At 61.0% G+C, this 57,671-nt stretch carries 47 protein-coding genes (2 of these 47 cut by a window edge); 31 read left to right on the top strand and 16 right to left on the bottom strand.

Annotation, left to right across the window (positions count from 1 at the left end; all coding sequences use genetic code 11):
* Nucleotides 1–31, bottom strand: partial view of a LysR family transcriptional regulator gene (locus tag P5W99_RS31125; RefSeq protein WP_421028482.1) — the 5' portion only. 908 nt of this gene lie to the left of the window's left edge; the window shows 31 of its 939 coding nt (coding positions 1–31); it begins with the start codon at nucleotides 29–31; its stop codon lies beyond the left edge, outside the window.
* A 164-nt stretch (nucleotides 32–195) separates the two neighbouring features.
* Between P5W99_RS31125 and P5W99_RS31130 the strand changes: the two genes are divergently transcribed.
* The 4 genes from P5W99_RS31130 (at nucleotide 196) to P5W99_RS31145 (ending at nucleotide 4,318) form a co-directional block, all read left to right on the top strand.
* A complete protein-coding gene (locus P5W99_RS31130) occupies nucleotides 196–1,131 on the top strand; it encodes a hydroxymethylglutaryl-CoA lyase (protein ID WP_434666037.1) in 936 nt (311 codons plus the stop codon).
* Nucleotides 1,132–1,151: 20 nt separating this feature from the next.
* On the top strand, nucleotides 1,152–2,306 hold the full coding sequence (locus P5W99_RS31135) for a CaiB/BaiF CoA transferase family protein (RefSeq protein ID WP_434666040.1): 1,155 nt from the start codon (nucleotides 1,152–1,154) through the stop codon (nucleotides 2,304–2,306).
* A gap of 119 nt (nucleotides 2,307–2,425) precedes the next feature.
* The gene (locus P5W99_RS31140; RefSeq protein WP_434666043.1) at nucleotides 2,426–3,880 is read left to right on the top strand and encodes an MFS transporter; all 1,455 of its coding nucleotides are present in this window, start codon (nucleotides 2,426–2,428) and stop codon (nucleotides 3,878–3,880) included.
* A gap of 222 nt (nucleotides 3,881–4,102) precedes the next feature.
* Nucleotides 4,103–4,318 (top strand): DUF3079 domain-containing protein, encoded by a 216-nt coding sequence (locus tag P5W99_RS31145; RefSeq protein WP_421028486.1) that lies wholly within the window; start codon nucleotides 4,103–4,105, stop codon nucleotides 4,316–4,318.
* Between the two features lie 59 nt (nucleotides 4,319–4,377).
* Here the strand turns inward: P5W99_RS31145 and P5W99_RS31150 are convergent, their stop codons facing one another.
* Both P5W99_RS31150 and P5W99_RS31155 read right to left on the bottom strand, forming a co-directional pair.
* Nucleotides 4,378–4,767 (bottom strand): SRPBCC family protein, encoded by a 390-nt coding sequence (locus P5W99_RS31150; protein ID WP_421028487.1) that lies wholly within the window; start codon nucleotides 4,765–4,767, stop codon nucleotides 4,378–4,380.
* A 114-nt stretch (nucleotides 4,768–4,881) separates the two neighbouring features.
* Entirely contained in the window at nucleotides 4,882–5,943 is a 1,062-nt protein-coding gene (locus P5W99_RS31155; protein ID WP_434666046.1) for a DMT family transporter, read from the bottom strand.
* Nucleotides 5,944–6,375: 432 nt separating this feature from the next.
* On the opposite strand from P5W99_RS31155, the gene P5W99_RS31160 reads away from it, so the two are divergent.
* Entirely contained in the window at nucleotides 6,376–8,010 is a 1,635-nt protein-coding gene (locus P5W99_RS31160) for an ABC-F family ATP-binding cassette domain-containing protein (RefSeq protein ID WP_434666049.1), read from the top strand.
* 417 nt (nucleotides 8,011–8,427) lie between these two features.
* Here P5W99_RS31160 and P5W99_RS31165 read toward each other — a convergent pair whose 3' ends face one another.
* From P5W99_RS31165 to P5W99_RS31190, 6 genes are all read right to left on the bottom strand, one after another.
* Nucleotides 8,428–8,793 (bottom strand): BON domain-containing protein, encoded by a 366-nt coding sequence (locus P5W99_RS31165; protein WP_421028490.1) that lies wholly within the window; start codon nucleotides 8,791–8,793, stop codon nucleotides 8,428–8,430.
* Between the two features lie 41 nt (nucleotides 8,794–8,834).
* A complete protein-coding gene (locus P5W99_RS31170) occupies nucleotides 8,835–9,899 on the bottom strand; it encodes a porin (RefSeq protein WP_421028491.1) in 1,065 nt (354 codons plus the stop codon).
* Nucleotides 9,900–9,974: 75 nt separating this feature from the next.
* Nucleotides 9,975–11,297: an MFS transporter gene (locus tag P5W99_RS31175; RefSeq protein ID WP_434666054.1), complete on the bottom strand. Its 1,323-nt coding sequence runs from the start codon at nucleotides 11,295–11,297 to the stop codon at nucleotides 9,975–9,977.
* Between the two features lie 20 nt (nucleotides 11,298–11,317).
* Entirely contained in the window at nucleotides 11,318–12,424 is a 1,107-nt protein-coding gene (locus P5W99_RS31180; protein WP_434666056.1) for a CaiB/BaiF CoA transferase family protein, read from the bottom strand.
* 22 nt (nucleotides 12,425–12,446) lie between these two features.
* Entirely contained in the window at nucleotides 12,447–13,628 is a 1,182-nt protein-coding gene (locus P5W99_RS31185) for an acyl-CoA dehydrogenase family protein (protein ID WP_434666059.1), read from the bottom strand.
* Between the two features lie 18 nt (nucleotides 13,629–13,646).
* Nucleotides 13,647–15,200 carry an AMP-binding protein gene (locus P5W99_RS31190; RefSeq protein WP_434666062.1) on the bottom strand — a complete coding sequence of 518 codons (1,554 nt, stop codon included), beginning with the start codon at nucleotides 15,198–15,200 and terminating at the stop codon, nucleotides 13,647–13,649.
* 100 nt (nucleotides 15,201–15,300) lie between these two features.
* On the opposite strand from P5W99_RS31190, the gene P5W99_RS31195 reads away from it, so the two are divergent.
* Nucleotides 15,301–16,191 carry a LysR family transcriptional regulator gene (locus P5W99_RS31195; protein WP_421028780.1) on the top strand — a complete coding sequence of 297 codons (891 nt, stop codon included), beginning with the start codon at nucleotides 15,301–15,303 and terminating at the stop codon, nucleotides 16,189–16,191.
* 95 nt (nucleotides 16,192–16,286) lie between these two features.
* Here the strand turns inward: P5W99_RS31195 and P5W99_RS31200 are convergent, their stop codons facing one another.
* Entirely contained in the window at nucleotides 16,287–17,216 is a 930-nt protein-coding gene (locus tag P5W99_RS31200; protein WP_421028496.1) for a LysR family transcriptional regulator, read from the bottom strand.
* 111 nt (nucleotides 17,217–17,327) lie between these two features.
* On the opposite strand from P5W99_RS31200, the gene P5W99_RS31205 reads away from it, so the two are divergent.
* The 4 genes from P5W99_RS31205 (at nucleotide 17,328) to P5W99_RS31220 (ending at nucleotide 22,477) form a co-directional block, all read left to right on the top strand.
* Nucleotides 17,328–18,500 (top strand): acyl-CoA dehydrogenase family protein, encoded by a 1,173-nt coding sequence (locus P5W99_RS31205; protein WP_421028497.1) that lies wholly within the window; start codon nucleotides 17,328–17,330, stop codon nucleotides 18,498–18,500.
* Nucleotides 18,501–18,545: 45 nt separating this feature from the next.
* Nucleotides 18,546–19,394 carry an FAS1-like dehydratase domain-containing protein gene (locus P5W99_RS31210; protein WP_421028498.1) on the top strand — a complete coding sequence of 283 codons (849 nt, stop codon included), beginning with the start codon at nucleotides 18,546–18,548 and terminating at the stop codon, nucleotides 19,392–19,394.
* A gap of 52 nt (nucleotides 19,395–19,446) precedes the next feature.
* Nucleotides 19,447–20,643, top strand: a complete 1,197-nt coding sequence (locus tag P5W99_RS31215; protein ID WP_421028499.1) for a CaiB/BaiF CoA transferase family protein — start codon at nucleotides 19,447–19,449, stop codon at nucleotides 20,641–20,643.
* A 139-nt stretch (nucleotides 20,644–20,782) separates the two neighbouring features.
* Nucleotides 20,783–22,477, top strand: a complete 1,695-nt coding sequence (locus P5W99_RS31220) for an electron transfer flavoprotein-ubiquinone oxidoreductase (RefSeq protein WP_421028500.1) — start codon at nucleotides 20,783–20,785, stop codon at nucleotides 22,475–22,477.
* 574 nt (nucleotides 22,478–23,051) lie between these two features.
* Here the strand turns inward: P5W99_RS31220 and P5W99_RS31225 are convergent.
* The 3 genes from P5W99_RS31225 to P5W99_RS31235 all read right to left on the bottom strand — a co-directional run bounded on the left by P5W99_RS31225 (nucleotide 23,052) and on the right by P5W99_RS31235 (nucleotide 26,058).
* Nucleotides 23,052–24,551, bottom strand: coding sequence for a tyrosine-type recombinase/integrase (locus P5W99_RS31225; RefSeq protein ID WP_434666069.1), 1,500 nt, complete (start codon nucleotides 24,549–24,551; stop codon nucleotides 23,052–23,054).
* Nucleotides 24,548–25,510 (bottom strand): DNA-binding protein, encoded by a 963-nt coding sequence (locus P5W99_RS31230; RefSeq protein WP_434666072.1) that lies wholly within the window; start codon nucleotides 25,508–25,510, stop codon nucleotides 24,548–24,550. Before P5W99_RS31230 ends, P5W99_RS31225 begins: the two co-directional genes overlap by 4 nt.
* 413 nt (nucleotides 25,511–25,923) lie before the next feature.
* Nucleotides 25,924–26,058 carry a hypothetical protein gene (locus P5W99_RS31235; protein WP_434666074.1) on the bottom strand — a complete coding sequence of 45 codons (135 nt, stop codon included), beginning with the start codon at nucleotides 26,056–26,058 and terminating at the stop codon, nucleotides 25,924–25,926.
* Between the two features lie 558 nt (nucleotides 26,059–26,616).
* On the opposite strand from P5W99_RS31235, the gene P5W99_RS31240 reads away from it, so the two are divergent.
* Together P5W99_RS31240 and P5W99_RS31245 are read left to right on the top strand one after the other, a co-directional pair.
* A complete protein-coding gene (locus P5W99_RS31240; RefSeq protein WP_434666077.1) occupies nucleotides 26,617–27,252 on the top strand; it encodes an SDR family oxidoreductase in 636 nt (211 codons plus the stop codon).
* A gap of 998 nt (nucleotides 27,253–28,250) precedes the next feature.
* Nucleotides 28,251–29,897 (top strand): methyl-accepting chemotaxis protein, encoded by a 1,647-nt coding sequence (locus P5W99_RS31245; RefSeq protein ID WP_434666080.1) that lies wholly within the window; start codon nucleotides 28,251–28,253, stop codon nucleotides 29,895–29,897.
* 16 nt (nucleotides 29,898–29,913) lie between these two features.
* Here the strand turns inward: P5W99_RS31245 and P5W99_RS31250 are convergent, their stop codons facing one another.
* A complete protein-coding gene (locus tag P5W99_RS31250; protein ID WP_434666083.1) occupies nucleotides 29,914–30,870 on the bottom strand; it encodes a LysR family transcriptional regulator in 957 nt (318 codons plus the stop codon).
* 160 nt (nucleotides 30,871–31,030) lie between these two features.
* Here P5W99_RS31250 and P5W99_RS31255 point away from each other — a divergent pair, with 160 nt between their 5' ends.
* From P5W99_RS31255 to P5W99_RS31280, 6 genes are all read left to right on the top strand, one after another.
* Entirely contained in the window at nucleotides 31,031–31,951 is a 921-nt protein-coding gene (locus P5W99_RS31255) for an alpha/beta hydrolase (RefSeq protein WP_434666086.1), read from the top strand.
* A 596-nt stretch (nucleotides 31,952–32,547) separates the two neighbouring features.
* Nucleotides 32,548–33,249 carry an epimerase gene (locus P5W99_RS31260; protein ID WP_434666089.1) on the top strand — a complete coding sequence of 234 codons (702 nt, stop codon included), beginning with the start codon at nucleotides 32,548–32,550 and terminating at the stop codon, nucleotides 33,247–33,249.
* A gap of 864 nt (nucleotides 33,250–34,113) precedes the next feature.
* Nucleotides 34,114–35,070, top strand: a complete 957-nt coding sequence (locus P5W99_RS31265; protein ID WP_434666091.1) for an AraC family transcriptional regulator N-terminal domain-containing protein — start codon at nucleotides 34,114–34,116, stop codon at nucleotides 35,068–35,070.
* 181 nt (nucleotides 35,071–35,251) lie between these two features.
* Nucleotides 35,252–36,298 carry a zinc-dependent alcohol dehydrogenase family protein gene (locus P5W99_RS31270; RefSeq protein WP_434666581.1) on the top strand — a complete coding sequence of 349 codons (1,047 nt, stop codon included), beginning with the start codon at nucleotides 35,252–35,254 and terminating at the stop codon, nucleotides 36,296–36,298.
* 65 nt (nucleotides 36,299–36,363) lie between these two features.
* Nucleotides 36,364–37,824: an aldehyde dehydrogenase gene (locus P5W99_RS31275; protein ID WP_434666093.1), complete on the top strand. Its 1,461-nt coding sequence runs from the start codon at nucleotides 36,364–36,366 to the stop codon at nucleotides 37,822–37,824.
* 97 nt (nucleotides 37,825–37,921) lie between these two features.
* Nucleotides 37,922–39,481, top strand: a complete 1,560-nt coding sequence (locus P5W99_RS31280; RefSeq protein WP_434666096.1) for an MFS transporter — start codon at nucleotides 37,922–37,924, stop codon at nucleotides 39,479–39,481.
* 185 nt (nucleotides 39,482–39,666) lie between these two features.
* Here P5W99_RS31280 and P5W99_RS31285 read toward each other — a convergent pair whose 3' ends face one another.
* Both P5W99_RS31285 and P5W99_RS31290 read right to left on the bottom strand, forming a co-directional pair.
* Nucleotides 39,667–40,815 (bottom strand): porin, encoded by a 1,149-nt coding sequence (locus P5W99_RS31285; protein WP_434666098.1) that lies wholly within the window; start codon nucleotides 40,813–40,815, stop codon nucleotides 39,667–39,669.
* 774 nt (nucleotides 40,816–41,589) lie between these two features.
* Nucleotides 41,590–42,558 (bottom strand): alpha/beta fold hydrolase, encoded by a 969-nt coding sequence (locus P5W99_RS31290; RefSeq protein ID WP_434666101.1) that lies wholly within the window; start codon nucleotides 42,556–42,558, stop codon nucleotides 41,590–41,592.
* Between the two features lie 390 nt (nucleotides 42,559–42,948).
* Here P5W99_RS31290 and P5W99_RS31295 point away from each other — a divergent pair, with 390 nt between their 5' ends.
* The 13 genes from P5W99_RS31295 to P5W99_RS31355 all read left to right on the top strand — a co-directional run.
* Entirely contained in the window at nucleotides 42,949–43,884 is a 936-nt protein-coding gene (locus P5W99_RS31295) for a LysR family transcriptional regulator (protein ID WP_434666103.1), read from the top strand.
* Nucleotides 43,885–44,451: 567 nt separating this feature from the next.
* A complete protein-coding gene (locus P5W99_RS31300) occupies nucleotides 44,452–45,684 on the top strand; it encodes an acetyl-CoA hydrolase/transferase family protein (protein ID WP_434666105.1) in 1,233 nt (410 codons plus the stop codon).
* A gap of 459 nt (nucleotides 45,685–46,143) precedes the next feature.
* A complete protein-coding gene (locus P5W99_RS31305) occupies nucleotides 46,144–47,298 on the top strand; it encodes a CaiB/BaiF CoA transferase family protein (protein WP_434666108.1) in 1,155 nt (384 codons plus the stop codon).
* A gap of 321 nt (nucleotides 47,299–47,619) precedes the next feature.
* Entirely contained in the window at nucleotides 47,620–48,765 is a 1,146-nt protein-coding gene (locus P5W99_RS31310; protein WP_434666111.1) for an acyl-CoA dehydrogenase family protein, read from the top strand.
* 87 nt (nucleotides 48,766–48,852) lie between these two features.
* Entirely contained in the window at nucleotides 48,853–49,350 is a 498-nt protein-coding gene (locus tag P5W99_RS31315; RefSeq protein ID WP_434666114.1) for a MaoC/PaaZ C-terminal domain-containing protein, read from the top strand.
* Between the two features lie 11 nt (nucleotides 49,351–49,361).
* Nucleotides 49,362–50,573 (top strand): thiolase family protein, encoded by a 1,212-nt coding sequence (locus P5W99_RS31320; protein ID WP_434666117.1) that lies wholly within the window; start codon nucleotides 49,362–49,364, stop codon nucleotides 50,571–50,573.
* Between the two features lie 20 nt (nucleotides 50,574–50,593).
* Nucleotides 50,594–51,013, top strand: a complete 420-nt coding sequence (locus P5W99_RS31325; RefSeq protein WP_434666120.1) for a Zn-ribbon domain-containing OB-fold protein — start codon at nucleotides 50,594–50,596, stop codon at nucleotides 51,011–51,013.
* A 135-nt stretch (nucleotides 51,014–51,148) separates the two neighbouring features.
* Complete coding sequence (locus tag P5W99_RS31330; RefSeq protein ID WP_434666123.1) at nucleotides 51,149–52,369, top strand: CaiB/BaiF CoA transferase family protein; 1,221 nt, start codon at nucleotides 51,149–51,151, stop codon at nucleotides 52,367–52,369.
* Between the two features lie 23 nt (nucleotides 52,370–52,392).
* A complete protein-coding gene (locus tag P5W99_RS31335; RefSeq protein ID WP_434666126.1) occupies nucleotides 52,393–53,550 on the top strand; it encodes a CaiB/BaiF CoA transferase family protein in 1,158 nt (385 codons plus the stop codon).
* A gap of 141 nt (nucleotides 53,551–53,691) precedes the next feature.
* Nucleotides 53,692–54,270, top strand: coding sequence for a DUF2889 domain-containing protein (locus P5W99_RS31340; RefSeq protein ID WP_434666129.1), 579 nt, complete (start codon nucleotides 53,692–53,694; stop codon nucleotides 54,268–54,270).
* 515 nt (nucleotides 54,271–54,785) lie between these two features.
* Nucleotides 54,786–55,598 carry an enoyl-CoA hydratase/isomerase family protein gene (locus P5W99_RS31345; protein WP_434666131.1) on the top strand — a complete coding sequence of 271 codons (813 nt, stop codon included), beginning with the start codon at nucleotides 54,786–54,788 and terminating at the stop codon, nucleotides 55,596–55,598.
* A 65-nt stretch (nucleotides 55,599–55,663) separates the two neighbouring features.
* Nucleotides 55,664–56,920 (top strand): CaiB/BaiF CoA transferase family protein, encoded by a 1,257-nt coding sequence (locus tag P5W99_RS31350; protein ID WP_434666134.1) that lies wholly within the window; start codon nucleotides 55,664–55,666, stop codon nucleotides 56,918–56,920.
* Between the two features lie 185 nt (nucleotides 56,921–57,105).
* Nucleotides 57,106–57,671, top strand: partial view of an SDR family NAD(P)-dependent oxidoreductase gene (locus tag P5W99_RS31355; protein WP_434666137.1) — the 5' portion only. 235 nt of this gene lie beyond the right edge of the window; 566 of the gene's 801 nt are visible here — the first part of the coding sequence; its start codon is at nucleotides 57,106–57,108; the stop codon falls past the right edge of the window.

Consider the following 57,671-nt stretch of genomic DNA (forward strand, 5'->3'; position numbering starts at 1 on the left):
ATCGCAAGGTCTTGAGGTCGATGTCGTGCATGCGCTGCTCCGCCTCTCTCCACAGTGTTTCCAGCTCGGAATGTCAACGGTTCCAAAATACCGCTTTATGTATCTCAAGGAATGACTAAAGTTAGCACAACGCCGGTTCCCCATATAGCTGGGGATGGACCGGAAAATGCCCCCGAATGCTGATGGAGACACTTCATGCCCTCATTCCCCGAGCGCGCCGTTATTCGTGAAGTCGGCTTGCGCGACGGCCTGCAAAGCATCCCGAGCGTGCTGCCCACGGAGCGCAAATGTGCATGGTTGCGTGCGGCGCACGCGGCCGGCTTGCGAGAGATCGAGGTGGGCTCGTTCGTGCCCGCGCGCTTGCTGCCGCAACTGGCCGATACGGCCGAACTCGTCGACTTCGCGCGGCGGCTGCCGGGACTGTCCGTCTCGGTGCTGGTGCCCAATCTCAAGGGCGCCGAACTCGCGATCGAAGCGGGCGCCGATCTCATGCTCGTGCCGCTCTCCGCGAGCGAAGCGCACAGCCTCGCGAACCTGCGCAGGACGCCCGCTGAAGTCGTGGCCGAAGTCGCGCGCATGCGCGCCGCGCGCGACGCGGCCGGCGCGAAGACGCTGATCGAAGGCGGCATCGGCACGGCGTTCGGCTGCACGTTGCAGGGGCAGGTGCAAGCGCAGAACGTGCTCTACTACGTGCAGGCGTTGCTCGATGCAGGCGCCGACCGCGTGAGCCTCGCCGATACGGTCGGTTACGCGAACCCGGCCGCCGTGCGCGATCTGTTCGGCGCCGCGCGCGCCATCGCGAGCGAGCGGCTCTGGTGTGCGCACTTTCACGACACGCGCGGCCTCGCGCTCGCCAACGTGGTGGCCGCGCTGGAAACCGGTGTCACGCGCTTCGACGCTTCGCTGGCGGGCATCGGCGGCTGCCCGCACGCACCGGGCGCGAGCGGCAATGCGGCGAGCGAGGATCTCGCGTTCATGCTGGCCGAGATGGGTATCCAGACCGGCATCGACATCGAGGCGCTGCTCGCATTGCGCGCACAAGTGGCGCAGTGGCTCGAACACGAGACGATGCACGGCGCACTTTGGCGAGCAGGCTTGCCGAAGATCTTTCGCGCGGCCTGCGTAGACTAATTCGTCATCCTGAGGTTATTGTGAGCACAGCAAAGCGGCTTCCGCTCGATGGCGTGCGCGTCGTCGAATTCACGCACATGGTCATGGGGCCCACGTGCGGCATGATCCTCGCCGATCTCGGCGCGGAGGTGATCAAGATCGAACCGCCAGGCGGCGACAAGACACGCAATCTGCCTGGGCTCGGTATCGGCTTTTTCCGTTCGTTCAACCGCAACAAGAAAAGCGTCGTGCTCGACATCAACACGGAGGAGGGCCGCGCCGCTGCCATCGAGTTGGTAGGGCAGAGCGATGTGATGCTCGAGAACTTCCGGCCCGGCCTGATGCACAAGCTCGGGCTCGACTACGCCACGCTTTCGCAGCGCTTTGCGCACCTCATCTACGTATCGCACAAGGGCTTTCTTCCGGGCCCCTATGAGAACCGCCTCGCGCTCGACGAAGTCGTGCAGATGATGGGCGGGCTGTCGTACATGACGGGGCCGGCGGGCAGGCCGCTGCGCGCGGGCACCTCGGTCAACGACATCATGGGCGGGATGTTCGGCGCGATTGGCGTGCTGGCGGCGCTGCGCGAGCGCGATGCTACCGGGCGCGGCCAGGAAGTGCAGAGCGCGCTCTTCGAAAACTGCGTGTTTCTGAGCGCCCAGCACATGCAGCAATATGCGATGACGCACGAAGCGCCGCCGCCCATGCCGTCGCGCGTCTCGGCGTGGAGCGTGTACGACGTGTTCACGCTTGCCGAAGGCGAGCAGCTGTTCATCGGCGCGGTGAGCGACAGGCAGTTCGTGACGCTGTGCGAGGTCATGGGCTGTCCGGATCTTGCCGATGAACCGCAATACGCCACCAATGCTTCGCGCGTGGCCGTGCGGCCCGAATTGCTCGCACGGCTCGGCGAAGTGCTCAAGAGCGTGCGCGCGAACGAATTGACGCCACGCCTCGAAGCGGCCGGCATTCCCTATGCGCCGATCGTGCGCCCCGACCAGCTGTTCGATGACCCGCATCTGCGGGAAAGCGGCGGACTCGCGCCGATGCAGACCGACGACGGCGAGACCACCGAGGTCGTGCTCCTTCCGCTCCTGATGGATGGCCGCCGCCCAGGCGTGCGCCAGCCGCTCGCGAAGGTGGGCGAGCACACGGAGGAAGTGCTCGCGCGGCTGAGCAGCATTGCAGCGAAGCCATAGCGCGCCGGCTCGCCGTGACATCTTGCGGGCCGCAGCGGCTCGCGCAAGCCGCATAACGAAATTCCTGCGGCGGCAATCGCCCGAGCGATGCCGCACGCAAGGCAGACATGGAGACAGACATGCAACGCACCCTCACCACGGACGAGGCATCCAGCGTGGCTCTTGACGCGGCCGCTCACGGACTGGCTGCCGGAAACACGGCAGCACAGGCCTTGTCAGCGCGCCTCGACCGGCTGCCCGTCACGAGGCAGATCTGGAAGCTCGTCCTGCTCATCTCGCTGGGCGGCTTCTTCGAGGTCTACGACCTCATTTTCACGGGCTACATCGCACCGGGTTTGGCGAAGAGCGGACTGCTGCACACCACCACGGCGAACTTCTTTGGTTTCAATGGCATTGGCGCATTCGTCGCCGCGACCTTTGGCGGGTTATTCGTGGGCACGTTGTTTTTCGGCTGGCTGCCCGATAAATTCGGACGCCGAAGCGTATTCACATTCTCGCTGCTGTGGTATTCGCTCGGCTCGGTGGTGATGGCAATGCAGCATTCGTCCGAGGGGCTGATTCTGTGGCGCTTCATAACGGGAATTGGCGTGGGCATCGAGATCGTCACGATCGACAGTTACGTCACGGAGATGGTGCCTCAGCAGATGCGCGGGCGCGCCATGGCGTTCAACCAGGCGGTCATGTTCGCGGCTGCGCCGGCCTCGGCCTTGCTCTCGTGGTGGCTCGTGCCCAGCGCGCCATTCGGCATCGACGGCTGGCGCTGGGTCGTGCTGGCCGGCGCACTGGGCGCCGTGCTGGTGTGGTTCGTGCGCCGCGCGGTGCCGGAAAGCCCGCGCTGGCTCGCCAGCCACGGGCGCACGGAGGAGGCCGAGCGGATCATCGCCAGGCTCGAGCGCGCTGCGCTGCGCGAGAGCGGACGCGACTTGCCGGCGAGCGCCGCCGTGCCCGCGCTGCCCACGCATCGGCGCGCGTCGCCCGCCGAACTCTGGCGGCCGCCGTACCGTGCGCGGCTCGTCATGCTGATCGCGTTCAATCTGTGCCAGGCCGTCGGCTACTACGGGTTCGCTAACTGGGTGCCGACGCTCCTGATCGGCCAGGGCGTGACCGTCACGAAGAGCCTGCTCTATGCCTTCGTGATCGCCACCGCGTTGCCGTGCGGCCCGCTGCTCGCCATGCCGGTGGCCGACCGCATCGAGCGCAAATGGCTCATTGTCGGTTCGGCGCTGGCTGTGGTGGTTTTCGGACTGGGCTTTGCGCAGGCGCGCAGCACCGCTGCGCTGATCGTGCTCGGCATCCTGGTCAGCCTCGCCGGGCAGATGATCTCGGTCTGCTACCACGCTTACCAGGCGGAGCTCTTTCCCACCTCGGTGCGCTGCCGCGCGAACGGCGTGGTGTATTCAGCGAGCCGCGTGGGCGCCATGATGTCGGGCTTCATTGTCGCCGCGCTGCTGCGCGACTTCGGCGTGCAAGGCGTGTTCGCGGGCATCACGATTTGCATGCTCGTGGTGATGGTTTCGATAGGCGCTTTCGGCCCGCGCACCAATGGCGTGTCGCTGGACGAGTTGTCGAATTGATGGCGATGCGTGCGCGGCGTGCACCATAAAGCGCAACTAACTGTCAATCAGCCGCCGCATCAGCAAATTGGGAAAACGAAACGGGACTTTATTTGCGCACGGTGATTCAAGTGTCTTGCAGGGCGGGGGCATAGGGAGGCAATGCGGCAATGCGTCTCTGGATCGTTCGGACGCGTGTCCTAGAATTAATTTCGTTGCCAATTTGCCGTCTTACGCACCGCCATGGCCAAGAAAATCCCGCTGCATCCGAAGCATCCTGAACGCATCTGCTGGGGCTGCGACCGTTATTGCCCCGCCAGTTCGCTCAGTTGCGGAAACGGTTCGTCGCGCACCCAGCACCCCATCGAATTGCTTGGCGACGACTGGCTCGATTACGGCGACTGGGGCTTCGAGGCCTCCGAAGAAGACGTTTCGGCTACCGCGAGCGCCCAGCACTGACGCAAGACATAACGGAACGCGAGCGCTATGGCGCTCGCGTTTTTATTTGGGCGCGGCGTTTATCGCGCCAAATTCCGTGCGGCTGCGGCGCAGCCCGCGTCCATCAGCGGCTCGACCACGGCGCGCCGGTCGTCGGGCAGGAAATCGCTGATCCACACGAGGCGGCAGCGTCCGCCTGATTCGGCCACGATTTGCATCGATGCAGCGTGCTGCTCGAAGTTCGGCCCGCGCACGGCATAGGCCACGCGCATGTGCGCGTCATCCACGGCCACGATTCGTTCCTCGATCACGCTGCCGTTAGCAAACGTCACGGTGCGCAGGTCGCCTTCCACCCGCACGTCGGTTAGCACGCCCGCAAACACCCGCGCGAGGTTGCGCGAATCGCGCAGCGTTTCCCATGCACGGGCCGCATCGGTTTCGAGGGGAACTTCACGGTAGAGAGAAACCATCGCATTGTCTCCTTCGTCCATGCCTCAGGCGTTGATCGTCAGGCGATTGTGCTCATCCGCTCGTTCACGCGCTTGGGGAAAATTGCTGTGCCGTTCCGGGCGTCGTCAGTGCCGTCAATGCGAATGCCGATGATGCACATCCGGGTAATGCGCATGCGTGTGCGTGAGCGGCACATGGTGATGCGCATGCGTGTGCGGCTCGGTGCCGTCCCAGTCGAAGTCGTGCTCGTGCTGATGGTGCGCGTCGTGGCGGTGCCGGTGCGTATGGTCGAGCGCTTCATGCGTGTGCGTGTGCTCGTGGCGCTCACGCACGTGCAGCCAGACGCCCAGAGCCATGAGCGCGAGGGCGGCCCAGAACGTTAGCGCTGGACGCTGCGGCCAGAGCAGCAGCGAAAGCGCGACGCCGAACAGCGGCGCCACTGAAAAATACGCACCTGTGCGCGCCGTGCCCAGATTGCGCAGGGCGATCACAAACAGCACGAGGCTTACGCCGTAGCCCGCGAAGCCCACGGCCAGCGTGCCGGCGAGGCTCGCGGCGTCGGGCCAGTGCGCGCCCAGCCAGAACGCGACGGCCAGATTCACGGGGCCGGCCGCCAGGCCCTTGAGGCAGGCGATGGTCATGGCGTCGTTGGCGGAGACCTTGCGCGTGAGGTTATTGTCGATGGCCCAGCACAGGCAGGCTCCGGCCACGAATAGCGCACCCGGCGCGAGCCCCGCGTGCGGCCCGTTCCACGAGAGCAGCACGCCGCCCGCGACGATGGCCACCATGCCCAGCGCGATCTGCGCGTCGAAGTTCTCGCGAAAGCAAACCCACGCGATGAGCGCCGTGAGCACGCCTTCGAGATTGAGCAGCAGCGAACTGGTGGCGGCGGGTGTCGAGACCAGCCCGAGCATCAGCAGCGCCGGGCCGGCCACGCCGCCCGCGAGGATGGCGCCCGCGAGCCAGGGCGCTTCGGCCAGACGCAGCGGGGCGTGTGCGGGCGGCTCGTCCGCGCGCCGGGCGAGCCGCCGCACGAGCATGACGAACGCGAGCCCGGCGCCGCTGCCCAGATAGAAAAGTCCCGCGACCATGAAGGGCGGCAGCGTGCCGAGCAGCGCTTTGGCGAGTGGCGTGGCTACGCCGAACAGCGCGGCGGCCAGCAGTGCCGTGGCAATGGCGTGCAGATGCGATTTCATGATGGTTCAGCGTTTAGTACGAGCGTTGCTTGATGCCCTGGCGGCGTGCGTCGCCGGTCACAATCCGGGGGGATGGAGCGTGACGATCGAGCCGTCGGCGCGTTTGCGCGACGCCGTCATGGAGAAAGAGGGCGCATTCGATTATCGCCGATGCATGTGACGGGGAGCACGCGCAATCGTGTTTTATCGGCGTTGGCGTTCCGCGCGTGTGCATCGCGTATGGAATTCGTAGGGAACTCGAAGCGAATCTGCAATGTCTGACGTTCCAGTTTTGCCCATCCGGAGGATTTCGTCCCATGCGTCATTGATGCCGCCGTCGCCCTCGACGGCCCTTGTTTGCGCCCCCTTCGCAGGTTGCTTGTCGGCTTCATGCCGATCGTTTGCTGATCTCGAGCGAGGGGAATGTCTGGCATCCACGGCACGCATCGACCCATGACGAATTCCTCTTTGACGCTCGAAGGCGTTTCCTTTGTTCTGCCCGACGGCAGGCCCCTTTTTTCCGATCTCAACGCATCGTTCGATGCACGCCATGCCGGCCACACGGGGGTCGTCGGCCGCAATGGCGCCGGCAAGAGCGTGCTCGCGCGCATGATGGCGGGCCGGCTCGCGCCAACGACTGGGCGCTGCGCGCGCACGGGCGAGGTCTTCTATCTGGCGCAGCACATCCAGATCGGCGATGCTCGCGCGAATGTCGCCACCCTCGCGGGCGTGCAGAATGCGCTCGACGCGCTAACGCGCATCGAGGCCGGTGATGGAACGCCTGAAGATTTCGACTTGCTTGGCGAGCGCTGGGATTTGCGCCAGCGCTTGCAGGCCGAGTTCGAACGCTGCGGTCTCGGACATCTGGATCCGCAGGCGCCGGCGCACGCGCTGAGCGGCGGCGAGGCGATGCGCGTATCGCTTGCGGGCGCTGCGCTTTCACAGGCCGACTGGCTGATTCTCGACGAGCCGAGCAACCACCTCGACCGGCCGAACCGCGAAGCATTGATACGCCAGTTGCAGCGCTGGCCGAAGGGGCTCGTGGTCGTGAGCCACGACCGGCGGCTGCTCGACACCATGGCGCGCATCGTCGAGTTGTCCGCCACGGGCTTGCGCAGCTACGGCGGAGGCTACGCGCTTTACGCCGAGCGGCGTGCGCAGGAGGAGGCGGGCGCGCTCGCGCTGCTCGAACGTCGCAAGCTCGAACACCGCCGCGCCGCGCTTGCCCTGCGCGAACAGCGCGAACAGCGCGAGCGCGCCGAGCGGCGCGAAGCGCAGGGGCGGCGTCATGGGCGCGAGGCCAATCAGGCGAAGATTCTGCTCGACCGCCAGAAGGCGCGCAGCGAGAGCACGGCTGGAAAGTTGCGCGCGCAACATGCTGCCGCGCGCGAGCAACTCGACATGAACGTGCGCGAAGCGGCAATGGCGGTCGCGGACGACGCGCGCATCGTCATGCGCTCAACGCCGGTAACCGGGATGGCGCGGCGCTGGATCGTGGAACTCGACGACGTCGTGCTGCCGCACGCGCCCTCCGTGACGCGAGCAATCCGCCTGGCATTGCATGGGCAACAGCGCGTGGGCGTGACGGGGGCGAACGGCAGTGGTAAATCGACGTTGCTCAAGGTGCTGGCGGGGCAACTCGCACCGCTTGCGGGGCGCTGCTCGGTGCGCGTAGCGAGTGCGTGGCTCGACCAGCGGCTCGCGAACCTGGCGCCGCAACGCACGGTCATCGAGCAGATGCGCGAGGCCAACCGCACGGCGAGTGAAGATGCGTTGCGCACCCGGCTCGCGCAACTGGGGCTGAGTGCGAGCAAACTCGCCGTGCCCTGCGGGGTGTTGAGCGGCGGCGAGCGGCTCAAGGCGGCGCTCGCCTGCGCGATTCACGCCGATCCCCCCGCGCAGCTTCTGCTGCTGGACGAACCGGGCAACCATCTAGATTTGTCTTCGCTCCACGCGCTGGAGGCGATGCTGTGCGATTATCGCGGCGCGCTGATGGTCGTGTCACACGACGAGGTTCTGCTGGAACGCCTCGAGTTGACCGACCGGCTGGAAGCGACGCCGGAAGGCTGGACGATGACGCCGCTTTGAATGCTGCCATTCGCCGCTCCTGCTTTGTTTGCCTGGACTGAACGCCGCGCTTCGCACTCGCAGGCGGCGTGGCCGTTTCCAGCAGCGCGTCGGCCGCGCCGAACGCGTCTGAGCCCGGCGATCATTGCATCTACAGACCTCCGACTCGCCAGCAGCTTTCGGCCAGTCGCGCTGACCGCAGTCGCGAAACGAAATCTGGGAGGTGTTGCGCGGGCGTGTCGATCAGCTCAATCTGGTTGCCGATGCGCGCGTCCAGCGACAGGCAACTGGCGATTCGCGAAGGCCACCTGGCGGCGCGATCGATCGTCTGAGGGGCGCGGTGTGTGGCGTCGCCGCCGACGCCGGGCACTTGGGTCGCTTCCGTGCGTCGGGAATGGCGTTGAATCATCGTTCCTGGCATGCGCGTTGGTCTGCTGGCTACAGCGGAGCCCCTGACACGCGGATCTGATTGTCGACGTCTTTGACGCCAGCGACCTGCTTCGCAGCCTCGACAGCGAGGGGGATTTGTGTCGCGTCCACCACCGAGCCGGACAGCGTGACGAGACCATCGTGCGCCTTCACGAGAATGCGGCCCGAAATGAGCCCGCGCGTATGAGCCAGTGCGCGGGCGACCTGACGCGCAAGCTTTCTGTCGGCCGTCTTCGTCGCGGGCGAGGGTTGCGCCGTGCTGGCGGGCGGTGCATCGTTCACGCAAGGATTGGGCGTCTGCGCGAACACATTGGCTGCAAGCACGGCGAACATCGCCATAGTGAGGGTTCTCAGGAGTCGAAAAGAAGTGTTCATGTCGTATCGAGCCATCAAAGCGGGAATGGGCGTTCGGTTGCCTAGAAGCGGGTCATGAGGCCGAGCGATACACCAGTCGTCGAGCGCGTGCCGGACGCCAGGCCCATCGCGGCGAGATTGGTCGGATCGAAGCGATACGCGCCTGAGAGGCCGTTGTAATCGGCTTCCGCATAGACCTCGGTACTTTTCGAAAGGAAATATTCGGCAATCGCATAAGTCGTGAACTTGTGGCCACTCGCTGATTGCGCATTGTGGAGATGGCTGGCGATGTCCTGATAGACCGCGGCGGTGAGCTGGAACGCCGAGGCGGTCGGCGTCCAGACAATACCGCCGCCGGGAATGTGGTCGCGCCGATTCGGTGCAGCGGCATTCGCCGCGCTGACCTCGAGGTCGGAGTAGCTCAGGTAGAGACGCACCGGACCAGCCTGCAGCGAACCACCGCTCCCGAACGTCTGCGCCCATTGGGTCCCTGTGGCGTTCCAGGTCTTCTGATAGGAGAGGCCGCCGAACGCCACGCCCCACTGATACATGGCGGCGCCGGAAAAGTTGGTGCCGGCCCGATTTTCTCCCGCGACACCCCCTGGCGAATAGCTCGCGCCGAATCGGAAGCCCCCAGCCTGCACGAGGTATTTGATCGTGTTGTTGAATCTCGAGTCGAGCGTGAAGTAATTGGCAGCCCATACTACACCGGGCTCGATCGCAAGCGTCTGGCCCCGGCCGAGGTTCGGGTCGACCAGTATCGAGAAGTTCTCGCTGGCGTTGAGTTGGCGACCGAATGTCAGGCGCCCGAAACGACCTGTCAAACCCACGAATGCAGCCTGAGAAAACAGCGTGCCGTCCTTCTTGAGCGCACCAGTGCCACTGTTAAAAGCGTTCTCCAGCTTGAAGATCGCTTGGACACCGCCGCCGAGATCTTCCTTTCCAGTGATGCCAAACGCATTGACGGCGATGACGTTGTTGTTGAAGCCGACAGTCGAGCCTCCCTGGAGTCCGTTGGCCCAACGCACGCCCCCACCGATAGCACCGTACAAGGTCACGCTCGACTGGGCATGCGATGCGACGGGAAGCACGCTGCCGAGCAGGGCGGCCAGCAGAATTTTCTTCATAAGTCTCCATGATTTTTTATTTGTATTGCTTATTAAAATAAAACTGCCGATTTCCAGGCCATTCTTTGCAGGCGGCTAGTCGGGGGCGGCGATCGTGTGGCTCACCTTCGTGGCTGTCACGCCGCATGCGATCCGGGTAGCGGAGCGCTGCGGATCGAGCCAGCATGCGCAAAGCCCACCGCAGGCGAGCAGCACAATGCCGGAAGCGAGGCTTGCCGATTCGAAGCCGTGCGCGGTTGCTCCCCCGGCCTGATCGATGAGCATGCCGGTTACGACGGGCGCCGCGAGACCCGCAAGCGACGAGAACCCATTGCTCAGAGCAAGAATGCCGCCGCGCTGCGTGTCGGGCGTTACTTCGCCGAGTATCGCGGGGCCGATCGAGTACATCGCGAGCGTCATGCCGCCGCCGAGTGTCAGCAGCACACACTTCACCACCGGAGGCGGGTCGAACAGTTTCAGCGCCGCGAGCAATGTGCCGGCGAGCATGAGCGCTACCGCGACGAACGCTCCTCGCCCGATCCGGGACGGTACGCCCCGCTCGAGCATGCGCTGCGAGAGCGTGGCAAGTCCGAGACTCATCGGTGCGGTGACCGCGACGAACAACGCGAATATGCGTCCGGCGGCATGGGCGTCGTAGCCCATGCCGAGTTGCAGCCATCTTGGCGTCCAGGTGAGCGTCATCGCGAGAATCCAGTTCGCCGCAAAATGGCCCGCAAACGTGCCCAATATGGTTCGGTCGGTAAGCAGGATTGCGTAGGGAACGCGTGCCTCGCTCGTGACGCGCGCGCGGGTCGTCAAACGACCTTCGGCACCGAACAGGAGCCAGGCGATGCACCAGAAGATGCCGAGCGCGGCCAGCGCGAGAAAGTTCGCGCGCCAGCCCCAGTGCGTGCTGATGACGGGAATACAGAGGCCGGCAATGAGCAGGCCAAGTGAGCTTCCCTGAAAAAGAACCGCAACCGGCAGATTGCGCTTTTTGTCGGGAAACCACTTATATAGTGCGTGCACGGAAACGGGTGAAGCCGGCCCTTCACTCGCGCCGAGCAACACGCGGCAGACGAGTACGCCCCAAAGGGAGCCGGCGAACAGCATCGGCAACTGCAGGATTGCCCACGCGGCACCCATCAGGAGCAGTAGCGGTTTTGTGGAGGTCCGGTTTGCCACGATGCCGCCAATCACGGCTGAAATGGAGAACAGCCAGTTCAGGCTGCCGCCGATCACGCCGAACTCCGTCGATGAAAGATGCAGATCCCGCATCATGGGTACCGAAACGAGTCCCAGCACCACCTTGTCGAGAAAATTCACCAACATCATCAACGAAAGCAGGATCGTTACGATCCATGCCCGCACTGGATTGAATGAAGGGGTTTCGCTTATCACCGTATCTGTCTCCGTCATTGTTTTTTCTGGTCGACGCCTTAACGTTCGTGCTCGCCGGGCATCGGAACGTGGTCGTCGCCGTCGGGCAGCCCGAGCGAGAACTGCACCGGAAAACGGCATGCGATCGTCTGGTCCGCCGATATCGCGCGGACCATGCCGCGAGCCTGCACATGCGGATCGTCGAACAACTCGCGTGCATCGAGAACCGGCGAGACCGGCAAGTCGAATTCCTGCAGCGCGGCCATCCATTGCGTGAGCGAACGGGTTGCAAAGATCTGCGCGAGCAGCGTGTTGACCTCCTGCTTGTGCTGCTGACGCCCCGCACGCGTGGCGAAGCGCTCGTCCTTCAAGGCGGGGAAATCCGCGCCAATCGCGTCGCGCAGATTCAGCCAGAACTTGTTCTCCAGAATGCCGAGCGCAAGGTGCCGTCCATCTCGCGTTTCGAAGAGGTCGTTCTCCGGCATTACGCCCGGGGAGTCCAGAGGATGATCGACATACTCGCGGGCAGCCCATGCGGCGGGCGCTGTCCATGCCATTACGCAATCGTGGATCGACAGGTCGAGGTACTGGCCACGTCCCGTCGCGCGTGTGCTGAGAATGGCAGCGAGTAGCGCAACCGCGGCGTGGCTCGACGCGGCGTAATCGGCGACCCGCACGCGTGGACGCGCCACCCGGTCGCGCACCTGGACCGGAACGGACCAGAATCCTCCGAGCGCCAGATAGTTGAGATCGTGGCCGGGCGCGTGCGCATAGGGGCCGGTCTGCCCAAAGCCCGAGATCGAACACATCACGAGACGCGGATTCACAGCGGCGAGCGTCGCATAGTCGAGGCCGAGCCGCGCCATGACGCCTGGCCGGAAACCCTCGACGAACGCATCCGCGTCGCGGATCAGCTCGATAAAGGCATCCTTGCCCGCCGGCGTCTTGAGGTCGAGCGCCACCGATCGCTTGCCGCGATTGAGTTGTGCGAAAAGTGCGGGGCTGAGCTGGCGTGTGGGGTCGCCGGCGCCGGGGGGCTCGACCTTCACGACGTCGGCGCCGAGTTGCTGCAGCATGGACGTCGCGTGTGGCCCCGGCAGCAGCTGGCTCGCGTCGACGATCTTCACGCCACTGAGGCAGGACCAGCCCGTTTGCGGGTGAGACATGATTATGGCTTCCGTTCGTGATTCAGGCGGCCGGCTGGGCGGCCTCGAGGATGACGCGCGCAATCGTGTTGCGCTGGATTTCGCTGGTGCCCGTGAAGACGCGGAACATGCGCAGCTTGCGGAAGGTCTGCTCGATGGGGTGGTGGCGCGTCACGCCGACGTTGCCGTGAATCTGCACCGCCTTGTCGGCCACCTCGAAGCAGCGCTCGGAGACGAACAGCTTGCAGGCGGCGCCCTTCATGCGCAGATCGTCGCCGGCGTCGGCAAGCATCGCGGTCTGCGCGATCATGCTCTCGCAGGCCCAGAGCGCAGCCGCCATGTCGGCGAGCATGTGCTGGATCGCCTGGAAGCGCGCAATCGGACCGCCGAACTGGCGGCGCGCGCGGGCATAGTCCAGCGACGCCTCGTAGGCGGACGTCGCACGGCCGAGCATGGTTGGGCAATGCAGCAGACGGTTCACGTTGATGCGGGACATGCCGAGCCGGAAGCCGTTGCCTTCGCCGCCGAACATGTTCGCGCGCGGCACGCGCACGTTGTCGAAGCGAATATCCGCATCGATATGCTGTCCTGACATGGGTACGTAGCGCTGCTCGACCGTCACGCCGGGCAAGTCGAGGTCGACGAGGACGGCCGTGATCGCGGGCGGACTCGTGTTTGCATCGGTCACGCACATGACGATTGCGAAATCGGCGAACGGGGCGCCGCTGATGTAATGCTTCGTGCCGTTGATCACCAGCGCTTCGCCATCCGCGACGGCGGTGGTCGCGATGCTTTGCGCGTCCGAGCCCGAATGCGGTTCGGTCAGCGCGAAGCAGGTCGACTTCTCGCCGTGTATCACCGGCTTGAAATAGCGCTCGACCTGCTCGGGTGTCGCGTACTTCAGCATGTTACCGACTCGCGGCGGGCCGCCCAAATCGCCCAGCACGTGCGGCGCGAGCGCTGCGCCGGATGCGGCAAGGTCGGCCTTGAGCGCGCATTGTTCGAGGATCGAAAATCCTTTGCCGCCGAGCGCGGCCGGCAGGCACGACGCGTAATAGCCGAGTTCGGCCGAGCGCCGCCATACGCGCTGCAGCGTTGGCTTCGGCCACGCGTCTTCGCTGCCGAGGCCGAGCTCGCGCTCCATCGGCAACAGCTCTTCAGCCACGAAGCGCCGGATGCCATCGCGTGTTTCAACGAACGCGGGTTGATTCAGGTAATCGAACATGAAGGCTCTCCGGTGGATTCAGTTGACGCGCCGCGCGGCGCCTTGCCAGTACTGTTCGCGCACGAGCTTGCGTGCAACCTTGCCGCTCGCGTTCTTGGGCAGGTCGGCAACGAAGGTCACCGAGCGCGGCAGCTTGTAGTCGGCGAGCAGCGCGCGGCAGTGCGCGACGAGCGTCTGCACCGCAGCTTCGCGTCCCGGCTTGAGGACGACGACGGCCTTCACCGCTTCGCCCCATTTGTCGTCGGGGACGCCGACCACGCAGGCTTCCAGCACGTCCGGATGCCGATAGATCGCCGCCTCTACCTCGTTCGGATAAACGTTGAAGCCGCCGGAAATGATCATGTCCTTCTTGCGATCGACCAGATAGATGAACCCCTCTTCATCGACGCGCGCGAGATCGCCGGTTCGCAGCCAGCCGTCGACCAGCACCTCGGCTGTGGCCTCGGGAGCGCCCCAGTAGCCGTGGAATACGTCGTTGCCGCGAATCACGATTTCGCCGATCGTATCGCCGCTCACCTCGCGCCCTGCATCGTCCACCACGCACACCTCGGTCTCGCCGAGCGGCCGCCCGCACGACGCAAGCCGCGCGGGCCGATGCGCAAGCGCGTGCGCGTGATCGGCGATGGACAGGCGCGTGACACCCGAAGTCGATTCGCTGGCTCCGTAGCCCTGTGAAAGAATCGGTCCGATGCGTGCCCAGGCCTCCTCGATGCGCGCAGGCGCCATGGGCGCCGCGCCGTAGCTGAGCATCTTCAGGCTGCTCAGGTCGGCTGTGTCGAGCGCGGATTCGCCGAGCACCATGTTGATCATCGCGGGCACCATGAACGCATGCGTGATGTGCAGGCGCGCGATATCGTCGATAAAGCGGGCCGGCTCGAACGCATCGAACAGCACGAGCGTCGCGCCGCAAAAAAGGTATGGCTGCATCAGCATGCCCGAAGCATGCGTGACCGGACCGATCAGCGCGAGGCGGTCGCCGGGGCGTGCCGGAGGATCCATGCCCAGCACGATCTTGCGCAGCGACGCGAGGCGATTGCCATAAGTCTGCATGGCGGCCTTGATGCGCCCGGTCGAGCCCGACGAAAAGTGCAGCACGGCGAGATCTGCGGCCTGCGGATGGTATTGCGGCGCGCTCGTGCCGGCGCGCTCGATCAGCGCTTCGTAGCTCGCGTATCCGGGCACCTCGATGCCGATCGCCACAAACGTCTCGATCGAAGCGAATCCGGCCGACTCCCGCGTATAGGCGGTGTATCCCGGACCCGCGATCAAGACCCGCGGCGCGCAGTTTTCGACGACATCGGCTGCCTCGTGCGACGTGAAGCGCGGATTCAGCGCGGCCTTCACGAGGCCGGTCTTGTAGAGCGCGCACTCGATTTCGACCAGCTCCGTGCAATTGCGCGCCTGCACGGCGACGCGATCGCCTCTCGTCAGGCCCAAAGCCAGCAACGCGTTGCCGAGGCGCGTCGAGCGTTCGTCGAGCTGGCGAAAGCTCAGTTGCCGATCGTGATGAATGACCGCCGTGCGGTCGCCCCAATATCGCGCGGCGCGCCGCAAAAAGTAGGCAAAGCTCAATCTGGGTCTCCTGGTTCAACTGTCTGGCCGTAGTCTGTAAGATGTGAGGCATTACCTCAATACACCACTTGGCATATAGCCATAACCATGAGGAATGGCATTGGAAACGCGCGATCTCGAGTATTTGCTGGCCGTGCAGGATCACGGCAGCATCGGCAAGGCGGCTGAGGCGGTCGGTGTGAGTCAGCCGGCGTTGACAAAGGCACTGCGGCGAGTCGAGTCGCAGGCAGGGCTGGCGCTCTTCGAGCGCACGCCTAACGGCGTCACGCCGACGCCCGCCGGTGAGCTGTTTCTTGTGCGCGCACGGCGTATCGCGCTCGAATACGACGATGCGTTAAAGGAAATGGAAGCGCTGCAGGGCGGTGAGCACGGTCTGCTGCGGATCGGCTACTCGCCGACTGTGCCTGGCGCGCTCGTGCCTGGCGCCTGCCAGAAGCTGATGAAAGAACGGCCGGCCGCGAAACTGCGGCTGCGTTTGCGGCTGGCGCGCGACCTCGGAGAACTGCTGCGGGCGGGCGAACTGGACCTGATCGTCGCGCCGCAACTCAGTCGCGAAGACGAGACGTGCGTATTCGTCGAGCTCTTTCACGACAGCCTCGTGGTGCTCGCGGACGAGGCTCACCCGCTTCATCGAAAGCGTCATCTCACGCTCGCCGATCTGGCCGGTGAGGAATGGCTGTTGCCCGCGCCCCATATGCCGATTCGGCAGCAGGTCGACGACGTTTTCCGGCGGCACGGTCTCGCAGGACCGAAACTGCGCGTCGAGACCGATTTCGGCAGTACGTCGTTGCTGCATTTGCTGCTCGGTACGAAGATGCTCTGCGTGGCAGGAGCCGAATCGATGAACGCCCTGCGCGGCTTGCGCGCCTTGCGGCTGGACCCGGATCAACTCGACCTGCGTCGGGAGGTGGGCATTACGTACCGGGCAGGCTCTTATTTGCCGCCGCTCGCACAGCGCCTGATCTCGGTGTTGAAGGAGCATTTGGCGTGACCGCCGGGGGACGTGCCCGCCCCGACCCTGTTGCTCCGGATGTTGGCGGCCAATCGGTTTCCGCGCGGCCATGAAACCCGAAAGACGTTCAGGCGCTAGCCCAGCCAGCGCGCGTCAGGCCAGCGGCCCTGCTCGAACGTGCTCTTGACGCAGTCCAGCAGCACGCCGACCACGCAGCGCACGGGGGCGGTGGCCTGGCGGCTGCTGGGTGCGGCCAGCACGATGGTGCGCCGCAGCCCGGGCGACGCGAGCGGAGCCGCGCTCAGCAGACCCCGCTCGACCTCCTGCGTGACGCCCACAGCCGGAATGATGGTCCAGCCGTGGCCTTGCGCGACCAGTTCTTTCTGCACGCTCAGCGCATTGGTTTCGGCAAACACGCGCAGCGTCACGCCGGCTTCCGTCGCGGCGTGCTCGATCATGGCGCGCAGGCCTTGCGGCGCGGCGGGCAGCACGAAGGGCTCGCGCGCCACGCGCGAGAACGCGATCGCTCGCTTGTGCGACAACCTCGCGGATGGCGCGGCCACCGCCCACAAACTTTCTTCGATCAACGCCTTCACGTGCAGCGCGGGCGTTTCTTTCTGGCCATAGAGCAGGGCGGCGTCCACGTCGCCGGCTTCGAGCCAGTCGTGCAGATGCCCGGCGTAGCCGATGGTCAGCCGCAGGCGGATATGCGGGTAGCGCCGCGCCACCTCGCCGGCCAGCAACGTGGCCAGCAGATCCGAGGTGCTGGCGAGGAGCCCGATGCTCACGATGCCCGAGACCGGCCCTTCGGTGGGCTGGATTTCAGCCTTGGCGCGCGCCACCTCGTCGAGGATGCGGCGCGCGTATTCGAGCATGGTCTTGCCCGAAGGCGTGAGCTGCATGCCGTGACGGCCGCGCTCGAACAGCTCCGTGCCCATGTCCTCCTCGAGCAGGCGCAACTGACGCGACACGGCAGGCTGCACGAGGTTCAGCAGGCTGGAGGCGCGCGTGACGTTGCCGGTCTCGGCCACCGTGACGAAGGCGCGGAGTTGCTTGAGATCCATCGTAGATACCTCGATGCCAAATGCTGATGCATAAATCAAATAATTCTATTATTCCTCGGTGCCATCAAATATTACTATGGATCAACACAAGCCACTCACGAGACACCCGCCATGAGCGCTTCCATCTTTTGCGCACCCGACCAATATCAGGAGATCCGCGACGCAGTGCGCGCGCGGTGCAACCAGTTCCAGGCCGACTATCACCGCAAGATCGACGAGCAGCGGGGCTACCCCGAGGCGTTCGTCGATGCGCTCACCAAGGCAGGCTGGCTGGCCGCGCTGATCCCGCAGGACTACGGCGGCCCGGGCCTTTCGATGGCGGAGGCCTCGGTCATCATGGAGGAGATCAATCGCTCGGGCGGTAATTCAGGGGCGTGCCATGGTCAGATGTATGTGATGAACACCATCGTCTTCAGCGGCACCGAGGCGCAGAAGCAGCGCTATCTGCCCCGCATAGCCGCGGGCGAGCTGCGCGTGCAATCGATGGGCGTGACCGAGCCCACCACGGGCAGCGACACCACCAAGCTCAAGACCACGGCGGTGAAGAAGGATGGCCGCTGGGTCATCAATGGCCAGAAGGTGTGGATCTCGCGCGTGCAGCACAGCGACCTGCTGATCCTGCTCGCGCGCACCACGCCCATCGACCAGGTGCAGAAGAAGAGCGATGGGCTGTCGTGCTTTATCGTCGAGCTCGACAAGGCCATCGGCAACGGCCTCACGGTGCGGCCCATTCTCAACATGGTCAATCACGAGACCAATGAGCTGTTCTTCGACAATCTGGAGCTGCCCGAAGACGCCTTGCTGGGCACCGAGGGCAAGGGCCTGAAAGTGATCTTCGACGGCCTGAACGCCGAGCGCACGCTGATCGCGGCCGAGTGCATCGGCGACGGCTACTGGTTCCTCGAAAAGGCGCGCGACTATGCGAGCGAGCGCAAGGTGTTCGGCCGCGCCATCGGCCAGAACCAGGGCATCCAGTTCCCGCTGGCTGAATGCTTCATCGAGCTCGAAGCCGCCAATCTGATGCGCTGGCGCGCCTGCGAGAAGATCGATGCGCGCCAGAACGCGGGCGTGGAAGCCAATATGGCCAAGTATCTGGCCGCCAAGGCCAGTTGGGAAGCCGCCAACGCCTGCCTGCAAACGCATGGCGGTTTCGGCTTCGCCTGCGAATACGACGTCGAGCGCAAATTCCGCGAAACGCGCCTCTATCAGGTCGCGCCCATCTCCACGAACATGATCCTGGGTCATGTGGCCGAGCACGTGCTGCAGCTTCCGCGTTCCTATTGATGGCCGAAACAAATCGTAAGCAATCCTTTTGATGAAGCGACACCTATGAGCCAGGAAAACCCGCCTTCCTTCGAAGCCTGGGTGGGCCGCAGCGAAGCAAACGCTGACCGGATCACCGAAACGCCCGTGCGCTTCATGCAGGCCACGCTGGACGCCGCCGATGCCGGCACGCCGCCGACGCAACTGCCGCCGCTCTGGCATTGGCTGTACTTTCTGCCTGCCGCGCGCCAGTCCGACATCGGTGCGGACGGGCATCCGCAGCGCGGCGGCTTCCTGCCGCCCGTCACGCTGCCGAGGCGGATGTGGGCCGGCGGGCGCTTGCAGTTTCTGCAGCCGCTCACCATCGGCGAGCCGATCCGGCGTGTTTCCACCGTCAAGAGCATACAGAGCAAGTCCGGGCGCAGCGGCCAGTTGTTGTTCGTGACCGTGCTGCACGAAATCAGCGGCGCGAGCGGACTGGCCATCCGCGAGGAGCACGACATCGTCTACCGCGACGCCCCGGCCCCCGGCGCGAGCGCGCCGCAGCCCGTGGCGGCCCCCGTCGACGAGCAGTTCGGACGCACCATCACGCCCGACCCCGTGTTGCTGATGCGCTATTCGGCGCTCACCTTCAACGGCCACCGCATCCATTACGACCGTCCCTATGTCATGGAGGAAGAGGGCTATTCGGGCCTCGTGGTGCATGGGCCGCTGATCGCCACGCTGCTGATGGAGGAGTTGCGCCGCGCGCATCCGGAAAAAACTATCCGCAGCTTCGAATTCAAGGCGGTGAGCCCCTTGTTCGATATCGCGCCGTTCACCGTCAACGGCAAGCTCGAAGGCGACACCGCGCATTTGTGGGCGCGTGGTCCCGAGGGCCAGTTGGCCATGCAGGCCAGCGCAAGAATCGAATAAACGCATCGAATAACTGTGTCGAATAACTGCGCCTATAAAGTCGAGACAAACCATGTCGGAACCCAACCGCAAGGGCCCGCTCAGCGGCCTGACCGTCATCACGCTGGAGCACGCGATTGCCGCGCCGTTCTGCACCCGTCAGCTTGCCGACCTGGGCGCGCGCGTCATCAAGGTGGAGCGGCCTGGCGTCGGCGATTTCGCGCGCGCCTACGACCATCGCACGCGCGGGCTGGCCTCGCACTTCGTGTGGACCAACCGCTCCAAGGAAAGCCTCACGCTGGACCTGAAGCAGCCCGCGGCCCAGGCGGTGCTGGGCGAGCTGATCGCCGGGGCCGACGTGCTCGTGCAGAATCTCGCCCCAGGCGCGGCCGCGCGCATGGGCTTGTCGTTCGAGGCGCTGCACGCGAAGCATCCGAAGCTCGTCGTGTGCGATATCTCCGGCTATGGCGCCGATGGCCCCTACCGCGATAAAAAAGCCTACGACTTACTGATTCAGAGCGAAGCCGCCTTTCTGTCGATCACCGGTACGCCCGATGAGCCCAGCAAGGCCGGCAATTCGATTGCCGACATCGCGGCCGGCATGTATGCCCACACGGGCATCCTGAGCGCACTCTTGCAGCGCGGCATCAGCGGAGAAGGTTCGCATGTCGAAATATCCATGCTCGAAGCGCTGGGCGAATGGATGGGCTTTCCCATGTACTACGCTTACGATGGCCAGGAGCCGCCCGCGCGCAACGGCGCGGCGCACGCCACCATCTATCCCTATGGCCCGTTCAAGGCCGGCGATGACCGCGTGGTGATGCTGGGCCTGCAAAACGAGCGCGAGTGGAAGCTGTTCTGCGATCTCGTATTGCGCCGCCCCGAGCTTGCGGCAGACCCGCGCTTCGACGCCAATGTGCGCCGCACGGAAAACCGCTCGGCCCTGAAATCGACGATCGAGCAGACGTTCGCGAGCCTCACGGCGCAGGAGGTGATCGCGCGCCTCGATGAAGCGCAGATCGCCAATGCCGCCGTCAACCAGGTGGGCGATTTGTGGACCCATCCGCAACTGCACGCGCGCGAGCGCTTTACCACCGTCGGCTCGCCCGCCGGCGCGTTGCAGGCGCTGCTGCCGCCTGCCAACGTCAATAGCTTCGACGTCCGCATGGATCCCGTGCCGGCGCTCGGCGAGCACAGCGCGGCCATTCTGCGCGAACTGGGCCGCTCGAACGCCGATATCGAGCAACTGCAGGCCGATGGCGTGATCTGAGCCACGTCCGCAATCATTGCTTCCCCCCATCGCAGGTGGGTGGTGTGAAGCAGGCCTTGGGCCATACTCACGCCGAACTATGCTGGGCACGCCACGTCAATGGGCAGCCGGGGCGCATCCCATTACTCGAGAACACACGATGAATAGCGAAGACCTTTTGGCACAACACGGCCCGCGCGAATCCATGGAGTACGACGTGGTGATCGTGGGCGGCGGCCCCGGCGGCATGGCCACGGCCATCCGCATCAAGCAACTGGCGGCGGAGCAGGGCCAGGACGTCTCGGTGGTGGTGCTCGAAAAGGGCTCCGAACCGGGCGCGCACATTCTCTCGGGCGCGATCATGGACCCCATGGCGCTGACCGAACTGCTGCCGGACTGGAAGGCGCTCGGCGCGCCGCTGAACCAGCCCGTCACCGAAGATGCCTACGTGTTCCTCGGCGAGAAAACGGCCCGACGCGTGCCCAACCGGCTCCTTCCGCCGTTCGCGCACAACCACGGCAACTACATCATCAGCCTGGGAGCCCTTACTAAATGGCTGGGCGGACAGGCGGAGTCGCTGGGCGTGGAAATCTTTCCCGGCTTTGCCGCGACCGAGGTGCTCTACAACGAAGACGGCTCGGTCAAAGGCGTGGCCACGGGCAATATGGGCATCGGCAAGGATGGCGAGCCCACCAACAATTTCCAGCTCGGCATGGAACTGCACGCCAAATACACGATCTTCGCGGAGGGTGCGCGCGGGCACCTGGGCAAGCAGGTCGTCGCGCGTTACCAGCTCGACACGGGGCGCGATCCGCAAAGCTTTGGCCTTGGCATCAAGGAGGTGTGGGAGATCGACCCGGCGCGCCACCAGCCCGGCTTCGTCATGCACACGGCCGGCTGGCCCATGGACAGCAAAACCTACGGTGGCGCTTTTCTGTACCACCTGGACGGCAACAAGATGGCCGTCGGCTTCGTTACGGGCCTCGGCTACGCCAACCCTTACCTGAGCCCGTTCGAAGAGTTCCAGCGCTGGAAGACTCACCCGGGCATTCGTCGCTACTTCGAGAACGACAACGGCGAGGTCACGGCGAAACGCCTCTCGTACGGCGCGCGCGCGATCAACGCGAGCGGCATCAATGCGCTGCCCAAATTCGTGTTCCCTGGCGGCGCACTGGTGGGTTGCGATGCGGGCTTTCTCAATGTGAGCCGCATCAAGGGCAGCCATGCCGCCATCAAGACCGGCATGCTCGCGGGCGAGGCGGCCTATGCGGCCGTGGCGGCGGGGCGCCAGCACGACGAACTCGAAGCCTACCCGGAAGCCTTCGAAAAGAGCTGGCTGCATGCCGAGCTGAACAAGGATCGCAACTTCAAGAACTGGTTTCGGTACGGTCTCGCGGTGGGCACGCTGATGAACGGCTTCGAGCAACTCGTGCTGCGTGGACGGATGCCGTGGACGCTGCGCCGGCACAAGCCCGATCATGCTTACCTCAAGCCGGCTAGCGAGTGCGAACCTATCGTGTATCCGAAGCCCGATGGCAAGCTGACGTTTGATCGCCTTTCCAGCGTATTCATCAGCAATACCAATCATGAGGAAAACCAGCCCGCGCATCTGACGCTCAAGGATGCGGGCGTGCCGGTGGGGGTCAATCTGGCGAAGTATGCGGGGCCCGAGGCGCGTTATTGTCCGGCCGGCGTTTACGAGTTCCTCGACGACGAGCTGCGAGGCGGCCAGCAGTTGCGGATCAATGCGCAGAATTGCTTGCATTGCAAGACGTGCGATATCAAGGACCCGACGCAGAATATCGTTTGGGTCACGCCTGAAGGTGGTGGCGGGCCTAATTATTCGGGCATGTGATAGGGGCTGCCGCAGGGCCTTTTGAGGTGGCGCGGGAACCATAAATCTTTAACTTGGGCAGGAGATAAGTGCGGATTCCTGGTTTTTTACCGTATTTCTTGAACTGGGTTAATCGTGCGGTCGCCAGTTAAGGCCGTATTCTTGCTGAAAGGTACATTACTAGCCGAAACGCCATCGGAGAGACCCCGCAGATCCGGCGAAGCCTGTTCAACCATGCAGGTGGCGAAAGTCCCACCCGACCCGTTACGGGTAGGCACTGGTTATATGTGACGAACTGAAGCTGTTCAAGGGCTATCGGGTTCGCCGTGCTACCACCCCGAAAGCGTCCCCGGCATGATAGGTCCCATAAATCTTGACGTGAAGCGGACAGGAAAACAGTGGGGGGGGGAAACCGCATGCTGCGTTTGACGTGGCGGGAGCTGGAAACGTGGCCATGGCAACGGGTTGAGGCCCACCGCGAAAGCGAGGGAGAAGCCACCGAGGGCCTACCGTGCGCGGGCCTGTTCTCGACCCTACCGATGAGATAGGGCTTGGCGGCTGCACAAGGGTTCGATGACGATCCGTCGAGTGTCGCCTAGCTATTGCTGCGAAAACTCTCCTCCACAAACGCCCTGAGCTGCGTGGTATCGGTCCGCGCATAGGCGGCCGTGGTCTGCACCGAGGCGTGGCCGAGCAGCGCCTGCGCCACCGGCAGCGGCACGCGGTGATCGACCACCAGGGTACGCGCATAGCCATGCCGCAGCCAGTGCGTCGACGCCGTTTCCAGCGCCGCACGCAGGGCGCTTTCTTCGGGCGGCAGCCGGGCCGCGGCCAGCGCAAACACCGCCCGCACCTCGTCGTAGAGGCCGCTCGTACCCAGCGCCCGGCCGCGTTCGCTGTGGATGAGCGGCAGGCGCTCGCCAGGTGGGGGATCCGCGGGCAGCCCCCGCGCGCACCGGTACGCGCGCAGCGCCGGCAGGCAGGTCGAGGGGAGCGGGATGGCGCGTTGCTTGCCGCCCTTGCCGGTGACATGCAGGGTCCACTGGCGGGCCTCGTCCGCCTCGATCCGCGGTAGCGCGAACTCCTCGTTCCACACCAGTTCGGCGAGCCGGATGCCGGCAAAGCGGTACAGCGCCCAGACCGCGCGGCGCCGCGCCCAGACAGTGGCTGGAACTTCTTCTGGCGCGTCACCTGCCGCGACCGCATCACAGTGCGCGAGCGCGGCGGCCGGCAGGAAGCGCACCGGTGTCCAGGTCATGCGCGCGCGGCCCCCGGCGGCCAGGCCCTCGGCCGGATTGACCGTGAGATAGCCCGTGCGGTGCCACCACGCGAACAGGCTCGAGACCACGGCGAGGGCGCGGGAGATGCTCGCCGGCGCCGCACGCCGGACGGTTCCGGCGACCTCGGCACGCGGGGCCTGCAGGGCGTCGCGGTACGCCATCAGGTCCTGGCGGGTGAGATCCGAGTAGGGGCCCAGGCGTTCGCGCGTACACCAGGCCGCGAGCCGCCGCAATTCGGTTACGTAGGCGCGCAGGGTGTGCGGCGAGTGCGAGGCCCGCTCGCGCAGGAACAGTTTTACGGCCTGGGCGTCATCGGCGACACCGAGGGTGTTGGTCAGCGCCGCCGGATTAGCGAAGCGCCCCGCGCGGGCGAGCCATTCGGGATCTACGCCGGCGGGCAGGCCCGCACTGCCATCTGTGACCGTGTGCCGGATCGCCAGGGCGCCGTCCGTCGCGTCGTCAGGTGACGCCAAGCGGAACCGCCGACGATGCTGGCGCAGCACCCGCTCGAGCACCGTGGCGGCAGCGGGGGCGGAACTTTCCGACACCACGCGCAGGCGCCCGCGCTCCCAGTACTCGATGGCGGCGTCGTGCTCGAGCAGCAGCGCGAAAACCGCCGGGTGCTCGCGCTTCGCGTCGGCCAGCGACGGGCAGCCGCGCTTGAGGGCCGTCAGGGTCCAGCGCACGTAGACGGGGTGGCCGAGCGCATGCGCGACGTATTCCAGCGCGGCTTCCGGCGGCTCCGGCAGGCGCCGCGGCGGGCGGCAGCCCATGTCGAGCCAGGTAGACAGACCGGGCGGATGGGACGGCGTCATCGTGCTTTCCTCGCGGACGTGACCGCGGCCGCCTTCATCGTTCGGGTCGTGTGGGCCATGCTGCGTACCGGGCGACGTGTGCCCGCCGGTTGTGCCTTCGCCGTCGCGCTGCCGACACGCGCCAGCGTCTGGCGCTGCTGCTCGACCAGCGTGGCCAGCGCGGCCGCTTCCGCGGCGGCGTGCTGCCGGGCGTTGCGCTCCTCTCCCAGTTCGGTCAGCAGCCGCTCGCGCAGCGACTCGAGCGCGGCGAGCCGCTCGCCCGTGCGCGCCAGTTCCGCTTCGAGGCGCTGCCGCTCGGTCTGGAAGGTTTCGCGCTGGTGCGCGGTTTCCCGCAGCAGCTGTTTCGAGAGGCCGTCATAGCGGGCGCGTTCGGCAGTGAGCGCGCTGGCATGCTGCCGGGCGGCACTGGCCGTTGCTGTCTCAGCAACCGTCAGCTTCGCCTGAAGCTGGCCCGCCGCATCTTCGAGGGCGGTGGTCCGCTGCGTGGCCGCCTCGCACCCGGCGCGGGCGACGGCCAGCTCCGCCTCACGCGCACTGAGCCGGGTGCGCACGTCGGCCAGCTCCACCCGCAGCAGTTCGACCTTCAGCCCTGCGTTGTGCTGCGCCTCGGTGGCGGCCGCCACGATGCCATCGGTTTCGCGGCGCAGCCGCACGATGCCGTCCAGCTGCGTGGCGACGGCGGCTTCCCACAGCGCGCGCATCTGCGCGGCGATCTCGGGCGGCACGTCGGGCACCGCGAAGCCGGCGAGGCCCGCCTGCACGAGCTCTGCCTCGATCGCATTGAGGTGCCGCGAGAGCGTGGCGGGGTCCCCGGCGCCCAGCCGCGCGCGCAGTTTCCGGACCGAGACGATCTTCCGGAAGCGGGTGTCGGAGGCGGGCGCGGGGTCGCCCGCCTCGGCGAGCATCGCGAGGACGGTGGCGCGGATCGCGTCGGGGGTGACAGCGGCGGGGCGGGCCATGGGAGCCTCCGGCATCGGACGGGCAGCAAACGGCGGCGCGAGGCAGGGCGATCGGCGCAGGGGCAAGTGCCGGGGCGGCCGCACGGGGCGCAGGGCGGAAATTCCAGCATAGATTACGCACGAGCCTCACGCCAGACAACCCGCTTTGGCGTGATTAAAAACGCGGATCCCGTGATAAACGCCCTTATCGCGGCCAGCGCCAACGCTCATGCGTCCAGCTGCAGCGGCAAGCGAAGCCCCGTTTGTCACCCAGACGCAAGCCTGTGCCTGCGACCTGACAGACTTGATGATGTTCGCAAACGTATCGGCCGGCCAGGTCACCATCCTGCCGGCGGGTTCAATGCGCACCGGGATCGACAGCCGTGTGGCGGGGTGCGGAATGCCGCATGGCAGGGCGACAACGCAGGGATGCATCACGCAAGGTTGAGCATGGCGTTGCCCCAGCGACAGGCGTACTCTTCGAGAATCACCTGGTCGGATTCGGGCGCGACCTCCAGTGCGTAGTCGATAAACAGCTGCGCCGGGCGCAATATGTCTTGCAGCGTCAATAAAGACGCGCTCCCCCCATCTCCATAGCGGCTTTAATGAAGCTTTGCTGGTGGGCGACATCGACGAACCATGCGAGTGAGGGAAGCCGTGATAGGTCCACGTTGGTCCTTATTGTAAATTTTCAAATACAACTGTAGTGCGGATTGGCCGCTATGAAAAACCCAGTGCACTCTCTACAGTTCAGTCATCGGCGCTTGGCCTGCAGGTTTCAGAGAGGTCAATACCGCTACCCGCCTGCGTAATTTCGGCATTGAAATTCGCGGTGAAAGGAATGACGTTTGCACTGGTCAACGAAGCGTGTTTCCGACTTGCGAAGAACGGCGTGAAATACCTTCCGTGATCGACCTGTTTACGGCGTCGAAGGACCATTCTTGGGTAGCTGATGTGCAACCGCATCGCCGGATGCAAAACGCGCCGAGGTTTGGCGCGTTGTCGTTACGCGCATCAGAGGAAAATGAGGCGTTGGCCAAACTGGTTCTTTTCATAAAATGCCCTTTGACTGCTCTCGCGCCCGTGGCTTCCACCGACATGTCAACCAACCAGGTCGAGAAAACACTATGACTAAGGTACTAATCCTGGGCGCCAGCGGCCAGGTTGCGCGCTGGGCTGTCCAGATGCTGGGCGAGCGCCGCGACGTGGAGCAGACACTGCTCGTACGCGATCCGAAGAAACTCACCAGCAGCGAACCCGCCAACGCTAAGATCGTCATCGGCGACGTGATGGACAAGAGAACGCTCTCCCAGATCATGGAGGGGCAGGACGTGGTCTACGCCAATCTTGCGGGCGAGGTGGACGCGCAGACCGAGCGGATTCTCGAGGTAATGCGGGCCAAGGGCGTCAAGCGCCTGATTTTCGTGAATTCGCTGGGTATCTACGACGAGGTTCCCGGCAAGTTTGGCGACTGGAACCGCGACGAGATCGGACAGTACCTGCCGCCCTACCGCAGGTCGGCGGACCTGATCGAAGCATCCGACGTGGAATACACTATTCTTCGCGCAGCCTGGTTGCAAGATGAAAACGAAGTGAGCTACGAAATCACCGCGAGGGATGAGCCGTTCAAGGGCACGGAAGTTTCTCGTAAAAGCGTGGCCGCGCTGGTAGTGGAACTCATAGAGAACCCCGACCGCCTGGTGCGCGCCAATGTCGGAGTGAACAAACCGGGCACGGATGGAGACAAGCCCGCATTCGTTTAACCGAATGGCGGGCAGCAAAGCCATGCGTGCCACCATAAGTAATGTACCCAAGGTAAACGAGGCGGAGGCTTGCCGAAAGCGGGAAACTGGGAGTGCGTGCGACGACCCAGCGATGTCGCCGACATCGCTCCTTACCTTCCGTATCTTTGGCGCGCTACCGGTCGTGACTCAACGTTGCTTCAGGTAACGCCGCCATCGGGCAAAGTCATAGCCCCTGTTCGCACGCAGTATGTCCGAGTATTTGCCGAGCTGTCCCTTCGGCCCGGACAACATCGAATCGTCCCCGTCGGTCCCTGTGACCGTGATGGCACGCGGAACGTCTCACGTACCTGTGGTGATATGCCGGTTCAACCAAGCGTGGTCCGTGCCGTCGGATTGGGATTTGTTTCTTGGCCTGTGCGACTGAAAATGCTGAGCGCATCAAGCCTCGCCCGTTCCTAATCAATCTCGTCATATCCACGCAGGCGCCGAAGCATTCCCAGTTGCACCTGGCCTGATGCGTGTATGGCGTGCCATTCGCGTAACCGTCGCTGGAATGTCTTGGCGCTGCCGAAGCCGGGTTCCCGCAGCACGTCTTCCGGCGAATCCCCGTTTGCAGGACAGACAGGATGCCGTTCAATGTTGCACGGTAATCGACCGCGCGACGTCGGCTACCTTTGCGTGCCATGAATAATAACTGTCAACAGAGGGCACCCAGATAGGTCGCCGTCGAACTGGAGTCGCTGCCTCGCAGTGGCTAGTTCAACGCGCCCCAGTGAAGCGTAGCGGTTTCGGAGCCGCTTCGCGCCTACCAACGTACGGAACACCAGATGGCGAGCGATTGCCGGTTGAGCACTGGTGTCAGTAACATCCGCCGAACTGCTTCGAGCAGCCACAGCTGTCTCGATCATTCAAATACAGGACTGCCCCGTTCCCGATGCCATTCCTCTACTTGCAGGTATAAGGCGCGCATGCCCGCCGTGACGAGCAGATTGACAACAACGAAAAGACACCAACTAATGAAATTGTCATTCACGCAAAAGCTAGGGTTGCCGCTGATTCTATGTCTGCTGTGTTTCCTCTTCCTGTCCGTTACGGATGCGTATCGGAGTCGGGAAATCCGTCTGGAGGAGCGGAAATCGGATCTGGTCCATGCAACCCAGATCGCGCTCGCAACGATCGCAACGTATGCGAATCAGGTGTCTACCGGCGAACTGACTGTCGCGCAAGCCCAAAAGAGGGCAATGGACTTGATTCGCGGCATGCGTTATGGAGAATCCGGATTTTTTTCGATCGTGAACTCAAAGGGCGTTGTGTTGATGTATCCGTTCGACGCCTCTCTTCAGAACAAACCGATTAGCGAATTGAGCCCGAAGGTCAGGGCGATCATCCAAGGCCAGATTGATTTGGTGGCACGGTCCGGCAGCGGATTCCAACGCTTTGCCTATCCGAGAGAAACCTCCGGTGTGACGACTGACGCCGCTCGGATCGCCTACATCGACAGTTGGCGAGCGTGGGACTGGATCATCAACACTAGTCTGTTCATCGACGACATCGACACCGCGTTCTACACGAGCCTGCTGCAAAGCCTTGGCATCTGTCTGATCGTAGCGTTGCTAGTGAGCAGCGTAGTTGTCGTCCTTAATCGAGGCATTGTCCATACGCTGGGCGGAGAACCAGGCTATGCCGTCAGGATCGCGGGGCGGATTGCCGAGAACGATCTGACAGCAACTGTGCTGACCCGGCCGAATGATCGCGGTAGTCTGCTCTGCTCTATGAAGCTGATGCAGGCAAATCTCTCTGGCGCAATCAGTGGCATCAAAATATGCGCAGGGTCTATCGCATCTGCCGCTGCACAGATTTCGGCCGGCGATCTGGATCTATCTCGTCGCACAGAGCAGCAGGCGGCCGCGCTCGAGGAAACGGCGGCGAGCATGGTGGAGCTTTCATCGGCGGTAAATCAAAATACCGAAAATGTTCGCCAAGCAAGCCAGGTTGCGATACAGGCAGTGCAGGTCGCCGAGCGTAGCAGCGCAGTCGTGTCACAAGTCATCGATGCGATGAGCCGAATTGACACGAGCTCCGGAAGGATCGCTGAAATTGTCGGTATCATCGAGAGCATCGCGTTTCAGACCAACATTCTCGCGCTGAACGCTGCGGTCGAAGCCGCGCGCGCGGGTGGGCAGGGACGCGGCTTCGCAGTTGTCGCATCTGAAGTTCGATCGCTCGCGCAGCGCTCTTCGTCGGCATCGAAAGAGATCCGTGATCTCATTCAGGACTCTGTGACACACGTTCGAAACGGCGTGGAGCTTGTGAATGCTGCGGGTGCGTCGATGTCCGAAATCATGTCTGCGATCCGGCGTGTGACCGGTTTGATGGAGGAAATTGCGGATGCTTCGGTTGAGCAGAGTCACGGCATCGAGCAGATCAATCAGGCCGTGTCCGAAATGGACAGGACGACTCAGCACAATGCCGCCTATGTCGAGGAAGTGGCCGCCGCAGCGCAGTCTCTCGACGATCAGAGCAAGCGACTCGTAACGATGATTTCGAGCTTCATCGTTCACGAAGATCCTCCGCAACAGGCGCTGGAGGCAATCGGTTCACCCCAGCACATTGCGCTGTACCCGATTACTGATCCGCCGGGCGGCGGTAGCTGTCCGACGTGAGTACGGCGACGCCTTCTTAACTCGTCGATACCTTCACACGCTTCTCGGCCGGTGAAGGAGGCAAGGTCATGCGCTCCCGTTTCTCAACCAGAAAATCAATGAGTGCCCGCACCTTCACAGGCATCTGTGCGCGGGTGGGGGCGTAGATGTAGAAGCCTGGGAAGGGTTTGCACCAGCGCTCCAGTACGCGGATTAGCGCTCCAGACTCTACGTGCGGCCGAACCGCGATGTCGATATGTTGAATGAGTCCGACATTCTGTAGGCCGGCGCGAAGCATGCCATCATCGTCATTTGTGGTGATGCTGCCCTGCGGTTCCACCGTGAACAGATGTCCGCCTGCTTCCGTCGACGTGAATTCCCACGGATGTATTGCTCCACTTCTTTCTCGGTAGCGCAGGCAGTTGTGGTTCGGCAGATCCTCTGGACTGGTCGGTTTTCCGTAGCGCGCGAAGTAGGCGGGTGTACCGACCACCGCCATTTCCAGCGCCGGCGTAATCGGTACGGCCATCATGTGCTCGGCGAGGCTCTCACCGAGTCGAATGCCGGCATCACACCCGTCCGCAACAATATTCGCCAGAGCATCGTCCATGACCAGTTCGAGGCTTAACTTCGGGTGGCGGGAACAAAACTCTTCCAGATGCGGCTCCACGAGTGTCTTGGCCGCGATTCGAGATGTGTTTACCCGCACAAGACCCGAAGGTTCGTCCTGCGCATCATGGAGTTGCTGCACCGCTCGCTCGACCGAAGTCAGTGCCGGATACCACACGTCGTAGAGCCGCTGCCCGTGCTCGGTGAGCGACATGTCCCTGGTTGTTCGATAAAGCAGCTTGATGTTTAGCCGACGCTCAAGGGCCTTTACGTTCTGAGAAAGGTTCGCGCGGGAGACGCCCATTTCGGCGGCTGCCTTGGTGAAGCTCCGATGGTGTGCGACGTGAGCGAATGCAGCGAGCGATGGGAGCAGGGCAGGATCCATATGGCGGCCATTGTCAATCTCAGATTACAACTGTAGTCGATATTACTCCCTTTTTGGAAGCCAAAGTTTTCCCTATAGTTCACTCATCGTTGCGTAGCCAGTCCCGTTGCCGGGCGGAACCCGGCGGGCCATTGGATCCTTACTCTGAATGGAGTGCATCATGAAGAGCGTCAAAATCAAGCACCTGTATTGGGACATTGCTGCAAACCTCTATTTCCCGCCGGGCTTTAGTGAAAGCCAGAAGTATCCTGCCATCATCAGTGCCCATCCTATCGGGAGTTGCAAAGAGCAGACGTCGGGAAATGTATATGGTGAGGCTTTGGCCAAAGAAGGTTTCGTTGTCGTTGCTTTCGACGCGAGCTTTCAGGGGGATAGCGGTGGCGAGCCGCGTTACATTGAAGATCCCACGCTGCGCGTGGAGGACTTCCGCGTGGTTTGCGATTACCTGGTGACGCTGCCGTATGTTGACGAGGATCGTATAGGCGTACTCGGAATTTGTGGCGGTGGTGGTTATTCAATCAACGCTGCGATGACCGAGCGGCGTATCAAGGCTGTCGCCACCGTGACGGGTGCCAACTATGGTCGGCTGATGCGCGAAGGTTTCAGCAACTACAACCCCATCGCGGCATTGGAAGCGATGGCCAAACAACGTACCGCCGAGGCACGAGGTGCGGCCCTGCGCGTGGATGATCTGCTGCCGCCGTCGCCGGAAGCGGCGCGGGAAGCTGGATTGACGGAAACCGACCTTTACGGTGCCACCGAGTACTACCGCTCGGATCGCGGTCGTGCGCCCAATGGTGTGAACCGCGCATTGTTTTCGCACCAGGCTGCCGCCGTCGGCTGGGATGCGTTCCACCTATGCGAAACGCTGCTCACGCAGCCGCTAATGGTTGTGGTGGGTGACAAGGTGGGCGCATTCGGCGCTTATCGCGACGGCTGCGAGATCATCGGTCGCGCCGCTTCGAAGAAGAAGGAACTGGTGGTCGTGGAAGGTTGGTCGCACTACGACCTATACGACAAGCCCGAACCGGTGGGGAAGGCGCTGGCGAAACTGATCCCGTTCTACAAGGAAAATCTCTAACGCACACATTGTATGCGTAGGAGGCTACACGCAAGATACATCAGACGATGTGTCTTGCTGATTTGTCTTGTTAGCCGGCTTTGAACCGATGGTGCTAACTCTGGCAAGGTGGTGACCGAACGGATGATCGATGCGCTTTCTGCCATCGTAAAGCCGCCGATGGTAAAGCGATTCTTTAGTTTCAGCCTCGTTATCGCGCACCCGTGGGCGTGATCGGAGCATGCGGCTCCGAACACACAGTGCTGTGCGTAGCCTAACTAACCAACGCGAGCGACGTGCACCACAAAGAGGACGCGCCGAAAGAGCCATTCGAGTAGCCGGCGGCTTCACGCGAGCGTGCGACAGTCAACGTATCGAGTCTGCGCGGCTCATCTCGACCGCCTGGTGCGCGGCAATCCAGGCATTGCTATAACGCGCGTACAGCGACAAACCCGCTTTCTGGTGGCTGTTCTGGCCACGAGTTAGATGGTTGAAGGCCTGCACTGAGAGCGCAGGCACCTGCAGTCCGAACGAAGTGCAAACATGCGGGCTCCTCGTCCTTCGCGCCTGTTCGGGTCTCCTGCCGCATGCTGTCTATGCAACGACATTGAGGGCGTATGAAGGTTATTCTCTTTGGAGCTTCCGGTATGGTCGGCCAAGGTGTTCTGCGGGAATGCCTGCTGGACCCGAACGTTGAGGCCGTGCTCGTAATAGGCCGCAGCCGGCTGACGCAAGAGCACCCCAAGCTACTTCATCTCGTGAAAGACGATCTTTTCGACTACCGTGGGATCGAGGGGCAGTTGGGCGGATACGATGCGTGTTTCTTCTGTTTGGGCATCTCTGTTAGCGACACCGACGAGGCGGGTTACATCCGGATTAATCATGACCTTCCGATCGCGGTCGGGCAGGCGCTCGCTCGGCTCGAGCCCGGCATGACGTTTGTCTATGTCTCAGGGGGCGGCACAGACTCCACCGAGCGGGGGGCAGTTATGTGGGCGAGGATCAAGGGTCGAACAGAGAACGAGTTGCAGAAACTCGGTTTTCGCCAAGTCTATTTGTTTCGCCCGGGGTTCATTGTTCCGCTTCATGGGGAAAAGTCGAAAACTCGCATGCTCCGACTTCTCTATACGTACCTGGGCTGGGTTTTCGCGATGTTGCGAAGACTGTTCCCAGAGCGAGTGCTCGACACGGTTCGTATGGGACAGGCCATGTTGCAGGTCGCGCGCAGCGGGAACAACACGGCCGTCGTTGAGAGTGCCGATATCAATCGACTCGCCCACGCGGCGGGGTCCTTTACAAGAACGACGGCTAACCCATGAATCTGGAACGCGATGTCGTCATCGCTTTCGACTGTGCCTTGAGTTTGCATACAACGGTATCGCGATGTAAGTCCGTTCGTCGTGGGAGCTGAATCGATCATCTATTCCCGCTCTGCGGGCCAGGAATCGGATGAGGAGCCGAGGGTGCACAGGCCGCAGTGTGACGACGCCAGGCCGACGGATGACGCATCGTTCCAGGAACAACAATTCAACCTGGCAAGTTTGGTAGTGGTGTAGCCGGGAAGCAGCACGTCGAAAGGCCGTCTGGTTTCGATCTCGATGGCCTGATGAACTGACAAATTGCGCGGCGCGTCGGGCGGCCCGCCTTCGATGTATCCGAACCTACGATTCGGCATTTGTCAATTGAACCGAACTCGGGTCGCGCATAGCATCATCAAAGATCGCCTTGATGGAGTGCGTTGTTGCCGTCTGAAGCAGTAGTTATCCAAATTTGATAGTTCGCCGGATTTTACCCTGCATTGCTGACGTATGTCAGTTTCGGGAGAGCATTCGTTCAGTTTGAATCCGTGCGCCGGCGCGCGAGTCAGTCCCATCCATGGTACGTGGCGACGGTCGTCTTACATCGAAATGCGAGTTCTGTATGAGACGAGTGGTGCGGCATCGATGTCTCCGGAATCGCTTGCGTCCGGGTGTGAAATGGATCGAGTGAGTTCCTTGCCGGCCGAACCCGGGCCATCTGACCTGCTAGGTGCTCGGGGAAGTAAGCGAAAGCCATTCGGAGAATTGTGCAAAAAGACGGCAAGTTTGTGCATGGGGCGTCGTGGAACGCGCGTTACGATATAGCTGTGCTTATTCAGAGGAAGGGATCGGTTCTGACAATGTGGCCGATTCACGCAAGAAAGTATGGGCAGGACTACGAAAGCTCCGTTATCACAATCCGGTGAACCTGGTTCGCTGGCTGGACTGATCGAAAGGTTTGCTCCGTATGACGGCAGATTTGACTTGCCAGTCGCAGGTGTGCACGTCATGCGAGCGTCGAGTTCGTGCAAGGAGCTGGTGCATGGTGTGCAGAAACCATGTTTGTGCTTCGCGGTACAAGGCTCAAAGACGATCATGTCCGGTAAAGGCGTGTATGAGTATGATGAAGCGCACATGCTTGTCTACGGTGTCGAGGTTCCGGTTGCCGGCAAGGTGAATCGTGCGAGCCCATCGGCGCCATTCCTGTGTTTTCGGCTGGATCTGGACGCAGCTCGGCTCGCCAGCCTGTCCCCCAAGGTCTTTCCTCACGGCTTACCGAAGATCAGTGAATACGGCGCCATCCAGATTGGACCATTGGATGCCGCAATAGTCGATGCTTCTACAAGGCTTCTCGAGTCGATGGCGAAGCCACATGAACGAGATCTACTCGGTCCAATCATCATTGATGAAATCCTTATGCGGTTACTGCTCGGTCCATTAGGTAGCCGTATTGCACAGATCGGGCATGAGGATTCGACATATACCCGCATCGCCAAGGCCATTACATGGATACGGGAAAACTACATGCAATCTTTTACCGTGGAAGAAATGGCCCGATCAGTGCATATGAGCGCTTCGACGTTTCATAACCATTTCAAGTCGACGACTTCAATGAGCCCCTTGCAGTATCAGAAAGTGTTGAGGCTACAGGAGGCACGACGTTTGATGCTATCGACAAAGCAAGATGTGGCTGGCACCAGCAAAGCGGTCGGCTACGTAAGCGTATCGCAGTTCAGTCGAGAATACAGTCGGATGTTCGGTGATGCGCCAAAACGAGACATCACACGATTGCGGCAGCAAGCGTTCGAAACTCGCCGATTGGCGATCGCTAGCGTCCTATGACGGCTCGGCTCCAGGCACGCAAACGCGATCTAGTGCCTGGAACGAGCGTGCCATCGCGGCGTGGCGGTGGAGAAAACACGGACGTGGATTCAGATCACATCTTTTGATTGACCTAGTCGGCGTATGACGCGGGTACGGAATAACGACGCCGATACAGAATGTAGGAGGACGTATGCGAGGGATGGTATTTCGAGGGGATTGCAAGGTAGAAGTGCTGGATTTCGACGACCCATCCCCCGGTCCCGGTGAAGTCATAGTCGAAATTAAAGCGTCCGGAATGTGTGGAACCGACTTGCACTACTATCGGGATGGCATGGCAAAGTCCCTGGCGATGCTTGGAATGCAGGATCGGATGGAATCGGACTGCATTATTGGCGGGCATGAACCGTGTGGCGTAGTAGCTGCGATCGGGGCAGGAGTGGACAGGGGCTCGTTCAAGATCGGCGATCGGGTGATGGTGTTCCATTATGCCGGGTGCGCGTTCTGTGATCATTGTCGGACGGGCTGGACCCAACTGTGCGACAAAGGTGCCCGTATTTACGGAGTCTTAAGTCACGGAGGTCATGCCGACTATATGAAGGTGCCGGCATCGTCGCTCGTCCATCTGCCCGACGAAGTATCGTTCAAAGGCGGTGCCGCCGTGTCGTGCGGTACCGGCACAGCCTACGGGGCCCTCTTGCGTCTCGATATCAGCGCACGTGACACCCTCGCGGTATTCGGCCTTGGTCCCGTCGGCCTTTCCACGGCGCAACTCGCTGCGGCGATGGGTGTCGAGGTGATCGGCGTCGACATCAATGCCGACCGTGTAGCACGCGCGAAGGAGTTTGGTGTCGCCCACGCGATCGACGCAAGCCAGGCTGACGCCGTGGAGGAGGTCCACAAGCTTACGGGTGGAAAGGGCGTGTCGTGCTCCGTCGACTGTGCAGGCGGTGAGGTGCCGCGGAGGCAGGCAGTGCTTAGTACGGCAGTGTGGGGGCGCGTGGCCCTCGTCGCCGTCGGCGGCAACCTGACGCTCGACGCAATGAAGGACGTGATCGGCAAACAACGCACGTTGATCGGCTCCTTCACTTTTTCTGAAATCGGGATGAAGGATTGTGCGCACTTTATAGCCAACCACGGTGTTGAGGTCGACCGCCTCTTTACCGACGAATGGACGCTGTCACAGGCCGATGAAGCCTACGCCCACTTCAATCAGCAGAGCGGCGGCAAAGGCGTCATTGTCTTTTGAGATCCGAGATCCGGATCGAATCTGAAATATGGCATTTGTCCGTGTAAAGGACAACGGAGGTTGTAATGACGAAGAGAACTATCGAACTGAAGCACCCCCATCAATTCTTCATCGGCGGAAAGTGGGTCGAGCCTTCGACCTCGGAAACCTTCAGCGTAATCGATTGCGCGACAGAGGAAGTTGTCGCGACCGTGGCAAAGGCTGCCTCTGCGGATATGCAACGCGCAATCGAGGCGGCGCGCGAAGCGTTCGACAATGGGCCTTGGCCGCGAATGACGCCGGTGGAACGTGCCGGCTATCTGGAGAGATTTGCGGAGCGATTGGAGGCATTAAACGACGACTTCGCGCGCGTTTGGTCAATCGAGACCGGGATTGTGTATAAGGTCGCTCAACCTCGTATTGGCTTGTTCATTAGTGGTGCTTTTCGCCAATACGCAGCGATGGCGTCGACCTTCCCGTTCATGGAGGAACATCAGTCCGTTACGGGCAACGTCGCCTACCGCGTCTATGAACCCGTTGGAGTTGTAGGTGAAATCATTCCATGGAACGGTCCGGCAGGTTTGATGGCCTACAAGACGGCACCAGCATTGCTTGCTGGTTGCACGTTGGTCATCAAGTCATCGCCAGAAGCTCCGTGTTCCGCGTACATGCTCGCGGAAATCTGCGAAGAAATCGGATTGCCGCCTGGCGTGATTAACGTCGTCACGGCGGACCGGGATGTGTCGGAAGAACTGGTTCGCCATCCCGGGGTAGACAAAATCACATTTACGGGCTCAACCGGCGCTGGTCGAAGAATCGCGTCGATCGCCGGCGATCGGGTTGCCCGCGTCACACTCGAACTGGGTGGAAAGTCTCCCGCTATCATCCTCGACGACTACGATATTGAGACAGCAGCGCAGACCCTCGGCTCATCCTATTTTGGCTACAACACCGGGCAGATTTGCCATAGCTTGACACGCGTAATTGTGCCGCGGGCAAAACATGACGCTATGGTCGAGGCACTCGCAAACATTGCGAAGCAGATCGTCGTAGGGGATCCCTTTGCGCCCGAGACGACATCCGGACCACTTGCGAGTGCGCGGCAACGTGACACGGTTCAACGCTTTGTAGAGATGGGTGTCGCCGAAGGCGCGACGCTTGCAACCGGCGGTAAGCGACCGCCGGCTCAAACCCGCGGCTTCTTTTTTGAACCCACCGTTTTTGGAAATGTGAATAACCGGTCAACGATCGCACAACAGGAAATTTTCGGGCCGGTTTTGAGCGTCATACCGGCTGACGATGAGGCCAGTGCGATCCAGATGGCAAACGACACGCCTTACGGCTTGAATGCCGCTGTGTTCACGAATGACCGCGATCGTGCGCTAAATGTGGCCCGACAGATTCGCTCAGGAACCGTCGGTCATAACGGGCCGCGGACCGACTTCTCCATCGGCTTTGGCGGATTCAAGCAATCGGGTATCGGCCGGGAGGGCGGTACTGAGGGCCTGACTGCCTTTATGGAATCCAAGACTATCGTCATGGCATGAAGGTGGGTGTGAGCGCAACGCTCCGCCTCGGGATATTCAGTAAAGGCATAGCGGTGCGACAGCATCAAGCAGTGCAGCGAAGTGACGGGGATGTCGTATGGTGAGTATGAAAAATTTGCGTACGCGATTGCTCACCATTCGCCCTCTACGCAGTGATTTGTTCCCGTGGGCTGTCGCGCTGTCGGTAGGGCTGGACTACTTCGACAACACGATGTTCCCGTTCTTCAACAGCTATATCGCCGGCGGGATCAACGTTCCGCCGGACGAAATGGTTTGGTCGTCATCGGCCTATGCAGTGGCGTCGGTACTGGGTATCGTTCACCAACAATGGTTCGTAGAGCGGATCGGATATCGTCGATATCTGACCATATGTTTGCTGATGTTCTCCATCGGCTCTCTCGCAGTTTCACTGAGTTCGACCTCTTTCGAGGTCGCCATGGCGCGTGGCTTCCAGGCCTATTTCATAGGCCCGATGCTGGGTACCTGTCGCATTCTCATTCAGACGGGATTTTCGCCAGCCTATCGTCCATCGGCCACCCGGCTTTTCCTGTTAGTCATCCTCTTGGCAAGCGCATCGGCCCCTTTGATCGGGGGATTTCTCATAGCGTACTTTGATTGGCATGCGCTTTTCATCTGCACGACGATCGCCGGTATCGTACTCGCGACATTTTCGTTTCTCGTCGTGCCGCACATCGGTATATGCAAGGAGACAATGCGAAGTGATATGCATCTGTTGCCATACCTGTTGTTCGCACTTTCGCTTGGCGCGCTGCAAATCGTTGCTCAACAGGTTCGATTCGAGCTACTCGGCAGTTCTCCCGTGCTAGTCATGCTGATGGCGACAGGATTACTCGCGCTTGGATGGGTTGCATGGCAGCAGTGGAGTCATCCAAAGCCGCTCGTCCGACTAAACGCTTTGCGTGAGGGGGTTTTCAGGACCGCGATCATTCTCTATGCGTTCTACTACTACGTCACGAACGCGATCGGCTACCTGATTTCCAGATTCATGGATGCTGGCCTTGGATACCCCGTAGAATTCGTTGGAACGCTGGTCGGATTAACATCGCTTTCATCTGTTGGAATGGCGATCCTATATTTTCGGTACGCAAAATATGTTAATGAAAAGAAGTGGTTGATTGTTCCAGGGTTCCTGATGGCAACGTTTATCGCCGTTTGGTTTTACCACCTATCACCGGGTGTTAGTGCGCCGTGGCTGCTTCCACCGTTGATCGTGCGTGGTTTTCTTTTAATGTTCATCGCTCTTCCTAGTGGAGGCGTTGCTTGGAAGATATTTTCGGATCACGAATTTACCCATGGATATCGATTAAAAAACATCGTCAAGCAGCTGGCATATTCGCTTTCTACTGCTTCCATGATCATCTTCGAACAGCATCGACTAGCTGTTCATCAAACGAGGCTGGTTGAATTCGCTACTCCGTATAACCCAATATTCGCGAGCACACTGGAGGCGATGACATCCGCATTTGCTACTCAGGGATATACGGCCACACAGGCGGGACGAATGGCACTCGAGGCACTCACGCGTTTGACAGTCCATCAGGCGTTTTTTATGAGTGTGTTGGACTGCTTCTACATAGTCTCAGCGGTCTCCCTACTCGGTGCCGCAATTGCTTTGATCCAACGACACGTAAAGTAGGACTGGAGAGGGCTTCCAGGCGCTCCGAGCTTGCGGCGTTTACGCCTGTCCGCAGAGGAGGAAGGTAGGTGGCTGTCCGTCGAGTCCAGCGCGGCGAGCCCGTCTTGTCGGAACTAATTTAAAGCAGTTGCCGCCAAGACGGGGGAGCGCGCTGAACGCGCACCCCGTCTCTCCACGGTTACGGATTAGAATTTGTGCCGCATTGCGAGTCGAATGAGCACCTGGTTCTTGGTAGTCGATGCATCGGGCGCTGCTGAGCCGCCGGTGCCGTAGGTGTCAGGAGCTATTGACGCGACAGTTGCGTCTCCGGCCGCGTGTTGGTAAGCGCCAAGCAGATAGACGTCCGTACGCTTGGAAAGGAAATAATCGCCGATGAGTTCGACTTGGTGATACTTTGGACTCTTGCTGTTTGAGCTCAGCTTCCCGTCGGTGAACGTGTAATTTCCCGACAGGTAGAACGAGGGGGAGATCTGCCAGTTGGCTGAAGCTGCGTAGTTATCGAACTTCAGGGTGTCGTGGACCGAATTGAACTTCGAATGGCTATAGACGAAGCCGACCCTCACTGCGGCTAATTGATACGTGGCGCCTACTGCCGCGTTATCCTCGCGGATCACTGCGGTTGCCAGCCCTGCTGAGTGCAGCGCTGAAGTGGAGGTGACATTGATGTAGTCGCCCGAGATGGCGCCCGTGGTATTCGCGTTCGGTGCATTGAGGTGCGTGTAGCCCGCACCGAGGGACAACTGACCCAACGTATAGCTGGCGCCAGCGCTCCACAGTCGATTGGTGGCAAATCCAGAGCCAGTGTCCGTTGTGGCCGTGTTGCTGAAGGCGTACATTCCGCCAAACTTGAAGCCGCCGTAGTTGGCGCTAGTGAATTTGATTGAGTTGTTGACGCGGAAAGAATTGTCGAGGTTGTCGTTATCGAATGGATGAGCGAGACCCGTGTAGACGATTCCGCTTAAGGGTTGAACGTAGTCGACCACCGAATCGTACTGACGTCCCATCGTGACAGTGCCGAACCTATCGTTCTGCATTCCCACGTACGCCTGACGTCCGAACAGGCGGCCACCTTGCGCTAGCGCTCCACCACCCGTAAAGCCGTTTTCGAGTACGAAAATGGCTTTCGTTCCGCCGCCAAGATCTTCGCTTCCTCTGAGTCCGAAGCGGTTTCCCTGGATGACGCCGGAAGTCATAGTCCAGTTCGGTTTTCCATTATCGTTATTGACGTAATTAAGGCCGGCATCGATTAGGCCGTACAGCGTCACACTGCTTTGTGCGGACGCCGTACCCGCGAACGCCCCAATGACAGCAATTGACAAAAAACGCTTTTTCACTGACATGTCTCCTGATTCAATGGTTGGTAAAAGCTTTGGTGAAAAGCGACAACTTCTTATTGTTGTTTTGTATTTGGGTGCGGCGGTGCGCCGACTACTCCTCCCACAGGTTGCGGTGCGTGTATTCGAGCGCCGTCACTTGACCCGATTGTTCAGGTGGGCGCTGATAGCACCGCGGAGGAGCGGAGGCATTCGTTTGCACGAACGGTTGTTCGAAGAGATGCAACGATATCGGCTCGTATCATGAGGTCTCCGTTATTAGATTTAATATTTGTTTAAATTTCCGAACACATTCTGAACAAATATTCTCGATCATCACAATGCTGGTGATGTGGATCAGCCGTCAACGCGACCAGCGAAACATTTCCGTACTTCGATGGGAGCACGATCAGAATGTGTGGAAGATTGCGTTTGCTACTGTGCTTTCTGCGACGTCCAGAATACTTTCGGGAGTCTGTTTACGTTCCACCAATCGGAATCGCAAAGAGGCCGTGTATGTAGAGTAAGTTGTAGGTGGGGAAGTGTGAGCGATCGTGAGCGATCGTGCAGCGAGTTGAATGAGCGAGCTACCAGGATTTGCTCGTTGAGCTGAGGAGGCGTTCTTGATGGGAAGAGTCGGCGGCTTCTTCGAGAACGGGAGTCGGTTATCTCGTTCCGTACAATGACAAGTTCGTCGGCGGACGGAACTCGCCTGGTGGATGTTTTCTTCGGGTAGTCGATGTCGCTCGGTAGCAGGTTACAGGTTCATCTGGGGGCGTTCGCTAGATAGTCAGATCATTCCAATCTGGCTTGTTCATAGAGCCGTTTGGTCCGTGAACGACTGTTTACTATCCGGCGGCTGATGAAGCGTAGTACCTTTTCACCGCAAATCTCGTCATACTCGCCAAGCTGATGGCCCGCGCCTTGAATGCGGACGTACTCGGCTTGTGGACAAAGTGCGCAAAACTCTGCGACACCCAACTCGCTAATGACGTCCGACTTCTCTCCGCGCATAAGCAGTGTGGGCTGAGCGAGCTTTCGTGCACTTGCAATGAGCCGTTGATGGCGCCTCGCCATGTCGCGAGGCCACGAAACAAAGTGGGGGTCGCAGCTCCCGGATTTGCCGGTTGAGACCGCCTGCTGACGCATATCCGACTGTATCCGAGCGACGCCCACAGGCTCCGTCTGCGGCGCAAAGTTGATAAGGATTAGCCCGCGTGCATCTACGAAGTTCTCGCCGACTGCGAGCAAGCTGGTAGCTGCTCCGGTCGCAGCGCCAATAAGTATTGGTCGTGTTACGCCCAGTGAGTGTGCGATACGTTCAAGGTCTCGCACCATCGCACCTTGACTGTAATTGCAGTCCGTTGGCCAGTCCGAGCAGCCGTGGCCTCGCGCGTCAAAAGAAATGACATGAAAGCCTGCCTCGCCGAGCAGGTGCGCCATATGGCGCCATGAGTGGCGGGTTTGTCCCGCACCATGGAGCAACATGACCGGGGTGCCGCTCGGGTCACCCAATGTGTCGCCGCCTAAGCGAACTCCGTTGTGACCTCTCCACCAATGTTGTGGCTCAGGAACCAGGGTCAAACCGTTCATCATAATCGTCGTACTCGTTGCGTCGATTCTCGCGCGTAGCTTAAGAATGTTCAGGCCAACCTTTAATCTCAACAATAGAAGTCCGGGCGTCAAGGGCGATGGGCGCGATGTTCCGTGCTTTGAAGGTCTACGCGTGAGGCCAGGATCGGCTTGCGTGGCTAATCCACACATTGAGCGATAGTATGAACACTATCGCCACCTGGACCAGCAGGTCGTCCACATCGAGCGGGGCTAGGCCGTACCACCGCGTGAAGCCGGGAGTGCTGCGCGGTGTTTCTTTCCAGCCCTGACATTTACACGATTACGGCAAGCCTGCCGGCTTCCAAGGTGGGCGGCTTCGCACAGTTTTCGGGCGACCGGTCAGGTCGCCGTAGGTGTACGAACATACGAGGCCGAGCGGCGGATAGTGTACGATTCGTTCATCCGGATTGCGTGGCGCGCACAGACCGCGCAGCAGTCACCTGGATCGATCTCGGGCAGCTCTACGTTTTCTTGCGAGGTAAATGTACGCGTGCCACTGGGTCCTTGGATAGCATCAGAAAGACGTGTGAAAGAGGAGACATGAGTACCTTTAACCGGCTGCATCTGGTACGGCAGGTAGACCTGCTTACGTTGAAACTTTTCGTTTCGGCGGTCGAGGAACAGCAGATTGGCCTTGCCGCGATTCGCGAAAACATCGCGGCATCCACAGCGACCAAGCGCATCCAGGATCTCGAAGACATCGCGGGCGTGAAGTTGCTCGAGCGTGGCCCGAAAGGCGTCGCGCCGAGCCCGGCGGGCGCTGTATTGGTGCGCTATATCAGGCGCATTTTCGAAAACCTTGACGACATGCGAGCCGAGATTTCGTCGTTTACGGAAGGTATGCGCGGAGAACTGACGATCGCATCAGCGCGCTCGATCATTGTGCCGTTCATCGCACGCGAACTAGGCGACTTCAAACGCGAATATCCGCTTGTCGAATTCGTTGTGCGAGAAATCGAAAATGCCGGGATCGTACAAATGGTTGCGCGTGGCGAGGCAGACGTCGGCGTGTTTGCGGCCACGCACGAACTCGATCTGAGCGGGGTGGATGTCACGCCATATCGTACTGATCGCCTGATTGCGGTTGTGCCGCAAGGACACCCGTTGAGCGAGCGCGGCAAAGTCTCGTTTGCCGATCTGCTGCAGGAGAATCTCATTGCTGTAAACGCGATGCGGGGTGCATTTCGCGTTGCATCGCGGCGGTTGGGAGTCGAGTTCGAACCGCGCTACAGCGTTGCCAGCGCTGGCGTTGCCGTTAGCCTCGTCGAGGCAGGACTTGGTGTGACTATCCAGCCTGAGTGCCTGGTAAGCCACGAATTGTTCAGCCGTGTTTCCGTGCTGGAGTTGGCTGAGCCTTGGGCCGTACGCAGGATCCACATTGCGACGGCACGCGGACGTGAGCAGAACCCCATCACAAACGCGTTTGTCAGCCAGTTGCTCGACCATCCACGCGGCCAGCCAGCAGTCGGAGTTTGATCAGAAGGGAGACGATCGTGCCAGGTTGAACCGGTGGGTTACCGGTTCAACTGGTACGCAACTGACATCCCCGTATTCTCACTTGAAGTCCGACAAAACGGGTCTTCGGACGTCGGTTAGTCGCTCCGGTCGAGTACGGCGGCATACAGCGCCACTCAGGGGGGCGCTCGCGGCGCCAATCGCGTGATCGTTTCCATGTACCGTTAGTTTGCGAGCACTCTTGCATGAAGATTTGAATAGAGAATCCGCCTGCCAGATAGTTCGAAGTACGGAACGGTGGTGGAATTCAGATTGACGCTCGATGTCAGCGCGGTCAATGATGCGGGAACCGTATGATCCACACCTGTGCAGCCGCCGATACTCGGCTAGCTTTCCATCGGCGCTAAGGCACATCTAAGTCATCTGATTAGCGCTACACGATGGCGGTATCCGGTCATCGTGGGCGGATGATCCGACCTGACCTGGATTCGTTCGGATCCAGTTTGATCTTTCTATTCTTCTATTCGCATGAACCACAGCGAACTCTCGCCAACGTGTCAGTCTGGAACCCCTGATTCCGATTGCAGTGTGCCTGATCTCTCGCAACTGATCCGTCCGGGCGACACCGTCATGTGGGGGCAGTCCCACGCCGAGCCCGTGAAGCTAATGCGTGCGCTCGTCGCGCATCGCCACACCTTACGACGGATCCGTATCTTTCTCGGCATTGGTCGCGCGGAGGTGTTGGCGCCCGAGTATGCGAGCGAGTTCGATTTCCTCGCATACTGCGGGAGTGGGGCCAATCGCAAGCTTGCTCGCGCAGGGGTACTTGATATTCTCCCTGTGCACTACTCGCAGCTTCCGGCGCTGATCGGCAGCGGTAAGTTGCGGATCGATGTCGTCATGCTGCAGGTTTCGCCGCCTGACAATAACGGACGTTACAGTCTTGGCCTCGCGCGTGAATATCTTGTGGAGGCCGTGAAGCATGCGCGCGTCATCATTGCAGAAGTGCATCCCGAGGTACCGTGGACATATGGCGAACCCTATTTGGTGGAGTCCGATATAGATTTGCTGGTCCGATCCGACGAACCCTTTGGCGATATTTCTGTTGGCGCGCCGGGAGCGGTCGAGACGGCCATCGGGCAGCATGTCGCGAGTCTGGTGGAGGACGGAATGACAGTGCAAACCGGCATCGGAGCGATTCCTGATGCAGTGCTCGCGGAACTTCGAGGCAAACGCGATCTCGGCGTGCATACCGGTAGCATCGGCGACGGCGTAGCGGCGCTTTGCGAGGCAGGAGTGGTGACGAACGCCAGGAAGACGATCGATGCCGGCATTACTGTCGGCGGGGTCATCATCGGCTCCGAGCGCGTAAGGCGCTGGGCGCATCAGAATCGTGCGCTCGAGCTGCGCGGCACAGGATACACGCACAACCCCGCGGTGCTCGGCAGAATCGAGCGCTTCGCGGCTATCAATTCGGCAGTGGAGGTTGATTTAACAGGGCAAGTCAACGCCGAAATGGTCGCCGGCACCTACGTTGGTGCGGTCGGAGGTGTTTGTGATTTTTTGCGTGCGGCTCAGACTAGCCGTGGCGGCCTACCGATCGTCGCCCTACCGTCAAAGGCTGGTGTGCACAGCCGAATCGTCTCGCGTCTATCGGGGCCCGTGACGGTGCCGCGCAGCGACGGTTGCGTGATTGTAACAGAGCACGGCATCGCTGATCTGCGTGGTCTCTCGCTCGCGGAGCGCATTCCTCGCATGATCGCGATTGCTCACCCGGAGTACCGCGAACGTCTGGAACGGGAAGCACGCCAGAATCAATAGAGCACTGGTTCTCGGCGCGATTTCTTCGGCCACGCTTCCCACAACCAGAGCGGCCGATTGATGTGCTTACATTCGTCTCGCTGCAGGGGCCGGTTCCTCGGCATGTAGTCGGGCGAATTGGGCTGCCCGTCTCGGGTCTTGTGTTCTGTGTGCATCGTTACTGGTGGGGTATGGCACTTAGCCGACCGACTTCAACCAGGAGACCATGCCTGGCTGCCCCGGTCCCGGGAGACTTGCCGAATTCTTCATATTAAATCGCTGCACCGCATTGCAGGCTCTGTCCGTTGTTTCGTCCCGCTCCCCGAAACGAGCGTAATGGCGTAGCGGGGATGTTGCGGCAGCGTGGGAGGTGCCGGCTGTCCCGATTCGACGTCGTCGAAGTCTCACTTCGGTTATTTGCTGTTGGACAGGTTCCGCTAAGGAAGTAACCTGAGAAAAATCAATTTGGAGACACATGTAATGGGCGAAACCCAAGGACCGTTATCGGGCATCCGGATAGTCGAACTGGGGGGAGTCGGGCCCGTGCCGTTCTGTTGCATGCTGTTGTCTGATCTCGGTGCAGACGTGATTCGCATTGATCGCCCTCCCGGATACGATGGCGGTGTGCACGGCGACCCGCGTTTCAATTTGCTCCACCGCGGCCGACGTAGCGCTGCGATCGATCTGAAGCAACCCGGTGCGGCTGACACGGTTCTCAAGCTAGTTCAGCGTGCAGACGCGCTTGTTGAAGGATTTCGGCCCGGTGTGGCGGAGAAGCTCGGACTGGGCCCTCAGGATTGCCTGGCGGCAAACCCTGCGTTGGTCTATGGACGAATGACAGGCTGGGGGCAAACCGGTCCGTTTGCGCACGAACCTGGCCATGACATCAACTACATTGCGTTGACAGGCGTACTGCATTCAATAGGTATGGCCGAAGGCCCGCCCGTGATCCCACTCAATCTCGTCGGCGACTTTGGCGGCGGTTCGCTCTATCTCGCGCTCGGAATAGTCTCCGCAATTCTGGAAAGCAAACGCTCGGGAAAAGGTCAGGTGGTCGACGCTGCCATGGTCGATGGCTCGGCTTCGCTTATGACACTTTGTTATGGGCTGCTTGCGAGTGGTTACTGGAAGGACCGCCGCGGCAGCAACCGACTCGATTCCGGTGCACCCTGGTACAACGTGTACGAAACGAAGGACGGGCTTTGGGTGAGCGTGGCTTCGAATGAGGCACGTTTCTGGCGCAATCTGCTGAGCGTGCTGGGCTTGTCGGAAGATGAGGTTCCCGACCAGCACGACACCAACCACTGGCCCGAGATGCGCGAGAAATTCGCCGCGATCTTCCGCACACGCACGCGCGAAGAGTGGTGCGCGCTGGCTGATGGCTGCGGTGCGTGTATTGCTCCGGTGCTGTCCATGACCGAGGCACCCATGCATCCGCACCTACGCGCGCGTGGGACATTTGTCGATTTCGACGGGATCCTGCAACCAGCGCCGGCACCGCGCTTTAGCCGCACACCCGGCGCCATCCAGCGCGGGCCTGCGCAACCGGGCGAACACACCAACGAGGTGTTGAGCGACTGGGGAATTTCACGGGATGAGATCGCTGCACTTCGTCAAGCTCGCGCCATCGTTTGATCAGACGTGACGCGCAGCAGATGGTCGCACCGAGCTGCTTCAATTCACATCGATTCGTATTCCTGTGCGTTCAGTCGCAGTTTGACGCTACTCGCGTCTAAACCTTTTTTCGATGCTCTCATACTCGATGTAATCAGTGCGTCAGCGCTTGATGACTTTCCGTCGACGTGCGTAAGAAATCTATCGATCTGCGATCTTCGGGATTTTCGAATCTTTGATTCGGAATTGACCAGTTGGATCGACTGGAGCGTCGCCTTAATCTAATGACAGTGATGTCCCGCATCAGACCGGGAAAACACACATTAACTGGAGCGAAGACAAATGCAAGCCAATTTTCTGGATGAATCGCAAGCGATGTGGCTCGACACCGTGAACCGTTTCATGGATAACGAGATCACCGTTGAGTACGTGCGCAAGTGCGACATGAATCGCGATTACCCGTACGAAGCCTACGAAAAGATCGCGAAGCAGGGCTGGTTGGGCATCCTCATTCCGGAAGAGGAAGGTGGCTCGGGCGGCGACATCTTCGACTATTCGCTGATGGCCGAAGGCCTTGGCAAGTTTGGCTTTGACTTCGCGTGCTCGGTGCTTGTCCCGACCTTCACTGCGATGAACATTACCAAGTTTGGCACGCCCGCGCAGAAGGCGAAATACGTCCAGCCGTTCATCGACGGCAAGATCCGTTTCTCCGTGTCTATCTCGGAACCCGATGCCGGTTCGGATGCAGCCAACACGAAGACCCGCGCGCGACGCGACAGCAATGGCGACTGGATCGTCTCAGGCCAAAAGCTCTGGTGTAGCGGGGCGGCCGCGAAGGATACGGTCATCGCGATGCTCGTGCGCACGAGTACGGACGACAAGCACAAGGGTCTTTCCGTGCTGCTCATCCCGAACGATACGCCGGGCATGGTGATCAACAAGCTGCCTACGCTCTCGCGACATGCCACGGGTACGACGGAAATCTTCCTCGATGAAGTGCGCGTGCCGGGCGATGCGCTGCTGGGCGAGGAAGGCCAGGGCTGGAAGATCATCACCGAGCACCTTGAACTCGAGCGCTGCGCGGTAGCCCATGCGTACACGGGGAACGCTCAGCAGGCCGTCACGACGGCTACCAAATACGCACACGATCGCATTCAATTCGATCACCAGTTGTACGACTTCCAGGTTATTCGCCACATGCTGGCCGACTGCCAGACTGAAGTCGACGCCGCGCGTTTGCTCTGCTACCGCGCCGCGAAGATGGCTGCCGCTCACGTGCCGTGCAGCCGCGAAGTGTCGATGGCGAAACTGTATGGATCGGAAACGCTGAAGAAAAGCGCGCTCGCCGGCATGCAAATTCTCGGTGGTTACGCGAACCTGCCGGAAGCCGACATGGAGCGCTACCTGCGCGAGAGCATCCAGTCGACGATCGGCGGCGGCACGTCGCAGATCCAGCGAACCATCATCGCGAAGTCGATGCGCCAGTAACACTCCTTATCCGCACACAGTCAAACGCTGGAGTGCAGGCGCCGTGTTCGCCTGCACCTGCACACTCGATTATTCAGGAGACTTTTAATGAGCGTCGTTAACAACAGTATTAACATTCCGCTGGACGAGTTGGAAGTGGGCCAGAAGTTCCGTTCGCCGGGCCGCACCGTAACCGAAAGCGACGTCGTGATGTTCTGCATGTTCACGGGCAACTGGATTGAGATCCATTCGAACAAGGAATACGCTGAGAAGACCCGTTGGGGCGAGCGCATTGTGCAGGGCATGCTGACGTTTTCGCTGATCTCCGGGCTGCTGCAGTTCGGCCCGGCCATTCAGGCGAACTACGGCGTCGACAAGATGCGCTTCCTGAATCCCGTGAAGATCGGTGACACAGTCTACGCGAGCGCCGAAGTGATCGCGAAGAAGGAGAAGGACGATAAATTCGGCGTGGGCACCATGCTGATTCAGGCGTACAACCAGCGCGGCGAAGTTGTGCAACGCAGCGAATGGAGCCTTCTGATGCTGCGTAAGCGCGCTGATCTCGAAGCGTTGATCGCCGAAGCCCAGCCCGACTTCAAGGTCTGAGGAGTCCAGGCATGAGTCCCCAACCGGTTGCGGCGATTATCGGAATGGGCGACGCCTACGCGTCGCTTGTGAACAAGAAGGATCCGTTGCAGTTGGCGGCCGAGGCGACGCTCAAGGCGCTCGCTGACGCCGGCATCGGCAAGGATCAGGTGGACGCGGTATTCACGGGTCGCTCGCCCTGGGCCGACAAGCGCTCGCAGTGGAGCAACATCTTCATCTCGCACATGCAGATGCCGGTGACGATCACGAGCGAGCTGACAATGCACGGCGCGGGGCTGACCTCGACGCTAGCGATAGCTTCGCAGATGATCGCGGCGGGCCGCGCGGAGTACGTGCTCTGCTTGCAAAGTGATGCGACCGAGCTATTTGTCGACGCAGTGGCGATGGGCGCGGAGGCAGATGCGGACCCGCAGTTCGAGATCCCGTATGGACCGACCATTCCGGCCCTGTACGCTCAGGCCGCGCAGCGGTATTTCCACGAATTCGGCATCACGGAAGCTGACCTTGCCGATGTCGTGATCGCAAATCAGCGTTGGGGGCGCCACCATCCGCATGCCGCGAAAGCCAAGTTCGGCGAGATCGATCGCGAGAAGGTATTGTCGTCGCCGTATGTGGCGACGCCCTTGCGGCGCTGGATGTGCTCTACGTGGGGGGGCGGTACGGGCGGCGCGCTCGTCGTCACCTCGCCTGAGAATGCTCGCCGCGCACGCAATCCGGTGTACCTCCTTGGCTATGGATCGGCGACCACGCACGAGTACTTGACCGATCGCATGAACATGCGGGCGTGCCGGTTTGACAGCCTCGGCGCATTCCCGAATCTGACCACGACGGCGACGGCCGAGGCGGCTCGCCAGGCGTACGCCATGTCGGGCTTGACTCCGGCCGATATCGATATGGCGCAGATTTCGGTGAACTTCGCGCACATGGGTCCCATCGTGATGGAGGATCTGGGCTTCGCCAAGAAGGGGCACGGCATCGACCTCTATCGCGAAGGACGCACGGGTGTGGATGGCGACCTGCCGACTGACACGAATGGCGGCTGGCTCTCATTCGGGCAACCGGGTATTTCGTGCAACATGGATAGCATGGTGGAGGCCGTTCGCCAGTTGCGTGCCGAGCCGCTAGGCCTCGCGCCTGCGCGCCGTCCGAAGACCGTGCTTGTGCAGGGTGCAGGCGGGATGCTGGCTGCCGGCGCAGTCCTGCTGTTGTCCTCTGCGACTTGATATCCGATCGAGAATATCCCATGACAGACATTCATTCCTTGAATTCATGGCCGCAGCCCTATCGCCTGATGGATGCAGAGCCGTACTGGGCCGCGTTGTCGGAAGAACAACTGACTTATCAGAGTTGCGAAGACTGCGCAACGGCGGTATGGCCGCCTCATTCGTTCTGCACGCATTGCGGTTCGAAGTCTCTAGAGTGGAAGCGCTCAAGCGGCCGCGGAACCGTGTACTCGTACAGCACGATCATGCGCGGACCGACTCCTGTGTGGGCCGCGATTGTTCCCTATACGGTCGGCTTCATTGAAATGGAAGAGGGCTATCACCTGTTTTCTCAGATCGAAGGGGAGCCAGCCGCTGTAGCGATCGGCCAGCGTGTATCAGTGCGATACGTGCAGAGGGGCGAACAGAAGGTTCCGGTGTTCGCACCCTTGGATAAATAGCGGATTGGTCACCCTAAAAAATCGGAGGAGACATTGTGAAACAGAAAGATTCGACGTACGGCCGAGTTGTGCAGCTGGAATTCGGCCGTGCAAGCCTCGCTTGCCGCTGCGGAATCTGCCTCGAGGGGAGGCAACATGGCCGGACCGCTTGATGGAGTGCGTATCCTCGATTTGACTTCTAATTTCATGGGCCCGTATGCATCCTTGCTGCTGGCTGACATGGGGGCGGACGTCTGCAAGATCGAATCGCGCGACGGTGATACCACCCGCAACATCGGTCCGAGCCGTCACGCGGGCATGGGCCCGATCTTCTTGCATCTGAATCGCAATAAGCGCAGCCTCGTGCTCGATCTGAAACACCCGGACGGAATCGGTGCACTCAAGCGCATGGTGAAAAGTGCCGACGTGCTGCTGTACAGCATGCGACCGCACACGATGGAGAAGCTCGGCGTCGCGTATGAAGACGTGCGCAAGGTGAACCCTCGCATCATCTATTGCGGCGCGTTCGGATTCGGCCAGAACGGGCCCTACGCGGCACGCCCCGCGTATGACGACCTGATCCAGGCAGCCGTTGGCATGCCAGTCCTTCAAAGTCGGAAGAGCGGGCCGCCGAATTACGTCGCAACCGCGATTGCCGACCGCGTCGTCGGAATGGCGACCAGCAATGCGGTGGCAATGGCACTCTACAGGCGCGAGAAGACTGGCGTCGGGCAGCAGGTGTTTGTGCCGATGCTGGAAACCTTTGCCCATTTCGTACTGGGCGATCACCTGTACGGGCATACCTTTGTACCGCCAATCGGTGATTGGGGATACGCCCGCATGATGAATCCGGACCGCCGTCCCTATCGGACGCTTGACGGCTACATCGGCGTCAATGTGTATGCAGATCATCACTGGAAGAAGTTCTTCGTCCTGTCGGGTCATCCCGAGATGGCGGAAGATCCACGTTTCAACAACATCGGCGGACGCACCGAGAACATTGCGTACCTGTACGGCTTCCTGGCGCAGATCTTCGAGACGAGAACCACTGCGGAATGGGTCAAGTTGCTTAGTGAAGCCGATATTCCGATCATCGAGATGAATACGCCCGAAACGTTGTTGGACGATCCACACATGAAGGCAGTTGGTTTTTTTGCTGAGCAGGATCATCCGTCGGAAGGGAAGATCAGGACACTTGGTATTCCTCAGCAATGGAGCGAAAGCGCGCCTGAACTTCGCTATCCTGCACCGCGTTTGGGCGAGCATTCCAGGGAACTGCTAACTGACTACGGGTTCAGCGGAGAAGAAGTTGACGCGATCATCAATTCCGGTGGCGCTATTGCCGCTGAGCCAATTGATCCAGCGGTGTCCACGTAATTCCGACGAAGGGGAGAAGAACGATGCTGCATGACTTGCCGCTGTCGGGCGTTGTCGTCGTGGAATTGAGTGACAGTGCTTCCGCACCATTCGCCGGAAGAGTTCTCGCCGCGCTTGGCGCCGACGTATGGAAAATCGAACGGCCGAGCGGCGATTCGGCACGCGGCTGGGGGCCAAGCAAGTGGAAAGGCAGTGGCGCGGCATATCATGCATTGAACCGCGGGAAACGCACGATCTCAATCGACATTAAAGACCGCGACCAACTCATGACTCTGCATCAGTTGATCGCTGAGCACGCGGATGTGTTCATGCACAATCTGCGGCCCGGGTCCTGTGGCCAATACGGTCTTGATGCGGACAGTTTGCGTGTGACGAAGCCGGAACTGGTTTATTGCGAAGTCGGCGCATTTGGGCATGTTGGGCCACTTAACACGTTGCCTGGCTACGACCCCTTAATGCAGGCGTTTTCGGGGATCATGAGCATCACTGGCGAAGAAGGGCAGGCGCCAGCACGCGCTGGTGTTTCGATCGTCGATTTCGGGACTGGCATGTGGGCGGTGATAGGCATTCTGTCGGCGTTGTACCGCCGTCGGGTCAAGCACTGCGGCGCATCGGTAAACTGTTCCCTTCTCGAAACGGCGATCGCCTGGATGACGGTCGGAATTGCGAATTACAACGTGGATGGTGAGCCGGGCGGTCGCCATGGATCGGGCGTCGCATTCATAGCTCCCCATCGTGCCTATGAGACGGCTGACGGCCATCTTATCGTGAGTGCCGCGAACGACCCGCTGTTCGCCCGCTTGTGCGCGGCGCTGGGCCGGCCCGAATGGGCGCTCGACGATCGCTTTGCACTTAACTCGGCTCGCCTGAAGCACCGTGTGGAACTCGATCGGCTGATCGGCGAGCGTTTGATCACCGAGCCGCGCTCTGTATGGCAGGCGCGTCTGCAGGCCGCTGGTATTCCGGTCGCGCCGATCCAGACCACAGCGGAAATTGTCGGGCACGAGCAGACTAGCGCGCTTGGCATCATCGAAACGCCGCCCGACGACGAGGTTGGACTCGTCGGCCTTCCGTTGTCGTTCGATGGCAGGCGCACACCAGCGCTTCACGCAGCACGGGAGATCGGTGCCGATAACGAGGTGCTTGCACGCATGTTGAAAACGAGGCCCGAAAGGCCTTAGGGGGCGCACCAAAGGCAGTGTTTGTCGTACGTCGTGATTCGCCATGGCTGAAGCATGTGCGCTGCCTGGGTTGGAACTGACGATTGAGTCGCGCTGCGGGTTCATGTGCAGGACCACAACAGGCTGAGGAAAGGGAATAGTATGACAATCCGGGAAGCCGGCTTTTCTGCCGACGGGGTCACCCGCGAACCGGTGCATACGCGGTGCATCGAATTCGAGTGCTTTCGCCGCAGCGACGGGCTATTTGAAGTCGTGGGTCACCTGACGGACCGCAAGCCGTACGACTTCACCCCTTCCTGCAGTTCTCGCGTGATACCGGCCAACGATCCTGTTCACCGCATGGGCGTGCGTGTTCTACTTGATATCGATCTGGTTGTGCGCGCCGTCGACACCTACGTCAATGCTTTCCCGTACCGGGAGTGCTCGGGTGGTGGTGCGGCGCTGCAGGCGTTGGTGGGTCTGCGTGTCGGCACAGGTTGGCGTAGGGAGGTGGGTAAGCGTCTGCCACCGGCAGACACCTGTACCCATTTGCGAGAGATATTGATTCCACTGGCAACCGCTGCCATCCAGGGCGTCAATCCGTTTCGGGCGAAAGGGCTGCTCGACGGAGTGGGTCCGGAGGGTAAGCCGGTTAAGGTCGACAGCTGTTATGCGTACGGCTCTTCGCGCGAGATCGTCAAGCAGTATTGGCCGGAATTTCATGTTCCTGCAAACACGTGATTTACACACGAAGTACGGGCGTGAACCACCCGCGCCTGGGGCGTAGCGCGACTTGCTTCCGTGGCGGTGTTGGGTCTCAACGGATGCGTGCATCTGCGGGCGTCTCGAGCCTCACATATAGCGCAGGAATACGTCGTTGACGCCGTCCTGCTTGTCGAACCGCAGAAGGACTCCACGGGCGGATCGAATAGCCGGTTCTCGGTAAAGAGCTTGTCCGCGGCGACGTCGAGCCTGGCGAGGACTTTGGCGCACTGCGCCAGGCTGCGACCCGAGGCCCGATCTGCTCCTTCAGCCGCCGCCATCAGCTTTTTCGCACACAGTCGAGTAGCAGAGGTACGGCCCGATAGCGGGCGACTTCTCTGCCCGTACCATCCTCCCTACGCGAGGACTTGGCGCTGAGTGCGGGAAGTCCGCAATTCGAAGAGTGCGAATCCTCGCTTCGGATCAATTCAATTGTCCTAAAGCGGCTTCAGCTTCTATTGTTTTCGTCAATAGAGAGAAATTAAGGAGATGCAATGGAGACAATGCCCGTTTCTGGGAAGGACGCTGGCGGACACGTAACAGCCATTCGCTGCGGTGCGGTGGGTGTCATCGAGCTGAGCCGCCCTGACAAGTTCAACGCGTTGAGCCGCGCCGCTTTCGACGCGATTGCAGCTGCGATGGAACAATTCGAGCGCCCTGATTCGGGCATTCGCGCCGTTTTGATCAGGGCGCAAGGCAAGCACTTCAGCACGGGGGGAGACCTCGAAGAAGCGCGAGCGATGATGGAGGACACGGCTCGGCTCGACGAATTTCTGCGTCACGTCGGCTCCGTGCTCCAGAAAGTGGAAGCCAGTACGTTGCCTGTCGTAACCGCATGCCAGGGGCTCGCGTTGGCCGGCGGGCTCGAACTGACCCTCTGCTCAGACGTTGTCTTCGCCGACAACGATGCACGATTTGGTGATCAACATGTGCAGTATGGGTTGGTACCGGCATGGGGAGCAACACAACGCCTGCCGCGCCAGATCGGGTTGAAACGTGCCCTTGATCTGATGTATTCCGGGCGATGGATTGATGCTCACACCGCGCTGGAGTGGGGCTTGATCAACTACGTCGTGGCGCCTGACCAGTTAGCCGAAGAATCGATGAAGTATTGCCAGGCCTTGGCTACGCGCAGCCGGCCTGGTCTTGCGGCAATGAAGCGGCTGGCGCGCGGTTCGCTCGAGCTTGGTTTGAGTCAAGGATTGCAGATTGAACGCGTAGCTGTCTCGCAAAGCATGCTCGGGCCCGATCCAGCGGAAGGAATTGCGGCTTTCCTGGAGCGGCGCGCCCCAAGCTTCTCTGGATAGCCTTCGGATTCGGTTGAACCGTAATTCATATCACGCAAATTTTCATTTTTTGGGCTGCTAACTTGATGAATCAATCTTCGGAATCGGATCGAAAGACTTCTCGCGGTGGGCCGCTGGCGGGTGTACGCATCGTCGACCTCACCTCGAATTTTATGGGCCCTTACGCTTCTCTGCTGCTCGCGGAAATGGGCGCGGACGTATGTAAGGTGGAGGCGCCGGAAGGTGATACCACACGCAACGTAGGACCGAGCCGTAACAAGGGAATGGCGGCAATCTTCCTGCATTTGAACCGCAATAAGCGCAGCGTCGTCCTGAACCTTAAGAAGCAGTCGGGTTTGAATGCACTCAAGAAGATGATTCGTTCCGCAGATGTTCTGCTTTATAGCTTGCGTCCACAAGCAATGGAGCGGTTGGGCCTCAGCTACGAGCAGGTATGCGCGTTAAATCCACGCATTGTTTATTGTGGCGCGTTCGGATTCAGTCAACGCGGTCCGTATGCCGCGCGTCCCGCATACGATAATTTGATCCAGGCTGGAGTCGGGATGCCGGAAACACAGGCGCGCAAAACCGGTGACGCACCCAGCTACGTTGCGACGGCCATTGCGGACCGCCAGGTCGGCATGGCAACCAGCGTCGCGGTTCTAGGCGCACTCTTTCATCGCGCGCAAACCGGGCGCGGGCAGGCGGTGTCGGTTCCGATGTTCGAGACATTTGCGCACTTCGTACTCGGCGATCATTTGTACGGTCACACGTTCGTGCCGCCGATCGGCGACTGGGGCTATGCCCGCATGACCGCGCGAGGCCGTCGTCCATTTCCCACGCTGGACGGGTATATCAGCGTGGAGGTCTATGCAGATCATCACTGGCAGCGCTTGTTCAACGCCGTTGGCAAGCCTGAGATGTCCAACGATTCGCGTTACGTGAGCATCCATACGCGCGCTCAGCACATGGATGAGTTGTACGAATTCCTCTCGACTACGTTCAAGACCCGTACTACCGCAGAATGGGACAAATTACTAACGGAGGCCGATATTCCGGTGATACCGGTACATACGCCCGAGACGGTTTTGAATGATCCACACATGCAGGCAATCGGATTTTTTGGGGAAGAAGTGCATCCAAGCGAAGGAAGAGTCCGTACTATCGGATCCCCGTTCGAATGGGGGGATAGCCCGCCCACTTCCGGGTTTCCAGCACCGCGCTTAGGGCAGCACACGACGGAACTGATGCTCGAATACGGGCTGAGTCGAGACGAAATTGACGCGGCGCTAGGGGACGGCGGCGCCTTTGCGGAACAGGGGGAGGTCGCGCGCGAGGGCTGAGGTACTCCGGCGGTTGCCGGTTGCGACATTGTTATTTGCTCTCGCCGCACCAGAAGCAATAGAGTTGGGACATTGATTTTAGGCGACAGGATGGGTCTTGGTTACAGTTGCCGAACGTGTGGTCCGGCGCTCGAACATAGTGGGTTGGGTATCCGCTTTTTTTAACGATCTTGGGGCGAATGCTAATGAGCAGTCTTAAAGGTAAGGTGGCAATCGTCACCGGTGGCACGGGCGGGATAGGAAAGGGCATTGCGCTGCAGCTTGCTGCACGTGGAGCCGTGGTTGTAATTAGCGGACGCAGCGCATCGAAAGCAGAGGCCGTTCTCGTCGAACTACGACGCAACGACGCTGTTGCGGATTTCATTCCGGGGGATGTCCGGTCGAAAGAAGACATGGAATCCCTGGCGGCAGAGACTGCGCGTCGATACGGTGGTATCGACATTGTCGTGGCCAACGCGGGCGGCAACGACGAAGAGGCGCGCTCGCCCGAGGTGCGCGGCCCATTCTCCAAAATCGATCTGGCGCGTGTTGCCGCGGTCGTCGCGGAAAATACCACGGCGAAGCTGTTTCCGGTGCAAGCAGTTCTCCCGTACATGAAGCCTCGAGGAGGAGGTAGCGTCATTTTTGTGACGTCTGAAGGTGGCAGAGTGCCGACGCCCGGCCAGACGGCCGTATCGACCTTTGCCGGTGGGCTGATTCGCGCGAGCAAGGTTATTGCGAAGGAGTTGGCGCGTGACAAGATTCGGGTCAA

It is taken from the genome of Paraburkholderia sp. A3BS-1L (assembly GCF_051125215.1).
Lineage (GTDB): Bacteria > Pseudomonadota > Gammaproteobacteria > Burkholderiales > Burkholderiaceae > Paraburkholderia.

Bases quoted from the DNA above. Each gene is read 5' to 3' on its own strand.
- P5W99_RS31215 (WP_421028499.1), top strand. From the start codon at position 19,447: ATGTCGGAACCCAACCGCAAGGGCCCGCTCAGCGGCCTGACCGTCATC.
- P5W99_RS31305 (WP_434666108.1), top strand. From the start codon at position 46,144: ATGGGCGAAACCCAAGGACCGTTATCGGGCATCCGGATAGTCGAACTG.
- P5W99_RS31260 (WP_434666089.1), top strand. From the start codon at position 32,548: ATGAAGGTTATTCTCTTTGGAGCTTCCGGTATGGTCGGCCAAGGTGTT.
- P5W99_RS31130 (WP_434666037.1), top strand. From the start codon at position 196: ATGCCCTCATTCCCCGAGCGCGCCGTTATTCGTGAAGTCGGCTTGCGC.
- P5W99_RS31140 (WP_434666043.1), top strand. From the start codon at position 2,426: ATGCAACGCACCCTCACCACGGACGAGGCATCCAGCGTGGCTCTTGAC.
- P5W99_RS31270 (WP_434666581.1), top strand. From the start codon at position 35,252: ATGGTATTTCGAGGGGATTGCAAGGTAGAAGTGCTGGATTTCGACGAC.
- P5W99_RS31315 (WP_434666114.1), top strand. From the start codon at position 48,853: ATGAGCGTCGTTAACAACAGTATTAACATTCCGCTGGACGAGTTGGAA.
- P5W99_RS31170 (WP_421028491.1), bottom strand. From the start codon at position 9,899: ATGAAGAAAATTCTGCTGGCCGCCCTGCTCGGCAGCGTGCTTCCCGTC.
- P5W99_RS31340 (WP_434666129.1), top strand. From the start codon at position 53,692: ATGACAATCCGGGAAGCCGGCTTTTCTGCCGACGGGGTCACCCGCGAA.
- P5W99_RS31245 (WP_434666080.1), top strand. From the start codon at position 28,251: ATGAAATTGTCATTCACGCAAAAGCTAGGGTTGCCGCTGATTCTATGT.
- P5W99_RS31290 (WP_434666101.1), bottom strand. From the start codon at position 42,558: ATGTGTGGATTAGCCACGCAAGCCGATCCTGGCCTCACGCGTAGACCT.
- P5W99_RS31320 (WP_434666117.1), top strand. From the start codon at position 49,362: ATGAGTCCCCAACCGGTTGCGGCGATTATCGGAATGGGCGACGCCTAC.
- P5W99_RS31230 (WP_434666072.1), bottom strand. From the start codon at position 25,510: ATGGCCCGCCCCGCCGCTGTCACCCCCGACGCGATCCGCGCCACCGTC.
- P5W99_RS31350 (WP_434666134.1), top strand. From the start codon at position 55,664: ATGAATCAATCTTCGGAATCGGATCGAAAGACTTCTCGCGGTGGGCCG.
- P5W99_RS31335 (WP_434666126.1), top strand. From the start codon at position 52,393: ATGCTGCATGACTTGCCGCTGTCGGGCGTTGTCGTCGTGGAATTGAGT.
- P5W99_RS31265 (WP_434666091.1), top strand. From the start codon at position 34,114: ATGGGCAGGACTACGAAAGCTCCGTTATCACAATCCGGTGAACCTGGT.
- P5W99_RS31160 (WP_434666049.1), top strand. From the start codon at position 6,376: ATGACGAATTCCTCTTTGACGCTCGAAGGCGTTTCCTTTGTTCTGCCC.
- P5W99_RS31150 (WP_421028487.1), bottom strand. From the start codon at position 4,767: ATGGTTTCTCTCTACCGTGAAGTTCCCCTCGAAACCGATGCGGCCCGT.
- P5W99_RS31255 (WP_434666086.1), top strand. From the start codon at position 31,031: ATGAAGAGCGTCAAAATCAAGCACCTGTATTGGGACATTGCTGCAAAC.
- P5W99_RS31295 (WP_434666103.1), top strand. From the start codon at position 42,949: ATGAGTACCTTTAACCGGCTGCATCTGGTACGGCAGGTAGACCTGCTT.
- P5W99_RS31175 (WP_434666054.1), bottom strand. From the start codon at position 11,297: ATGACGGAGACAGATACGGTGATAAGCGAAACCCCTTCATTCAATCCA.
- P5W99_RS31240 (WP_434666077.1), top strand. From the start codon at position 26,617: ATGACTAAGGTACTAATCCTGGGCGCCAGCGGCCAGGTTGCGCGCTGG.
- P5W99_RS31155 (WP_434666046.1), bottom strand. From the start codon at position 5,943: ATGAAATCGCATCTGCACGCCATTGCCACGGCACTGCTGGCCGCCGCG.
- P5W99_RS31165 (WP_421028490.1), bottom strand. From the start codon at position 8,793: ATGAACACTTCTTTTCGACTCCTGAGAACCCTCACTATGGCGATGTTC.
- P5W99_RS31250 (WP_434666083.1), bottom strand. From the start codon at position 30,870: ATGGATCCTGCCCTGCTCCCATCGCTCGCTGCATTCGCTCACGTCGCA.
- P5W99_RS31325 (WP_434666120.1), top strand. From the start codon at position 50,594: ATGACAGACATTCATTCCTTGAATTCATGGCCGCAGCCCTATCGCCTG.
- P5W99_RS31205 (WP_421028497.1), top strand. From the start codon at position 17,328: ATGAGCGCTTCCATCTTTTGCGCACCCGACCAATATCAGGAGATCCGC.
- P5W99_RS31210 (WP_421028498.1), top strand. From the start codon at position 18,546: ATGAGCCAGGAAAACCCGCCTTCCTTCGAAGCCTGGGTGGGCCGCAGC.
- P5W99_RS31185 (WP_434666059.1), bottom strand. From the start codon at position 13,628: ATGTTCGATTACCTGAATCAACCCGCGTTCGTTGAAACACGCGATGGC.
- P5W99_RS31145 (WP_421028486.1), top strand. From the start codon at position 4,103: ATGGCCAAGAAAATCCCGCTGCATCCGAAGCATCCTGAACGCATCTGC.
- P5W99_RS31280 (WP_434666096.1), top strand. From the start codon at position 37,922: ATGGTGAGTATGAAAAATTTGCGTACGCGATTGCTCACCATTCGCCCT.
- P5W99_RS31200 (WP_421028496.1), bottom strand. From the start codon at position 17,216: ATGGATCTCAAGCAACTCCGCGCCTTCGTCACGGTGGCCGAGACCGGC.
- P5W99_RS31180 (WP_434666056.1), bottom strand. From the start codon at position 12,424: ATGTCTCACCCGCAAACGGGCTGGTCCTGCCTCAGTGGCGTGAAGATC.
- P5W99_RS31330 (WP_434666123.1), top strand. From the start codon at position 51,149: ATGGCCGGACCGCTTGATGGAGTGCGTATCCTCGATTTGACTTCTAAT.
- P5W99_RS31225 (WP_434666069.1), bottom strand. From the start codon at position 24,551: ATGACGCCGTCCCATCCGCCCGGTCTGTCTACCTGGCTCGACATGGGC.
- P5W99_RS31220 (WP_421028500.1), top strand. From the start codon at position 20,783: ATGAATAGCGAAGACCTTTTGGCACAACACGGCCCGCGCGAATCCATG.
- P5W99_RS31310 (WP_434666111.1), top strand. From the start codon at position 47,620: ATGCAAGCCAATTTTCTGGATGAATCGCAAGCGATGTGGCTCGACACC.
- P5W99_RS31275 (WP_434666093.1), top strand. From the start codon at position 36,364: ATGACGAAGAGAACTATCGAACTGAAGCACCCCCATCAATTCTTCATC.
- P5W99_RS31345 (WP_434666131.1), top strand. From the start codon at position 54,786: ATGGAGACAATGCCCGTTTCTGGGAAGGACGCTGGCGGACACGTAACA.